The 55937-nt window shown below is 51.8% G+C and carries 51 protein-coding genes and 22 pseudogenes (1 of these 73 only partly in view); 16 read left to right on the top strand and 57 right to left on the bottom strand.

Going from position 1 to position 55937, the window contains the following annotated elements:
* From QUF14_RS27480 to QUF14_RS27490, 3 genes and pseudogenes are all read left to right on the top strand, one after another.
* The gene (locus QUF14_RS27480; RefSeq protein WP_371829233.1) for an IS3 family transposase occupies positions 1–307 on the top strand; it begins 907 nt to the left of the window's first position. Within the gene, positions 1–307 belong to an annotated coding region that runs on past the window's edge; the region does not span the whole gene.
* Positions 308–428: 121 nt separating this feature from the next.
* Positions 429–1369 (top strand): annotated as a pseudogene (locus QUF14_RS27485) (IS3 family transposase); the annotation flags it as partial.
* Between the two features lie 152 nt (positions 1370–1521).
* Positions 1522–2182: pseudogene (locus tag QUF14_RS27490) on the top strand (helix-turn-helix domain-containing protein); the annotation flags it as partial.
* On the opposite strand, the pseudogene QUF14_RS27495 reads toward QUF14_RS27490, so the two are convergent.
* From QUF14_RS27495 to lldP, 9 genes and pseudogenes are all read right to left on the bottom strand, one after another.
* Positions 2177–2260: pseudogene (locus QUF14_RS27495) on the bottom strand (hypothetical protein); the annotation flags it as partial. The pseudogenes QUF14_RS27490 and QUF14_RS27495 overlap by 6 nt on opposite strands.
* Positions 2261–2425: 165 nt before the next feature.
* Complete coding sequence (locus tag QUF14_RS27500; RefSeq protein WP_001081196.1) at positions 2426–2707, bottom strand: HigA family addiction module antitoxin; 282 nt, start codon at positions 2705–2707, stop codon at positions 2426–2428.
* An 8-nt stretch (positions 2708–2715) separates the two neighbouring features.
* Complete coding sequence (locus QUF14_RS27505) at positions 2716–2997, bottom strand: type II toxin-antitoxin system RelE/ParE family toxin (RefSeq protein WP_024166187.1); 282 nt, start codon at positions 2995–2997, stop codon at positions 2716–2718.
* A 139-nt stretch (positions 2998–3136) separates the two neighbouring features.
* Positions 3137–3691 (bottom strand): annotated as a pseudogene (gene istB / locus QUF14_RS27510) (IS21-like element ISEc10 family helper ATPase IstB); the annotation flags it as partial.
* A pseudogene (locus QUF14_RS27515) lies at positions 3687–4469 on the bottom strand (hypothetical protein); the annotation flags it as partial. The pseudogenes istB (QUF14_RS27510) and QUF14_RS27515, both read right to left, overlap by 5 nt.
* A gap of 48 nt (positions 4470–4517) precedes the next feature.
* Complete coding sequence (locus QUF14_RS27520; RefSeq protein WP_000074142.1) at positions 4518–4673, bottom strand: hypothetical protein; 156 nt, start codon at positions 4671–4673, stop codon at positions 4518–4520.
* Between the two features lie 664 nt (positions 4674–5337).
* A complete protein-coding gene (gene lldD / locus QUF14_RS27525) occupies positions 5338–6486 on the bottom strand; it encodes a quinone-dependent L-lactate dehydrogenase (protein ID WP_000586939.1) in 1149 nt (382 codons plus the stop codon).
* Positions 6483–7259: a transcriptional regulator LldR gene (lldR, locus tag QUF14_RS27530; protein ID WP_000217412.1), complete on the bottom strand. Its 777-nt coding sequence runs from the start codon at positions 7257–7259 to the stop codon at positions 6483–6485. Before lldR ends, lldD begins: the two co-directional genes overlap by 4 nt.
* Positions 7259–8914, bottom strand: a complete 1656-nt coding sequence (gene lldP, locus QUF14_RS27535) for an L-lactate permease (RefSeq protein WP_040091166.1) — start codon at positions 8912–8914, stop codon at positions 7259–7261. Before lldP ends, lldR begins: the two co-directional genes overlap by 1 nt.
* 425 nt (positions 8915–9339) lie before the next feature.
* Here lldP and QUF14_RS27540 point away from each other — a divergent pair, with 425 nt between their 5' ends.
* Complete coding sequence (locus QUF14_RS27540; protein ID WP_024166186.1) at positions 9340–9684, top strand: hypothetical protein; 345 nt, start codon at positions 9340–9342, stop codon at positions 9682–9684.
* 491 nt (positions 9685–10175) lie between these two features.
* On the opposite strand, the gene QUF14_RS27545 is transcribed toward QUF14_RS27540, so the two are convergent.
* Positions 10176–10870, bottom strand: a protein-coding gene (locus tag QUF14_RS27545) for an IS1 family transposase (protein ID WP_085948397.1) whose coding sequence is annotated in 2 segments (ribosomal slippage) — positions 10176–10624 and positions 10624–10870 — 696 coding nt in all. Because the reading frame shifts where the segments join, the coding sequence is not laid out codon by codon here.
* A 57-nt stretch (positions 10871–10927) separates the two neighbouring features.
* A pseudogene (locus QUF14_RS28960) lies at positions 10928–11242 on the bottom strand (hypothetical protein); the annotation flags it as partial.
* A 1412-nt stretch (positions 11243–12654) separates the two neighbouring features.
* On the opposite strand from QUF14_RS28960, the gene QUF14_RS27555 reads away from it, so the two are divergent.
* From QUF14_RS27555 to QUF14_RS27565, 3 genes and pseudogenes are all read left to right on the top strand, one after another.
* Entirely contained in the window at positions 12655–13173 is a 519-nt protein-coding gene (locus QUF14_RS27555) for a hypothetical protein (RefSeq protein ID WP_040091199.1), read from the top strand.
* A 69-nt stretch (positions 13174–13242) separates the two neighbouring features.
* On the top strand, positions 13243–13608 hold the full coding sequence (locus tag QUF14_RS27560) for a hypothetical protein (RefSeq protein WP_040091197.1): 366 nt from the start codon (positions 13243–13245) through the stop codon (positions 13606–13608).
* Positions 13608–13739: pseudogene (locus QUF14_RS27565) on the top strand (IS91 family transposase); the annotation flags it as partial. The gene QUF14_RS27560 and the pseudogene QUF14_RS27565, both read left to right, overlap by 1 nt.
* Here QUF14_RS27565 and QUF14_RS27570 read toward each other — a convergent pair.
* The 3 genes and pseudogenes from QUF14_RS27570 to istA all read right to left on the bottom strand — a co-directional run.
* Positions 13707–14284 (bottom strand): annotated as a pseudogene (locus QUF14_RS27570) (transposase); the annotation flags it as partial. The pseudogenes QUF14_RS27565 and QUF14_RS27570 overlap by 33 nt on opposite strands.
* Positions 14273–14878, bottom strand: a pseudogene (gene istB / locus QUF14_RS27575) (IS21-like element IS21 family helper ATPase IstB); the annotation flags it as partial. The pseudogenes istB (QUF14_RS27575) and QUF14_RS27570, both read right to left, overlap by 12 nt.
* A complete protein-coding gene (istA, locus tag QUF14_RS27580; RefSeq protein WP_040091195.1) occupies positions 14878–16050 on the bottom strand; it encodes an IS21-like element IS21 family transposase in 1173 nt (390 codons plus the stop codon). The pseudogene istB (QUF14_RS27575) and the gene istA, both read right to left, overlap by 1 nt.
* Before the next feature lie 102 nt (positions 16051–16152).
* Between istA and QUF14_RS27585 the strand changes: the two are divergent.
* A pseudogene (locus tag QUF14_RS27585) lies at positions 16153–16632 on the top strand (IS91 family transposase); the annotation flags it as partial.
* 257 nt (positions 16633–16889) lie between these two features.
* Here the strand turns inward: QUF14_RS27585 and QUF14_RS27590 are convergent.
* Together QUF14_RS27590 and QUF14_RS27595 are read right to left on the bottom strand one after the other, a co-directional pair.
* A complete protein-coding gene (locus tag QUF14_RS27590) occupies positions 16890–17177 on the bottom strand; it encodes a helix-turn-helix domain-containing protein (protein ID WP_174498321.1) in 288 nt (95 codons plus the stop codon).
* Positions 17177–17380 (bottom strand): annotated as a pseudogene (locus tag QUF14_RS27595) (type II toxin-antitoxin system RelE/ParE family toxin); the annotation flags it as partial. The pseudogene QUF14_RS27595 and the gene QUF14_RS27590, both read right to left, overlap by 1 nt.
* 27 nt (positions 17381–17407) lie before the next feature.
* Between QUF14_RS27595 and QUF14_RS27600 the strand changes: the two are divergent.
* Positions 17408–18778, top strand: a pseudogene (locus QUF14_RS27600) (IS3-like element IS150 family transposase).
* On the opposite strand, the gene QUF14_RS29135 reads toward QUF14_RS27600, so the two are convergent.
* From QUF14_RS29135 to traI, 13 genes and pseudogenes are all read right to left on the bottom strand, one after another.
* Positions 18711–18935 (bottom strand): type II toxin-antitoxin system RelE/ParE family toxin, encoded by a 225-nt coding sequence (locus tag QUF14_RS29135; protein ID WP_040091189.1) that lies wholly within the window; start codon positions 18933–18935, stop codon positions 18711–18713. The pseudogene QUF14_RS27600 and the gene QUF14_RS29135 overlap by 68 nt on opposite strands.
* Before the next feature lie 266 nt (positions 18936–19201).
* Positions 19202–19545: pseudogene (locus QUF14_RS29140) on the bottom strand (replication-associated protein RepA4).
* A 362-nt stretch (positions 19546–19907) separates the two neighbouring features.
* Positions 19908–20765: an incFII family plasmid replication initiator RepA gene (repA, locus tag QUF14_RS27610; RefSeq protein ID WP_000829162.1), complete on the bottom strand. Its 858-nt coding sequence runs from the start codon at positions 20763–20765 to the stop codon at positions 19908–19910.
* Positions 20758–20832 (bottom strand): RepA leader peptide Tap, encoded by a 75-nt coding sequence (gene tap, locus QUF14_RS27615; RefSeq protein ID WP_001364037.1) that lies wholly within the window; start codon positions 20830–20832, stop codon positions 20758–20760. The genes repA and tap overlap by 8 nt, the downstream gene beginning before the upstream one ends.
* 243 nt (positions 20833–21075) lie before the next feature.
* A complete protein-coding gene (locus tag QUF14_RS27620) occupies positions 21076–21324 on the bottom strand; it encodes a replication regulatory protein RepA (protein ID WP_000083838.1) in 249 nt (82 codons plus the stop codon).
* Between the two features lie 283 nt (positions 21325–21607).
* Positions 21608–21757 carry a Hok/Gef family protein gene (locus QUF14_RS27625; protein ID WP_001312851.1) on the bottom strand — a complete coding sequence of 50 codons (150 nt, stop codon included), beginning with the start codon at positions 21755–21757 and terminating at the stop codon, positions 21608–21610.
* Between the two features lie 373 nt (positions 21758–22130).
* A pseudogene (locus QUF14_RS27630) lies at positions 22131–22289 on the bottom strand (DUF2726 domain-containing protein); the annotation flags it as partial.
* 37 nt (positions 22290–22326) lie between these two features.
* Entirely contained in the window at positions 22327–22536 is a 210-nt protein-coding gene (hha, locus tag QUF14_RS27635; RefSeq protein WP_001355319.1) for a hemolysin expression modulator Hha, read from the bottom strand.
* 326 nt (positions 22537–22862) lie between these two features.
* On the bottom strand, positions 22863–23075 hold the full coding sequence (locus QUF14_RS27640; RefSeq protein ID WP_001364091.1) for a hypothetical protein: 213 nt from the start codon (positions 23073–23075) through the stop codon (positions 22863–22865).
* A 134-nt stretch (positions 23076–23209) separates the two neighbouring features.
* A complete protein-coding gene (locus QUF14_RS27645; protein WP_040091654.1) occupies positions 23210–23770 on the bottom strand; it encodes a fertility inhibition protein FinO in 561 nt (186 codons plus the stop codon).
* Positions 23771–23824: 54 nt separating this feature from the next.
* The gene (traX, locus tag QUF14_RS27650; RefSeq protein WP_047088734.1) at positions 23825–24562 is read right to left on the bottom strand and encodes a conjugal transfer pilus acetylase TraX; all 738 of its coding nucleotides are present in this window, start codon (positions 24560–24562) and stop codon (positions 23825–23827) included.
* 21 nt (positions 24563–24583) lie between these two features.
* Positions 24584–25015: a hypothetical protein gene (locus tag QUF14_RS27655; protein WP_040091353.1), complete on the bottom strand. Its 432-nt coding sequence runs from the start codon at positions 25013–25015 to the stop codon at positions 24584–24586.
* Positions 25016–25063: 48 nt separating this feature from the next.
* On the bottom strand, positions 25064–30334 hold the full coding sequence (gene traI / locus QUF14_RS27660) for a conjugative transfer relaxase/helicase TraI (RefSeq protein ID WP_100733938.1): 5271 nt from the start codon (positions 30332–30334) through the stop codon (positions 25064–25066).
* An 81-nt stretch (positions 30335–30415) separates the two neighbouring features.
* Here traI and vapB point away from each other — a divergent pair, with 81 nt between their 5' ends.
* Both vapB and vapC read left to right on the top strand, forming a co-directional pair.
* Positions 30416–30643 carry a toxin-antitoxin system antitoxin VapB gene (gene vapB, locus QUF14_RS27665; protein WP_000450526.1) on the top strand — a complete coding sequence of 76 codons (228 nt, stop codon included), beginning with the start codon at positions 30416–30418 and terminating at the stop codon, positions 30641–30643.
* A complete protein-coding gene (gene vapC / locus QUF14_RS27670) occupies positions 30643–31041 on the top strand; it encodes a type II toxin-antitoxin system tRNA(fMet)-specific endonuclease VapC (RefSeq protein WP_040090742.1) in 399 nt (132 codons plus the stop codon). Before vapB ends, vapC begins: the two co-directional genes overlap by 1 nt.
* An 8-nt stretch (positions 31042–31049) precedes the next feature.
* On the opposite strand, the gene traD is transcribed toward vapC, so the two are convergent.
* The 15 genes and pseudogenes from traD to traN all read right to left on the bottom strand — a co-directional run bounded on the left by traD (position 31050) and on the right by traN (position 45040).
* Positions 31050–33203 carry a type IV conjugative transfer system coupling protein TraD gene (gene traD / locus QUF14_RS27675; protein ID WP_047088736.1) on the bottom strand — a complete coding sequence of 718 codons (2154 nt, stop codon included), beginning with the start codon at positions 33201–33203 and terminating at the stop codon, positions 31050–31052.
* A 55-nt stretch (positions 33204–33258) separates the two neighbouring features.
* Positions 33259–33976: pseudogene (locus QUF14_RS27680) on the bottom strand (hypothetical protein).
* A gap of 167 nt (positions 33977–34143) precedes the next feature.
* A complete protein-coding gene (locus QUF14_RS27685; protein ID WP_040090733.1) occupies positions 34144–34404 on the bottom strand; it encodes a hypothetical protein in 261 nt (86 codons plus the stop codon).
* A 59-nt stretch (positions 34405–34463) separates the two neighbouring features.
* A complete protein-coding gene (traT, locus tag QUF14_RS27690) occupies positions 34464–35195 on the bottom strand; it encodes a conjugal transfer complement resistance protein TraT (protein ID WP_040090739.1) in 732 nt (243 codons plus the stop codon).
* Positions 35196–35226: 31 nt separating this feature from the next.
* Complete coding sequence (gene traS, locus QUF14_RS27695; protein ID WP_072097126.1) at positions 35227–35718, bottom strand: conjugative transfer entry exclusion protein TraS; 492 nt, start codon at positions 35716–35718, stop codon at positions 35227–35229.
* Positions 35719–35739: 21 nt separating this feature from the next.
* Entirely contained in the window at positions 35740–38562 is a 2823-nt protein-coding gene (gene traG / locus QUF14_RS27700; RefSeq protein ID WP_047088737.1) for a conjugal transfer mating-pair stabilization protein TraG, read from the bottom strand.
* On the bottom strand, positions 38559–39932 hold the full coding sequence (traH, locus tag QUF14_RS27705) for a conjugal transfer pilus assembly protein TraH (protein WP_024212142.1): 1374 nt from the start codon (positions 39930–39932) through the stop codon (positions 38559–38561). The genes traG and traH overlap by 4 nt, the downstream gene beginning before the upstream one ends.
* A complete protein-coding gene (trbF, locus tag QUF14_RS27710) occupies positions 39919–40311 on the bottom strand; it encodes an F-type conjugal transfer protein TrbF (RefSeq protein WP_040091326.1) in 393 nt (130 codons plus the stop codon). Before trbF ends, traH begins: the two co-directional genes overlap by 14 nt.
* Positions 40265–40579, bottom strand: a complete 315-nt coding sequence (gene trbJ / locus QUF14_RS27715) for a P-type conjugative transfer protein TrbJ (protein WP_064236902.1) — start codon at positions 40577–40579, stop codon at positions 40265–40267. The genes trbF and trbJ overlap by 47 nt, the downstream gene beginning before the upstream one ends.
* The gene (gene trbB / locus QUF14_RS27720) at positions 40569–41105 is read right to left on the bottom strand and encodes a type-F conjugative transfer system pilin assembly thiol-disulfide isomerase TrbB (RefSeq protein ID WP_040091329.1); all 537 of its coding nucleotides are present in this window, start codon (positions 41103–41105) and stop codon (positions 40569–40571) included. Before trbB ends, trbJ begins: the two co-directional genes overlap by 11 nt.
* On the bottom strand, positions 41092–41373 hold the full coding sequence (gene traQ / locus QUF14_RS27725; RefSeq protein WP_000049684.1) for a type-F conjugative transfer system pilin chaperone TraQ: 282 nt from the start codon (positions 41371–41373) through the stop codon (positions 41092–41094). Before traQ ends, trbB begins: the two co-directional genes overlap by 14 nt.
* A gap of 378 nt (positions 41374–41751) precedes the next feature.
* A pseudogene (locus QUF14_RS28965) lies at positions 41752–42115 on the bottom strand (hypothetical protein).
* 13 nt (positions 42116–42128) lie between these two features.
* Positions 42129–42872, bottom strand: a complete 744-nt coding sequence (gene traF, locus QUF14_RS27735) for a type-F conjugative transfer system pilin assembly protein TraF (RefSeq protein WP_040091331.1) — start codon at positions 42870–42872, stop codon at positions 42129–42131.
* Positions 42865–43122, bottom strand: coding sequence for a conjugal transfer protein TrbE (locus QUF14_RS27740; RefSeq protein ID WP_040091333.1), 258 nt, complete (start codon positions 43120–43122; stop codon positions 42865–42867). Before QUF14_RS27740 ends, traF begins: the two co-directional genes overlap by 8 nt.
* A gap of 13 nt (positions 43123–43135) precedes the next feature.
* Positions 43136–45040: a type-F conjugative transfer system mating-pair stabilization protein TraN gene (traN, locus tag QUF14_RS27745; RefSeq protein ID WP_236927347.1), complete on the bottom strand. Its 1905-nt coding sequence runs from the start codon at positions 45038–45040 to the stop codon at positions 43136–43138.
* Positions 45041–45097: 57 nt separating this feature from the next.
* Here traN and tnpA point away from each other — a divergent pair, with 57 nt between their 5' ends.
* Genes tnpA through QUF14_RS27760 form a run of 3 tightly spaced genes read left to right on the top strand, consistent with a single transcriptional unit; the run spans position 45098 to position 47713 of the window.
* The gene (tnpA, locus tag QUF14_RS27750; protein ID WP_100733974.1) at positions 45098–45775 is read left to right on the top strand and encodes an IS66-like element accessory protein TnpA; all 678 of its coding nucleotides are present in this window, start codon (positions 45098–45100) and stop codon (positions 45773–45775) included.
* Positions 45775–46122, top strand: a complete 348-nt coding sequence (gene tnpB / locus QUF14_RS27755) for an IS66 family insertion sequence element accessory protein TnpB (RefSeq protein ID WP_000624622.1) — start codon at positions 45775–45777, stop codon at positions 46120–46122. The genes tnpA and tnpB overlap by 1 nt, the downstream gene beginning before the upstream one ends.
* Positions 46123–46141: 19 nt before the next feature.
* Positions 46142–47713: an IS66-like element ISCro1 family transposase gene (locus QUF14_RS27760; protein WP_000381395.1), complete on the top strand. Its 1572-nt coding sequence runs from the start codon at positions 46142–46144 to the stop codon at positions 47711–47713.
* Between the two features lie 412 nt (positions 47714–48125).
* Here QUF14_RS27760 and QUF14_RS27765 read toward each other — a convergent pair whose 3' ends face one another.
* On the bottom strand, positions 48126–48251 hold the full coding sequence (locus tag QUF14_RS27765) for a type I toxin-antitoxin system Hok/Gef family toxin (protein WP_001372321.1): 126 nt from the start codon (positions 48249–48251) through the stop codon (positions 48126–48128).
* A pseudogene (mok, locus tag QUF14_RS27770) lies at positions 48193–48342 on the bottom strand (plasmid maintenance protein Mok); the annotation flags it as partial. The gene QUF14_RS27765 and the pseudogene mok, both read right to left, overlap by 59 nt.
* Positions 48343–48363: 21 nt before the next feature.
* On the opposite strand from mok, the gene QUF14_RS27775 reads away from it, so the two are divergent.
* A complete protein-coding gene (locus tag QUF14_RS27775; protein ID WP_001355331.1) occupies positions 48364–48552 on the top strand; it encodes a hypothetical protein in 189 nt (62 codons plus the stop codon).
* Here the strand turns inward: QUF14_RS27775 and QUF14_RS27780 are convergent.
* The 6 genes and pseudogenes from QUF14_RS27780 to QUF14_RS27805 form a co-directional block, all read right to left on the bottom strand.
* Positions 48497–49283, bottom strand: a pseudogene (locus QUF14_RS27780) (plasmid SOS inhibition protein A). The gene QUF14_RS27775 and the pseudogene QUF14_RS27780 sit on opposite strands and share 56 nt — an antisense overlap.
* Positions 49280–49714, bottom strand: coding sequence for a conjugation system SOS inhibitor PsiB (psiB, locus tag QUF14_RS27785; RefSeq protein ID WP_000845944.1), 435 nt, complete (start codon positions 49712–49714; stop codon positions 49280–49282). Before psiB ends, QUF14_RS27780 begins: the two are co-directional and overlap by 4 nt.
* Positions 49715–49782: 68 nt before the next feature.
* Positions 49783–51747, bottom strand: a pseudogene (locus QUF14_RS27790) (ParB/RepB/Spo0J family partition protein).
* A 63-nt stretch (positions 51748–51810) separates the two neighbouring features.
* A complete protein-coding gene (locus tag QUF14_RS27795) occupies positions 51811–52044 on the bottom strand; it encodes a DUF905 family protein (protein ID WP_000005990.1) in 234 nt (77 codons plus the stop codon).
* Between the two features lie 57 nt (positions 52045–52101).
* A complete protein-coding gene (locus QUF14_RS27800) occupies positions 52102–52641 on the bottom strand; it encodes a single-stranded DNA-binding protein (protein WP_047088942.1) in 540 nt (179 codons plus the stop codon).
* Positions 52642–52726: 85 nt separating this feature from the next.
* A pseudogene (locus tag QUF14_RS27805) lies at positions 52727–52828 on the bottom strand (single-stranded DNA-binding protein); the annotation flags it as partial.
* A 114-nt stretch (positions 52829–52942) separates the two neighbouring features.
* Here QUF14_RS27805 and QUF14_RS29145 point away from each other — a divergent pair.
* A pseudogene (locus QUF14_RS29145) lies at positions 52943–53113 on the top strand (hypothetical protein); the annotation flags it as partial.
* Here the strand turns inward: QUF14_RS29145 and QUF14_RS27810 are convergent.
* The 5 genes and pseudogenes from QUF14_RS27810 to QUF14_RS27830 form a co-directional block, all read right to left on the bottom strand.
* Entirely contained in the window at positions 53113–53370 is a 258-nt protein-coding gene (locus tag QUF14_RS27810) for a hypothetical protein (protein ID WP_023147917.1), read from the bottom strand. The pseudogene QUF14_RS29145 and the gene QUF14_RS27810 sit on opposite strands and share 1 nt — an antisense overlap.
* Positions 53283–53496: pseudogene (locus QUF14_RS27815) on the bottom strand (hypothetical protein). The gene QUF14_RS27810 and the pseudogene QUF14_RS27815 overlap by 88 nt, the downstream one beginning before the upstream one ends.
* A 25-nt stretch (positions 53497–53521) precedes the next feature.
* Entirely contained in the window at positions 53522–54085 is a 564-nt protein-coding gene (locus QUF14_RS27820; RefSeq protein WP_047088974.1) for a class I SAM-dependent methyltransferase, read from the bottom strand.
* Positions 54086–54118: 33 nt separating this feature from the next.
* Positions 54119–55480: a DUF3560 domain-containing protein gene (locus QUF14_RS27825; protein WP_000170678.1), complete on the bottom strand. Its 1362-nt coding sequence runs from the start codon at positions 55478–55480 to the stop codon at positions 54119–54121.
* Between the two features lie 51 nt (positions 55481–55531).
* Positions 55532–55762, bottom strand: coding sequence for a hypothetical protein (locus QUF14_RS27830; protein WP_000218655.1), 231 nt, complete (start codon positions 55760–55762; stop codon positions 55532–55534).
* Positions 55763–55937: the final 175 nt, after the last annotated feature.

The raw sequence follows: 55937 nt of genomic DNA on the forward strand, positions 1-55937 counted from the left end.
TAAAGGCTCTCAGTATGTGTCACTGGCCTATACGGAGCGACTAAAAGAAGCCGGATTACTGGCATCAACAGGGAGTACAGGCGACTCGTATGACAACGCGATGGCTGAGAGCATCAATGGTCTTTACAAAGCGGAGGTAATACACCGTAAGAGCTGGAAAAACCGTGCAGAAGTGGAACTGGCCACACTAACGTGGGTGGACTGGTATAACAATCGACGATTGCTGGGAAGGCTGGGCCATACTCCTCCGGCAGAAGCAGAAAAAGCTTATTATGCTTCCATCGGAAACAATGATCTGGCAGCCTGAGTTCACAGATAAAACACTCTCCAGGAAACCCGGGGCGGTTCATAATGTTTTGCATGATGGTCTTCTCCATGAAAGAAAAACACTCTACCAGGGTACAGCTCACAGGGTGGTGGGGACCATCTCATTAACCATGGAAGTTGAGATCCTCAAAGAAGCGGTGGAGTATGGTCAGTCGCGAAAATGGATAGCGCATGCGCCCTTGTTGCCAACGGACAAGGAATAACCCTGGTAAGCCGTATTCTGGGCGTGTCGCGTGCGCAACTGGCACAACGGATGAAAACATCTGGTAATAAGCCGAATAAACGTTGTCGCAGATGTGATGAGGCTGCGGATGCGGAAGTGGTAGCACGCATCCTTGATATCATCAGCGATATGCCGACATATGGCTATCGTCGTGTCTGGGCCATTCTCAGACGACAGTCCCGTAACGAAGGACTGCCGTTCGTGAATGCAAATCGCGTTTATCGGATAATGAGGGAAAATAGCCTGTTGTTGTTACATGACAAACCATCACGACCGCAGCGGGAACATAAAGGCCGAATATCGGTGAAGGAAAGCGACCAGCGCTGGTGTTCCGATGGCTTTGAGTTCGGTTGTGATGATGGCGCAAAACTGCGTGTCACGTTCGCACTGGACTGTTGCGCTCGTGAAGCCATAGACTGGGCAGCAGGCACGGGAGGTTATGACAAAGCAACGGTGCAGGATGTCATGTCAGGAGCAATAGAAAAACGCTTTGGCGATAAAGGAGCGGAACGGCCAATCCAGTGGCTGACTGATAACGGTTCGGCTTATACAGCTCATGAAACACGGCAGTTCGCCAGGGAGTTGAATCTGGAGCCCTGCACGACGGCAGTCAGTAACCCTCAGAGCAATGGAATGGCAGAAAGGTTCGTGAAAATGATGAAAGAAGACTACATCGCGTTCATGCCGAAACCGAATGTAAGAACGGCATTGCATAACCTTGCAGTGGCGATCGAGCATTACAATGAAAACCATCCGCATAGTGCGTTAGGTTATCTCTCACCAAGGGAATATCGACGTCAGCGGGTAACGTCAACTTAAGATACAACGACTGTCTGAATATCGTGGGTCAAGGACATATATACATCAATTGTATTAGTCGCGACTTGATCTGACACTGAGCCTTGAAAGGTTGAGAGTTACCGGTTTTGATATGGGTGTCGAATCCTTATACAAAACACGAGGTAACTCTCATGCTTCATACTACCAATCCCGTTATCAAACACAAAGCCGGTTTGCTCAATCTGACTGAAGAACTCAGCAACGTATCAAAAGCCTGTAAAATCATGGGCGTTTCGCGTGATACGTTTTATCGTTACCGCGAACTGGCCGATGAAGGCGGTGTGGATGCGCTGATTCATCGTAATCGCCGCGCTCCTAACTTTAAGAACCGTACCGATGAGGCAACTGAACAGGCTGTTGTTGATTACGCCGTCGCTTTCCCGGCACACGGTCAGCACCGGACGCAGCAACGAGCTGCGTAAACAGGGCGTTTTTATCTCCGGCAGTGGTGTCCGTTCTGTCTGGTTACGCTATAACCTTGAGAATTTCAAAAAACGTCTGAAAGCACTGGAAGAAAAAGTAGCCCGTGATGGTATTGAGCTAACTGACAGCCAGATCGCAGCACTGGAGCGTAAAGCCAGTGATGACGAGGCCTGTGGCGAAATCGAAACAACTCATCCGGGATATCTGGGTTCGCAGGACACGTTCTATGTAGGCAACCTGAAAGGTGTCGGGCGTATTAATCAGCAGACGTTCGTTGATACGTACTCGAAAGTGGCTCACTGTAAACTTTACGTCACCAAAACACCGATTACCGCGGCTGACTTACTGAATGATCGTGTACTCAGCTTCAGAGTCTGTATTAACTGCTTCGGTCATGTAGTCGCTAATACGTTCAGCGGTGATTTTCGTTATTTCATCGTAGTTCATTTTATCCCCCTACAAGGCGCCGCTTTACCCGTTCAATTTCAGCCAGCGTTGCGGTGTCAGCTCCAGTGTAGTCCGGCGGCATGACGATTTGGGCTGCATACTCGCCTCAATCCTTAAGTACCAACAACATTATAGGGGGGCCAGACGGCCCCCCTATAATGGATGTCAGGCATGGTGAAATAATGGGCGAATGTTTGGGCGAGCGGTTTGCGAAGCAACCCAAAGCTCATACTGAGATTGCATACCAGTCCACATTTCGGCGCTAGTTCCGAGTGCGGATTCCAGGCGGAGCGCCATATCCGCAGAGATACCAGCTTTTTCATTCAGAATCCGGGAAAGCGCCGTGCGAGTAATGCCTAATGCGGTGGCAGCGTCTGTGACTGACATTTCTCCCAGATATTCACGAAGAACCGCGCCTGGGTGCGCGGGATTATGCATACGATTCATAGTTTCCCTCAATGATAATCCTGATAGTCAACCAGAATTGCGTCTTCACCTTCAAATCGGAAGGTAAGTCGCCAGTTACCGTTTACAGATATAGCCCAATGGCCTTTAAGATCAGCTCCCTTCAGAGGGTGTAATTTCCAGCCTGGTGCAGACATATCGTCTGGGCGTTTAGCCATATTAAGGGCGGTTAATTGAATGCGTAGCTTAACCGCATGTTTGGCCTGAATGCCTGCGGTTGAACCTGTCTTGAAAAAGTGTTCAAGCCCTTTATGGCGAAATGACTTAATCAAAATAATTTCATCCATACGCGCAAACTGTGTGTATACACTACACAGGCGTAACGTAAAATGCAACCATCAAGGGGTATTAGACGTCAACTAGTTTTGCCGACTCGCGCCAACTATACTGGCCGCACCCTTCAGTGCGACATCAAGTCGCGCTTGTTACTGCCTTCGCTGTCTTTTTCCTGTAGCTTTCACCTTTCAGTTCGAACATATATCCGTGATGGATCAGCCGGTCTGCCGCCACCACCGCCATAGTCTCATCCACGAAGATGCTGCCCCACATGCTGAACGGATGGTTACTGGTTATCACCAGGCTCCCACGTTCATAGCGATGCGCTATTAACTCGAACAGTACACCCGTTTCGGCGCTATCGCGTTTGACATAGCCAAGATCATCCACCACTATCACCCGGTAGCGATCCAGTTTCAGTAGCAGCTCATTCAGTTTCAACTGAGCTCTGGCTTTACGTAGTTCCTGTAACAACTCTCCTGCGCTGTAGAACCGGGCCCGGTAGCCCTGACCTACTACGCCATCCACGATCGCTGCCGCCAGATGGCTTTTCCCCAACCCGCTGGCTCCGAACAGCAGAACGTTTTCTCCTGCATCAACCCAGTCTGTCGTTTCACAGAGTTGCCGGAACTGAGCTCCATTCAGTTCCGGCACCTGACTGAAGTCGTATTCGCTTAGCGTTTTGGCTACTTTGTTGCCCTTCAAGAAGTGGCCCCTGCCAACTATGCCAGAAGGTCTGATGGCGCAGACAACTTTCGTCATTCGCGAGCCGCCATAAATCCATAAAGATTCCTCGAGCAACTTTGAACGGCTGTTCATCAAACTGTTCGATGAGAAAGAAATAACACGGAATCTTGAGCGCGTTAATTCGCGCAATTTCAATTTCAGCATCACGGCGCAAGGCAATCAGATTGCTAAAGCGCGATCGCATACAGGCTACAGGGTTCAACACCCTTACCTTTTCATTCATTTCAGGCATACCGGGGCCGGTTGCTTCTACATAAAACGGGGCAGTATGCAGGTAAAGCTTTTCCCCCAGAAAATCAGAACGGTCGAAGCCTCCGGGCCGATCGATAATATCCACCACATTTGGCTCGTCAGGCGCATCCGGTACGGCAAATAAACGTCCATCATCCCGTTTGATATCGTGTGTGTCCTGATCGATAAGCATAAACTGCGCAAGGGATGGGGGCTGACCGTCTTTGTTTTCCCACGTTTTCACGTTGAGCGTTTTTGCTATAACCGCAATATCATCTTTCCGAGCACTGTAGTCGCAGTCAACAGAAGTGGTGAGACGCTCATCAGGCAATCTGTCGCCGTATTGTGCATGATAATAGGATATCCAGTATTGCACAGCCTGGCCGCCAACTGTGATAACGGCATGTTTGAGCTGGTCAGCGTTGCAGATCAACTGCTGATTTAGCAGGTACATCTGCTCATAGGGGGGAATAACGTCTTGAACTGGCATAAAAAAAACATCAGCGAATGATGGTTTATTGTGCCTCAAAGTTCATGATCAGGCAAAAGCGATAGTATGGGAGAATTTGCTATTGGCTGACTTACTGAAACGGCTTTTCACGGCAGGCTTGTAACCGGCACGACCACGCAAAACCTGCACCGCTACGGCTTCGTAGCGTTCATGCTGCTTTTGTTTAGCTTGTGCGGGAGACATAATTTTGTACCTGATGGTGGTTATATACAAATAAGATGCAGTAACTATACGTCACGAATCTATGTCACGCAATAGCGTACTATTGTTGCAATTTTGATGTACTTCCAGACTACTGTCTCATCCTGCAGTGCTTCCCGTTCTGCCTGCATTCCTTATTTACCGTATGTCCGGCTCAGTTAACCGGATTCAAATTCCCGGTGTCCCTCCCGTCCGGACCGGTAGCAGACAAGCCCAGGCCTCCTGTAACAATAAAAGGGGTTCCAAGCCGCAACCGCCGAAATTTCCGGAATGCACAAATTTTGCGTTCGGCAACCTGTACGTAAGACCGCCGTTAACCGGACAGCAAAGAAATAGCTGTCTGGCGCGAAAAATCACTGCCCGTAACGTATCCATAGCTGGTACGAATAAATTCTCACTTACTGCACCATAAACGTACGATTTCGGACACCAAAACCGCTGTTGTCCCGCCATTCTGGCGATTCCTGAAAGTCATTTGGCTAAAAAATAGTCTTAACGTGGTTTGTTTTCCGAATTCCTGGCGGACCCCTTTATTGAAGTTTCTGTACTGATACTCCTGCAGCTCTGCCCCGGAGCTCTTTCATTATCCTGAGTCAGAGCGTGACGAATAGATTTTATATAACACAGGGGACATCCTGCTCTGTTTTTACGTCCATTGCTTACAACAGGCCAGCGAATCTTGCGTAATTTCGCTAATCGTTTTCGCGCCAGTCAGCGTCATCGCCACTTTCATCTCTTTTTCGATCAGATTCAGCAGATTTGCTACACCCGTCTGGCCCGCTGTTGCCAGTGCATACAGAAAAGCGCGCCCCAGCAGTACGGTGTCGGCACCGAGCGCAATCATACGCACGACATCAAGCCCGTTACGAATCCCACTGTCCGCCAGAATGCTGATATCACCTTTCACCGCATCTGCAATAGCGGGCAGTGCACGGGCAGAAGAAAGCACGCCATCCAGCTGGCGGCCACCGTGGTTAGAAACCACAATGCCATCAGCACCAAAACGCACCGCATCACGCGCATCTTCCGGATCGAGGATCCCTTTGATTATCATCGGGCCATCCCAGAAATCGCGGATCCACTCAAGGTCTTTCCATGAGATGGACGGATCGAAGTTATTCCCCAGCCAGCCGATATAATCTTCCAGTCCGGTCGGTTTGCCGAGGTAAGCCGAGATATTACCTAAATCATGTGGACGGCCGTTCAGACCCACATCCCACGCCCATTGCGGATGCGTCACCGCCTGCAGGTAGCGGCGCATTGCTGCATTCGGGCCGCTCATACCCGAGTGCGCATCACGGTAACGTGCGCCCGGTGTTGGCATATCCACGGTGAAAACCAGCGTCGAACAACCCGCTGCTTTTGCTCTCTCCAGCGCGTTACGCATAAAGCCGCGATCGCGCAGTACATAAAGCTGGAACCACATTGGGCGCTTGATAGCCGGAGCGACTTCTTCAATCGGGCAAACGGAAACCGTCGAGAGAGTAAACGGAATGCCATGCGCATCCGCCGCTTTTGCAGCCTGAACTTCGCCACGACGCGCATACATGCCACACAAACCCACCGGAGCCAGTGCCACCGGCATCGACAATTTCTCATTAAACAGCGTCGTTTCCAGGCTTAAGTCGGACATGTTTTTCAGAATACGCTGACGCAGCGCCACTTCTGACAAATCTTCCACATTGCGGCGCAGCGTGTATTCAGAATATGCCCCCCCATCAATATAGTGGAACAGGAACGGCGGCAGAATGCGTTGCGCTGCGGCGCGATAATCGCTGGCTGCGGAAATAATCATGCGTTTTTCTCCCTCGAATGCTCATTATGCTCACCGGGCAGGCGGGTAATTCGCGCCTGGCGAGCCTGATCTTCATCGAATCGTTTCATGGTGGTGTGAACAAAACTAAGATGCGCCATCATTGCTTTACGCGCCCCGTCGGCATCACCGGCAAAAATGGCGTCAATGACTGCCTGATGTTGTTCGGTCAGTTGTGAAAAAACCGGCGGCACCAGATACATCCGCTGACGGCTATGCTTCACTGAGGATTGCAGGACATCGAAGAAACCGCGCATGGTCTGCAGCAGCACGATGTTATGTGAGGCTTCGGCAATCGCCAGATGAAATCGAACGTCCGCTTGTGAGGCGATATCCGGGTCTTTGCTGAGCGTTGCTTCAAAGCAAAGCTGAATCTTTTCTTTGTCGCCAGGTGTGGCGCGTATTGCCGCATGCCACGCGGTGCTGGCTTCAATGGCGTAGCGGGCTTCCAGAATATCGAAACTGTAATCCGGGTCATCGGCCATCAGTATTTTCAGCGGCTGGACGATGTTTTGCTCCGACCATGTGTCATGACGCCAGCGAATAAACGTTCCGCCGCCGCGCCGACTGAGCAGCACGCCTTCGCTCACCAGTTTTGCCAGCGCCTCGCGCAGTGAATTACGCGACACGCCGAGTTGCATTGCCAGTTGACGTTCAGCGGGCAACTTCATGCCCGCCTCCAGGTTTTTTTCATCAATCAGCGCCCGTACACGATCGGCAACCTCGTCTGACAGGCGTCTGGATAAAACAGTCATTAAGGGATCATCCACGTTAAGACATAGGCCTGAAGCGTGGTGATCACGCCCACCATACAGGTGAAGATCAGGCTGTGTTTGACGGTAAAGCGGAACAGTTCTGACTCTTTGCCCACCAGGCCTACCGCCGCACAAGCTATGGCGATAGACTGCGGGGAGATCATCTTGCCGGTGACGCCACCTGTGGTGTTGGCAGCAACCAGCAACAGGTCAGAAACGCCAATTTGTTGTGCGGCGGTAGCCTGCAAAGCGGCAAACAAAGCATTAGATGATGTATCCGACCCGGTCAGGAATACCCCCAGCCAGCCAAGGAACGGCGAGAAGAAGGTGAATGCATGGCCGGTGTGCGCCAGTGCCAGCGCCAGGGTTGATGACAGCCCGGAATAGTTCGAAATAAAGGCGAATGCCAGCACCATACCGATGGAGTAGATAGGCAGAGCCAGTTCTTTCAGCGTGCTGCCGAAGGTGCTGATAGCGTCAGATGGTTTCATCCTCAGCCAGACAATTGAGAGCAGGGCAGCAAACAGAATGGCGGTGCCGGTGGAAGAGAACCAGTCAAACTTAAACACGGCGGCGTACGCTGTCGCTTCGCTGACCACTGGCGGCATACGGGCAACCAGTTTATCGAGGTACGGCACCGGAATGTTGATCACCCACTCATACAGCGCGCCGCCCGAAGCAAACAGCGCTTTAAACGGCGGGATACTCCACAGTGTGACGGTGGCGGTCAGGAACAGGAACGGTGTCCAGGCAAGCAACACCTGACCTGTGGTGTAACCGGTGTGGGTCGGCGTCATGTCAACCTGTGAGGCTCCCAAGTCACCGAAGCGGAATACGCGCACCGGCTGCCAGCGTTTGAGAAACAGCGTCAGGCAGAGCAGCGATACCAGTGAAGAGATAATGTCCGGCAGCTCCGGTCCAATGAAGTTGGAGCTGAGAAACTGTGCGATGGCAAATGAACCGCCCGCAACCACAACCGCAGGCCAGGTTTCTTTGATACCGCGCCAGCCATCCATAATCGCCATGATCCAGAACAGCACGATAATGGTCATAAACGGCAGCTGCCGCCCCACCATCTGGCTAATCTCAAAGCTGTCGATGCCTGTGACCTGCCCGGCCACCAGAATTGGGATCCCCATCGCGCCAAATGCTACTGGTGCTGTGTTAACAATCAGGCACAGCCCGGCGGCGTACAGCGGTTTAAAACCCAGGCCGACCAGCAATGCGGCGGTAATTGCTACCGGTGCACCAAAGCCAGCAGCCCCTTCAAGAAACGCGCCGAAACAGAAACCGACAATCAGCATTTGCAGGCGCTGGTCAGGGGTTATCGAAAGAATGGACGAACGGATGATGTCAAACTGCCCGGTTTTTACCGAGATCTTATAGACAAACACCGCCGCAATAATGATCCACGCGATGGGCCACAACCCGTAGAAGAAGCCGTATACCACCGAGGACAGCGCATTAGCGACCGGCATTTTATAGAACAGCAAAGCCACGGCAAGGGCGATTGCCACCGTCCATGAGGCGGCGATATATCCTTTCAGTTTGAGCTTAATCAGCGCAAAGAAGAAAAACAGGATGGGAAGCGATGCTATCAGGCTGGAAAGCCAGATATTCCCGGCGGGATCGTAGTTTTGTTGCCAGAGATTCATTGCAGGTCTCCTTGAACTCACACATCGTGCAGGAGTCTGTAGCTCGTTTTTGTCACACGCTGCGTAAACGTTATACAAAAAGTGTTTTCATGAGTAAGGCAACAAATGGTTAATTGATTGTTACATGTTGGCAATATTAATTTATGTTGTTGTGTTTTATTTGTGATTGAACATGTAAGAGGTTTATTGATTGGTAGGACCGCTTCCAGCGTCAGAATCCCCGATTCATTCTTTGAGAGCCCGGCCAAGTGCTCAGGTTACCGGGCTTCCTCTTGTTAGGGATTACGGTCTTAATAACCAGACAAAAGTTTTGCTGCTGACCAACGTCTCCACCGGCCGGGTAGGCAGCCTGACGGCTGCAACTTGTCATGGTCTGCCATTACCGCTATAAAAACAGACAATGTTATTGTCTTTCAGTTAGTTATATGGCCCGTTCAGCTAAACCCCGTAAACGAAAACCTGCACCTCAAAGAAGCAAACTTCCCCGCTATGTCGTGAAGCTTCACGACGATGACTTCTTTGACGAAGAAGACGCAGAAGTTCTGCGCTTTGATAGTTTTGACGATGCCGTTAAGTGCTGCGCAGACCTTAATATTCCGTTCTTTGTGGATGCGGGAAACAAAAAGCTGGTCTTCTGGTTTGTACGTGTCGATGACGAAGGGCATCCGGAAATCGCCCGCTGTACGGAGCGGGAATTTGCGACCATTCTTGCCGGTATCAGCGCCGGTGGCACCGTTCACTGGCCGGATGGTGTAACCCTGCCCTTCTGATGCAGTGTAAAGTGTTCCCGGCAGACGACTCGGTATCGGTAAAAAAGCGGGGGGCTGGCAATCCAGTCTGCATCCCAGAAATGGAAGATGTCGTTGAAGGACTGGTGTATGGCAATGAGCCGCTTGATTATCGAGTTCATTATCGAGTTCGGTGACCGCCTGGATGCTCACGTCTGAGAAAAGGTATTTACACAGAATCTTGAACAGACTCTTAGCGTGGGAAAATTTCCGAATTCCAGGCGGCCCCCTTTATAATCTCGCCAGAGGGAGAATGAGATACGAACCGAATTGCCCTCTTCTGGCAGGACTGGTATATCTGTTGCCTGTAACTGTGGCATATATATGGGCTGGATAATAATGAATCAGCAGAAACAGGTAGTGGTAATGCAGGTGAGAGCTTATCAAAGTCTTTCTCTGGAATAAGGTAATCGTCGAAATTTTTGTAACGTCGTGAGCCTTTAACCCAGATATCCCCGGGGTAGTGCATCCAATTAGTAGAACATGTGTTTTTCGATAAACGCTCCGATCACTTTTTCGTGGATCTCAACTGAGCGTGAGAAGCAGATTGTTTTACGAGCCAACCGCTTAATACGGGTGCGTAGCGTCAGATTATTACGCTCAATGCGTTGGGTGAATATTTTGCCGATCAGATGCTTATTCTTCGGTACCACCCGGCCATAGCTGCCCCAGTCATCGCTGGTGAGTATGCCGATGTTGAAGGGTGTAAGCAGTGCCAGTAGCTCCCGGCACGTTTGATCGGTTCGGGGACCAAAAGTGTAGGCCAGTACACCGCCTGTTTTGGTGTTGTACGCGTACCAGAGCCAATGTTGCCGGGCTTTACTGCCAACGTAGCTCCATTGCTCATCAAGCTCGCAGATAAGCGCCACATCAGCATGGGCAACAGGCGAAGAAGTTATTCGCTTTGGCGCGAGTTTTTTAAAGTCCGGATGACGGTGTTAATACCAATTTTCAGTGTCCTGGCGGTATCGCGAACCCCGGCACCATTAAAGGCCATTTCAGTGATCAGCTCTTTCATACCCGGCTTACGTGCTTGATAAGTATAAGTGAGCTGAAATACACGGTGGCAGTCACGGCAGCGAAATCTGTCACGGCCTTTAGGGTTCTGACCATGGCGGTAAACCCGAGCTGACTGACAACGGGGACAATGAATATTAACACTGGCCATGAGATAACCTCAAAAGCCCGAATTATACATCAGATTCAACTAATTAGAGGCATCACCGATTTTTGCATCGCTTCCTGCTACATTTTTAATCATATTGTTCTGCATACTTACCTGTCGTCGTAATGCAAAACCGGCGCTCATCTTCTCTTTTCGGTATAAAAACTCACCATACCTGAAGGCATTGGCATGGTATACACGGGTTACAACCTCCTCTGTGCGTACTCCAACTGAACATCCATCCAGCATATCTGTAAAGAAATAATTAAAATCTGAATTTAATTCCAGTGACAGGGATGTAACATCATTCTTTTTGTAAGGCAGGTAATATGCTTTAAAAATAATGTCTTCAGGCATATTATCTGTGGCCTGCATTAACTTATATGAAGGAATACTTCCCCGGACAGGACAGTTATAATTACCGGGTTGTTTTTTTAAATAAAATCGACCTGTTTTCTTCTCAGATGAATCAGAAAAGAAATGAATATCTTCTGTATTCAGTACAGTAATCCCCGTAACGGATATGATTTTCATAACCTTACATACATCTCCAGGATGTTCGTCTTTTGATGAGCCTGTTTTTAAAATCAGCCTGCTTAAGCAATAAATCGTTCTTTTCATTATCTCTTATTTTAATTGCTTCCTGAGATAATTTATGGGAGAATAAGAATGTAATGCGACATGGTAATACCGGGCCTAACAACTGAACCTCCTCATTATAAACTGCAACTTTATCTATATAATTATTAAATCTTGATAACAAAGCGAATGATGGCATTGCATGTTCTTTATCCATAAGCTTAGTTTCAACACCTGGAAACCTTGTCGAAAACTGTTTTACAAAACCAGCATTATTTTTATACTGATAAATTTTAACAGCAGGCAAGCCTAGTGAATATATCTTATACAGGTAATAAGTATCCCCCCCCGTATGATGACATCCCGTTTTCCAGTTCCTGAAAATAATATTCAGACCCTTTCAAAGAGGCTGAGCAAAAAACAGTCCTCATCCCAAATGACATATTAAAATATACATTTACAGCCCCCTGAAAACCACTTTTATTTATAACTTCAGGCGGGCGACTATCCCATCGGTAAAGAAATCTGATATCCTCAGTATAAGGCATTGGCTCCGATATATATCTCTTCTTCATCTGATACATCCATTCTTTTGTCATTCATAAAAGAATGCTCATAATTTACTTTAACTGTTCTGCACTGGCGAAAGATTCTACTACATCATGCGCAAGTAAACCTCCACTCACTAGCCTCCTACATTAATTTTACCACAAATATAAATATTTTGCCATCTTTCAGGGAGGAGAACAGTCACGAGAACGAACCTTCAGTGTTTTTGTACAGAATCGTTTAATAAAGGAAACAGGCATTTTATTTACTATTGCTAATATCTGTATTAATACTAATCCATTCATTTCCGATATTAATAATATACAGTAATAAAATTAATATAAACCTGAGCAAAAATAACACAAGGATACTGTATTATATCCAACGGAAAAACGTTTCTTCATTCAGTGGAACAAGGATAAAGACGGTCAGCCCCCAACGTCAGGGGCATGTTGGTTACAGGCTTATCATCAAAATCTGTACGAAACCACAGATTTCATTTTCCGGGCGAACTCCGGATACAGCGAAAGCGTTCGCATACCTGCTGAAACAGTGGGCGGAGTGAATTTGCACTACAGCAATGGTTGATTATGATATATTGCAAAGCTGTACGACCATTAATGTTTAAAATATTTTATAAATAAAGAGATGTTAATGTCATGAAAAAACCAATGTCTGATATAAAGTTCATTTTTCACACAAAATCACCTCTGACAATATATAAGCAGATGCATAAAGGTAATGTCAGATTAAATATTGATGTTCATGGTAGTCCCTATAAAAGTGGTCAGGGTGGGCTTTACGTTGGTAATGCTATTTATAGCCCCGGAATGCTGCATGACTGGCTTAAGACGGTCGTGGATTTACAGACAATACATTGCATAAGACTTGTTTCATGTTTTTCCGCTTATGGTGGAGGCAGCAGCTTTGTTTGCCGTTTATCCCGACTGCTTCCTGAGGTGTATATCAAAGGTTATGTTAATGAAGTGTTCAGCGAAATGTCTCCTCAGGCAATAGGATATTGTCTGGGCGAATTTGGGCCTGTTCAGACAACTGTTCTACTACAGAGACTGTTTCCTGATGGTCCTCCACCGCTGGATAAATTTGATAAGGATTTTTGTTCTGTCACCTATAAAAATGGTATTTTAATTAAAAGAACAGACAGTAAAAGCAAATAATTTCGTTGCTGTTCATTTGAATCAGATGTTACTGAAGTCGAGCAGGCAGCCTGACGGCTGCAGCTTGTCATGGCCCGTTCAGCTAAACCCCGTAAACGAAAACCTGCACCTCAAATAAGCAAACTTCCCCGCTATGTCGTGAAGCTTCACGACGATAACTTTTTTGATGAAGAAGAAGCTGAGGTTCTGCACTTTGATAATTTTGACGATGCCGTTAAGTGCTGCGCAGACCTGAATATTTCGTTCTTTGTGGATGTGGGAAACAAAAAGCTGGTCTTCTGGTTTGTACGTGTTGATGACGAAGGGTATCCGGAAATCGCCCGTTGCACGGAGCGGGAGTTTGCGACCATTCTTGCCGGTATCAGCGCCGGCGGCATGTTCTGCCCGGAATGTGGCACCGTTCACTGGCCGGATAGTGTAAACCCGCCCTTCTGATGCTTCCCCGTTTTGCGGATATTTTTCAGCAGGGAAACCGCTGGCTTAACTGGCTGGAGAAGCAGCCGGAAGGTTCAGTGCGTCCGGTAGTCATTGAATCGGTGACAAAAATAACTGCTACGGGCAAGACCCAGAACACGCAGTAATTCTGTCAGGGGATATGTTTGTCTCAGGGCATCAGTAATCTTTGTTTTTTCTCTGTTGTTCAGGTGACTGATACTGATGCCCGGGTCTTTTTTTATGATTTCCTCCGCTTTTTTCAGAATATCCAGCTCCATCTGCCGGCGGCGTATTTCCTGATTCAGTCGGGCGACTTCCTCCCGCAACGCATCGCGTTCTGCCTCCAGGGAAGGGTCGTTATGTTTACGCATAGTCTGGTAAGCACTGTTGCCGATAATTTCATCTTTCCATTTATACAATACCGCACGACTGACACCAATACGCCTGGCGATTTCACTGGCTGATCCTTGTCGTGTACAGAGTGCCATGACAGCCTGACGTTTGACTTCTGGTTCAAAGGGGGCAACCGGATTGGTCTTACTGGTAAATATACGTCGTCTGTCGGGGTAACGTTCATTAACCCAGCGAGCACATCGGTGCAGGGATAACCCAGAGTTCTGCTGGTAAACGCCAGGCAGCAGCCGTGGTTAAGATAATGTTCAACGGCAACCCCTTTGTTTGACGTCAGTATGATGCTCGCTTTTTCATATCGACGGTTCAGTAGCCGGAAGAACAGGCTGGCTTCCTCCCTGTTCATCGGCAGATAGCCTATTTCATCCAGGATCAACACCCGGGCATAACTCAGTTGCTGTAGCTGACGCTCCAGCCGGTTTTCCTGTTTCGCTTTCATCAGTGTCGCGATCAGTCTGTCCAGTGGCATAAACAGTACCCGATGTCCCGCATCCACCGCTTTCACGCCAGGAGCTATGGCCAGATGAGTTTTTCCTACACCAGGAGGTCCCAGCAGGATCACGTTTTCGCTGCGCTCCACGAACGCCAGACCAGCCAGTTCCCGAACAACCTTACGGTCGATGCCCGGCTGGAAGGTAAAGTCGAACTGCTCCAGCGTTTTGACCCACGGCAGACGAGCCTGCTTCAGCCTGGACTCCATACCGCGCTGATGCCTGCCGTTCCATTCCTGCTGTAGCGCCATGCACAGGAACTCCCGGTAGTTCAGCTCTTTTTTAGCTGCCTGTTCCAGCAGGCTTTCAACGTGATAACTCAGATGCTCCATTTTCAGGCGACTCAGCAGGACTTCCAGCTCATGCATCACAACAGCTCCTCACAGGCACTCAGTGGTCGATGTTCCACCTGACTGACCTGCTGCCAGAGCGGGGCGTGATGCTCCGGCACTGTCTGCCAGCCAGACGATGCCGAACAGAGGCGATGTGAGGCCACCAGTTTCTCATTACTGTAGATCCGCAACTCGTCATCCAGCGATATTCGTATCGATACCGGCTGACCACACAGCGCTTCGGGAACGCTGTAACGATTACCACCAACCTCGATATAGCTGTCCCAGGACACATGGCGGATGTCGAAGTAACTGGTATCGAAGTCCGTATCCGGTAACGGCTGCAGATGTTCCTGCTCCAGCGCGAAGCGCTGTTCCGGCGTTTCTTTGAACTGGCGAAGTTCCCGTTTGTCAGCCACATCGGCTATCCATTGCTCCAGTTGTTGATTGACATGAGTGAAGCTGTCGAACCTGCGGTACCGGACGAAGAAGTTCTCCTTGAGGTATTTCACCATCCGCTCAACCTTACCTTTTGTTCTGGCCCTGCGTGGACGGCATGCCCGTGGCAGGAAGTGATAGTGGTCAGCCAGCAACAGGAATCCGGAGTTGAACACGACTTTCCCGTTGTTATTCTTCAGCACCGCAGCCTTCTGGTTATCAACCAGCACCGTTTTCACACAACCACCGAAGTAGCGGAAGGCGCGAACCAGTGATTCGTAGGTATGCTCAGCATCCTGTTTTGGTGCGGCGAAGACATGGAAGCGGCGGGAGAACCCCAGCGTATTAACCGCAAAGTTAACTTTGCACCGTTGCCCGGCAACCTCCACCTCAACTTCGCCCCAGTCGTGCTGGAGCTGGTATCCTGGCTGAGTTTCGAAGCGAACTGTTCTTTTTGACGGACGCATTTTACGTTTGGGCTGGATGTAGTAACGCAGCATGGAACGTCCGCCCGTATAACCCATTGCCTTAATCTCCGCGAAGATAACCTCGCTATTCCAGACATTCTCTGCCAGGCGCATGTCGATGTAATCCATAAACGGTTTCAGCTTAACCATTTTGTGGCGGGTTTTTCTGGCTGGCGGTTCAGGGTATTTGAGGTAGCGTCTGACCGTCCGTTCAGAGCAACCAATCTGAGTCGCAATATCGACAATGTACGCGCCCTGCTGGCGCATTTGCTTTATCATGTAAAAGTCCTCTCTGCTCAGCATGTTGATGTCCTTTCTGGTGTGAGAACCTTAAGGAAACAACATGTTGGGTGGAGCGGACAATCCAAATGGTGAATTACCGTCTTATATCACTGGCGCTGACAGCACTGCGGAGTGAAGGCTGGCGCACAGAGGATACAGTATCTGCTGAGTCTGGTCCCCGACTGCCCGTGGCAGCATATAGTGTTCACACTTCCCTGCCAGAACTGGTCCCTGGTGTTCCACAACCGATGGTTACTGGCAGAGATGAGCCGCATTGCAGCGGAGGTGATACAGGAAATCTGCCGTCAGGCAGATGTGGAGCCGGGGATATTCACGGTAATCCACACATGGGGGCGTGACCAGCAGTGGCATCCGCACATTCACCTGTCGACCACAGCCGGAGGAGTGACGCCGGGTCACACCTGGAAAAACCTTCATTTTTACGCCCGTAAGGTGATGAGCATGTGGCGTTACCGGATAACACGGTTACTGTCACGGAAATATCCGGAACTGTTGATACCGGATGAGCTGGCCGTTGAGGGAAGCAGCAGACAGGAATGGAATCGCTTACTGGACACGCATTACCGCCGCGGCTGGAATGTGAAGCGGGGCTACCGTCTGACAGAGCTGGTCCCGATGCATTAGCCACTGACGCAACAGCGGGTGTGCGGCTGAGAGCCGCATCGGGGAAGTTGCTCCCATTTTCAGGGGAATGAAGTAAAAAACCATCAATGATATGCAATATCAATCGATAAGATCCATTTAATTGACGGCGGTGCACTCATGGCACGCAGGCAGTGTTGAATAAACATCCGTTTTGGATATTTTTCAACCTTTTTAGGGTTTAAATTCCTGTCGATTCAATAGACTGCGTGAATATCGATGGTTGCGCCACAGGCCTGAGCATATTTTGTCAAAGTTTTCATACTGGCTCCTAAAGGATTACTTTCCAGCCGGCTGATTGCTGACGGACGTAACCCCATTCGTTCGGCCAGAGCAGACTTTGTTAACCCCGCTTTTTCTCTCATTTCGTACAACATTTCTACCATCTCCAGTTCTTTATCGGCATCTTCATACCCTTTGACAGCTTCTGGAGTATTAAGCAGTTTTTGCTTTACCTGGCTGAACGGAACACCTTTTACTTTCATCATTTCATCTCCTTCAGGCGCATCCTGGCGATTTCAATAGCTTTCGTTGGTGTCTTTTGCGTCTTTTTCACAAATGCATGCAGCAGATAGATTTCGTTACCCGTTGCATAAGCGTACAGTGTCCTTGCGATATTTTTATCCCCGACTCTCAGTTCAAAAAGCCCTCCGCCAATTACACGGCTGTGTACTGCACCCATTTTGTTGGACGATGAAATGGAATAGCCCCTGATATGTCAAAGCCAAAATACCCTTTTGAAAAGCGCCTTGAAGTCGTGAATCACTACTTCACTACTGATGATGGTTACAGGATCATCTCGGCACGTTTTGGTGTCCCCCGAACCCAGGTCAGGACATGGGTTGCCCTCTATGAAAAACATGGAGAAAAAGGTTTAATTCCCAAACCTAAAGGTGTTAGTGCTGATCCAGAGTTGCGTATTAAGGTCGTGAAAGCTGTGATCGAGCAGCACATGTCCCTTAATCAGGCTGCTGCTCACTTTATGCTTGCTGGTAGTGGTTCTGTAGCCAGGTGGCTGAAGGTCTATGAAGAGCGCGGAGAAGCTGGTTTACGCGCGCTCAATATTGGCATCAAAAGAAACATTGCAATATCAGTTGATCCAGAAAAAGCGGCATCAGCATTGGAGCTGTCAAAAGACCGACGCATTGAGGATCTTGAAAGGCAAGTTCGATTTCTTGAAACGCGGCTTATGTATCTAAAAAAGCTGAAAGCCTTAGCTCATCCCACGAAAAAGTAAAAGTACTCAACGAGCTAAGGCAGTTTTATCCTCTTGATGAGCTTCTCAGGGCTGCGGAGATACCGCGCAGTACGTTTTATTACCATCTAAAGGCTCTCAGCAAGCCTGACAAGTATGCGGACGTTAAAAAGCGTATTGGTGAGATTTATCACGAGAATAGAGGCCGATACAGATACCGTAGGGTAACGCTGTCTCTTCATCGAGAAGGGAAACAAATTAACCATAAAGCTGTTCAGCGCCTGATGGGAACCCTCTCACTTAAAGCAGCGATTAAGGTCAAGCGATACCGCTCTTACAGAGGAGAGGTAGGGCAAACCGCCCCTAATGTTCTCCAAAGAGATTTCAAGGCTACGCGGCCAAACGAGAAGTGGGTTACCGATGTTACTGAATTTGCAGTCAATGGGCGCAAGCTGTATTTGTCTCCAGTAATAGATCTCTTCAACAACGAAGTTATTTCTTACAGCCTTTCGGAAAGACCAGTGATGAACATGGTTGAGAATATGCTCGATCAGGCATTCAAAAATGCTTAATCCTCACGAGCATCCTGTTCTGCACTCTGACCAGGGATGGCAGTATCGTATGAGAAGATATCAAAATATCCTTAAAGAACATGGTATTAAACAAAGCATGTCCAGAAAAGGCAATTGTCTGGATAATGCTGTGGTGGAGTGTTTCTTTGGAACCTTAAAGTCGGAGTGTTTTTATCTTGATGAGTTCAGTAATATAAGCGAACTGAAGGATGCTGTTACGGAATATATTGAATACTACAACAGCAGAAGAATTAGCCTGAAATTAAAAGGTCTGACTCCAATTGAATATCGGAATCAGACCTATATGCCTCGTGTTTAACTGTCCAACTTTTTGGGGTCAGTACACTGTGAGGCATTTTCATTTTGTTACCTTCCTGTTCCAGCCGTTCAATCCGTCTGGCCATGCGACCACGCAGATTGTCTGGTAATTCCAGCAGCTCATCCAGTGCGGTCGGGTGAGTAATCACATTAAACATATTATAGCCTCCGAAAGAATAAAATACACCAGAACGGGAAAATTGAGCAAATATCAAATTTCACCAATAAATGAAAATACACATTAAGTACAGAGATCACTGGGGAAGAAAGGGGTTTTGATGCCGCGCTAGCGGCATGTAAGGCGGCACTCTGTTGTTTTCATATGATACTGGAGTAAAACCGCCGAAGCCCGGCGTAAGCCGGTACTGATTGACAGATTTCACCTTACCTATCCCCAGCCCTGCTAAGCCATACCCGCTTTCAGCTATGACAGAGTTTTTGTGCGCGGTCGGAGTGGTCCCGACGAGGGTTTACCCGAAGTCGGGGCGTATCTCCGCGTTAGCGGGCCGTCAGGGCCGCTTACGAGCGTGTACTCAATACTTCCAGCGAGAAGACTGACAGCGATGAAAACTTTTAGTTACAACATTCATAATTAAAAGCGACTCTGTTCCGGCCCTTTGGGCCGGGGCGGGGCCGCTTTTCAGTTATGAGGGAGGGGCGTTGTGGTTTCAGTTCTGCGCTGGACCGGGTTTTTTCCGGTGGTTGTATCTGAGTGTTGTAACTAAAGTGTCTCCGGTCGGGGCCCGCCGTTTGCGGTGGGAGGTGCATACCTGTCTGTCCACAGGACAGGCAGTGAACAGGTTTTCTTTTTAAATGAATGTAATTAAGTAGTTTAAAAGAGATATAGATAGGGGTTTAAAAGATACATTGCACCCTGTAACGCTGACGGCTGGCGCTTTATGGCATGAACGGCTGTAACCTTATGGGGAAGTCCCTTGCAGTTTAATGTGGATAAACAAAATTTCCCGTCTGTGAGGCGTGTTTTGTATCAAAAACAGGGGGGACCGGATGCACCAGAAGGTGGATGATGAGGTTGTTTTTTGGATGTGGTGCTGATTTTTTGTTCGCTGACAGGCTTCAGGCGTACGGATGCCTCCGGCGCGGGCCGGATTATTCAGTCGTGGTTACTTTCAGGGGGAAGCTGTGGCCAGCCGGCTGTAATTACGGTTACGTGACAGAATCATGCGCTCTTTCACACGACGCTCCACTTCACGTTTTACCGCCTCATGATTGCCAGTGAAACGTCCTTCCGCGATTTCACGCGTCAGCTGCCGTTTCACCAGGGTGACGATATCCTGACGCTGCCTGTCCGCATCGCGACGCGCACGGGCACGCTTTATTCCACGGGACTTAAGCTCTGTCTGGTAACTGCGGAAACGCTCACGGACAAAACGCCAGGCTTTCGCTATCAGCTCATCCATAGCCAGGGTATCCAGCCCCTGCTTTTTGCGCTGTCTGTTTTCCCATTCCACGCGGCTGCGGCGTGCAGAAGCCACTGCCTCCTCTGATACATCGAGGGCAGCAAACAGCGCCGGTGTGAACGTGATATCGGTCGGAATGTAGCACCCGATAAGCGGATCATATTCCGTCTGGTAGGTAATCAGTCCCAGCTCTGCAAGGAACGTCAGGGCCCGTGTGGCCCGGGTGATGGAGAGTTTTCCGGCAGCAGACTCCGTCGCCAGTCCGCACTCAATGGCCAGCGTGGTGATGGAGCACTGGACGCGGTTGGCCAGCGGGTCATAGTGGAAACACAGCCCCTGCAGCAACGCATCAATAGCCCGGCGACGCAGTACCGGTGGCATGCGTCGACGCAGGCCCCGGGAGCGGGCATGTGCCACATGAATGGCGAAATCAAAACGGGAGGTGAAGCCCACCGCCTTTTCCATCAGTTTTTCGCAGAACGGCAGCGTTCCTGCTCCTTCACGGGGTGTGAACACCGGATTCGGGTTCTTTACCTGGCGGTAATACGTTTGTTGAAGCTCAGCCACACCATCCAGCACTTACAATGCGCAGAAGGAGTGAGCACAGAAAGAGGTCTTGAATTTTTCCGGGCATATAACTATACTCCCCACATAGCTTGATTGTTGGCTATGCGGTTTTATGGGGCCCCGGTAATCTTTCATGTCGCCAAACTTGAAGGAGATTATCGGGGTTTTCACTTTTCTGGCTCCTGTACATCCACATCAGAACCAGTTCCCTGCCACCTTATGGCGTGGCCAGCCACAAAATTCCTTAAACGATCAGCAATCTATCACGCACACCAGAAACAGGCAAGAATGTGATGTCGCTACATTTTAGTTAGCTGAAAGCACTCTTCTGCTTTATCAGTTCAGCAATCATCTCAGCCTGAGTAACACCTTCAGCTTCACACATCTCCTGTAATTGCGCTTTTAACGCAGCAGGAATGAACACTCTGAGTTCTTTATGTGTGGCACGTTTTCTTGCCAGAGATGCCTGCTGACGTTCTGCAAGCGTCAGAGGATTACCTTTTCGGTATGCTCGCTTTGTACCTGATGAGGAGGTCACTGCATTTTCTGTCTGCGACATCTCGCCTCCTCAATTCTCAAACAGGGATCGTTTCGTAGAGGATACTACAGTTTTTTGAAATCAGCGACTTGAAAGTTGTGACGATGATCTGTGTTGGCGCACAAATCATGTCTGATTACGACCGTTTAATGTGATTTTGATAATGAAATGACTGAAAAGCTGGAAATGCCTTAACCTGGATGCCGGCCCCGGGCGGGACCGGCTGTTTCTGGCATGTCGGGTGTCTGCCCCTGAAGTACCTCACACTTCCGGAAAGCGGGGACTTCCGTCCCCGCCCGGCAGCTTACTTCCGTGCTTCGTAGGCCAAAGTTACCTGCACCACTGTATTTCCTCTGTGAATATTCAGTTCACATAACCGTTCCCTGAATATCAGTGAAAAACACAACACCGTAGCGCACACAGCGAGCAACCCGATAAGGGCATATTTCGTCATAAACTTTGACCTCTCTGCAAAGAAGAGGCTACAATCAGTAGTGCTACGTACTTCATGCAGACCTCACGAGTTAATGGATTAACGAGTGGGGTCTTCGCATCTCTGGTACCTGCGTCTTGCCTGAACCAGAAAGGCTCAGACACCCGCCGCGATAATACCACATTCCCCGTTGCTGACTATTACCTGCATTTCCCGCTTTTTACTACAGAAGCACGAAGGCGTCACTCCAGCCAATAAGTATGCTTTTTATTTACATCAATTTTTAATCCGGTACCGACGTTTCCCTCCAATTAACTCGCTTTTCGTATGACTCATGGCAATAAAATTTTCTTTACCATATGACAACATCCCAATAATATCAAAGTTGTCTTTTATCACCGCTGGCCAGTATTCGCTCTGCATCACCGGTCCGTATACCTGCCGCATGCAATTCCATCAGCAAAGGAGAATGCTGATTTACACTTTTGAGGATAATCCGGATAAGTAACGCTGCAATAATCAGAACAATGAGAATAAAAATAATCAGTTTCATTGTTTATCTGCTCCTGGTGATTAACTATGCTGAATTATTACCTTACATATTTCCATATCTCTTTTGGTATCCCGTCATATAACTTTCCGGTGATTAATTCCGCTAACCGGTGGTCTGCTGCTGAATTAAATGATTCACGTTCACTGCCCGATAAGCTGTCTCTGTTTTTATGAATAATTTTTTCCAGCGTATTGACTGATGAACATCGCCGTAACTGATACAGCCATTCCTGTTTTGTTTTCGCCATTTTGATTCCCGCTGAGAACAGATGAATGATAAGATTTCCATCGCTTTATTTACGGTGTCTCCATATCCAGGGTGGAACCGGATCAGCATTTTTCCATATCAAATAAATGGCTCCTTTATTTCAGACATCCTGAATATTGCAGCACACATTGAATAACGCCTTATTTTGTGAAATAAATCACAAAATATAAACTCACGACTTAATACGGAAAAAACTCTGTGCTACTCAGAATTGTCCGGTCATACTACCCGACCGGAGATTAAAAAAGTAAATCTCATGCATTATTCAGCCTTCTGACTCCTGGAGTAATGAAGGCTGCTTTTTCGTTACACCCTTCCCCGGCAGCGCCGGTGGCAGTGTTCAGCCCTTTTCCGGGCAAACTGCTGCCAGTCTGTCCGGGGCGCAACACCGGCAGCCCGTCGCCATGCTTCAGCGGCTTCCATCCAGAGCCCCCTGACTTCCAGAATAACAGCCCGGCCTCCGGCACGCTGCCAGCGCCAGACCTGAGCGTTCCGTGAACTGTTTCTGAATCCATTCATTTTTCTGTCCCTCCCTTTCAGTCGTCAGTATTATTGTGGTAAATAATTCAGTGGACTGGGTTCCTTTCGGGTACGGAAGTTATTTCCTTTTAAGCCTTATTTCCCTGCTTCCTCTCTCTGATGGAGGCTTTTTTTTATTTCTCATCAAGCACGGCCTGAAGTTCTGCCTTTATCCGGTTCTGGCGGCGGATTTTATCCAGACGCGCTGCCGCATACGCTTCCTCCTCCTGAGAAATATGCTCCGTCACATACCCTTCCGTGTCATACCGGCAGGCACCGGCTTTCATGGCACACAGATAGCTTTCTGAACGGGTAATGGCCTTCAGCGCCCTGCGCAGTTTTTTATGCGAGAGCGGGATATTCCGCTGCACCACGTCTTCCAGTAACACGTCACGGATACCGCAGGCCAGAAGCCGGGGGGTGTCACCGTCAAATAATCCCGGCCACCAGGGCTTCAGGGTGTTCACGGCCTCATCCAGTGTGGGCAGGTTCAGATAAATGGACAGCGCCTGTCTGGCCTGCGCTTTTTTTGCCGCCTGCTCTGCTTCCCGGGCTGCTTTCTCGGTCAGCTTCTGCTTTTTCACCTTCCATTTTGGTGGCGTGGTGACATTGATGATGGTTTTCCGGCTGCGGACAGGCGTCTCTCCTTCCGTTTTCCGCTTCAGTGTCAGTACCGGTCGCTTCTGCTCTGTCATGCTGTGTTCTGCCTCTAACGAATAATCCTGTTACAGTCAAAGATACCACACCCGTCACAGTGCCAGAACGCCCAGCACAGCCAGATGACAGGCATAGAAAATCGGGAAAAAATCCCCGGGCCAGAAACGGGGTAGTGATTTCCCTGCACACGACACCAGACCAACGGTCAGCACCGTCATCACAAGGCCAGCTACAGCCGCCGCATCACTGGTGGCGAGGTTAAGCGCAGGAATCACGGCCAGCAGGCAGGCAACCAGCGCCAGACGTTCCGTTCTGTCTTTCTCCCTGTACAGCCTGTGGCTGACCGCCAGCATTAGTAGCCCGGCAATGCCGTAACTGGTGCCGGACAAAGGCAGCCACGCTGCCAGCAGCAATATGGTCCCCACCAAACGCCACCAACTGCGCGTTTCACACCACGTCAGCATCTGTGCCGCAACCGCAAAGGCAAACAGGATATTCCCTTCATACCAGGGAAAGCCGGCAACGTAATACGCGAACTGGGCAATCACAGCCCATCCCCACAGCCGGTTAATGGCCGACTGCCGGATATGCGCATGACGGGACAGATTCAGCCCCCACACCAGGGCAAACAGCGGAAACGCGCCCCGCCCGGCCAGAAACATCCACGTCTGATCCAGATGCAGAATGCGGTTTGCATGGTCCAGCACCATCAGTACCAGAGCCACAGTTTTGATGATATCCCGCTGTCCGGGGGACCAGACAAGAAGGCGCTCCAGCCACTCCCGGGGTTTCATGGTCACAACACCGACCGTGTTATTCATATTCTCCATATCATCACGCCTTACGAAGCTTTAAAACCATACATGTGCCAGCACAGTTCCCCCGATAATCAGTATCATCACTGCGGTAAGGCCGAGAAGAGACACATTCATCACACCAACCCGTCGGGAAACCGCATCCATCCCGATTAAAAGGCGGACGTAAGCTTCATTTTCCTTAAGCTGTGTTCTGAGCTCTTCCACCGACGAAGATATCACGGGCAGCAACGGATGCGCGGGGTCGGTTTTTTTAAGTCTCAGCCGGGTTCTCAGTAAAGCTTTCAGGAAGGCGCACCCCGTCTCGTAAAACTCCATGTTGCAATATTCATCCTCGCTTATGCAGTTTTTCAGCGATGCCAGCTCTGCCGTAAAGCCATAACGCTCAGGAATATTGTCCACGGATAACGCGCTCAGTATGTCTGCTGTTTTTCCCCGGATGTCATCAGGGGCAGGGAAGGTTTCCATATCAGCAATCTCCTCAGGGGGTTAACACAAACGCCCGGACCGACAGTATCAGTCTCCGCCCAGGGTTTTCTCTTTCTGCAGGTCACGGACCATATCCCGCTCCATCTGCTGCAGTCGCTCCTGCAACAGATTTTCCCGGGCAACCTCCCGGACAGCGTCCTGCACCCGTTGAGGCTCACGCAGCACACTCTCCGGCAGTACGGCTTCCCGTTCAGAAGTGACAGCCCGGTCACGCTCCTGCCCGGCAATATCCCTGACAGCCTGCTCTGTTTTGTCATCCGGCTGGTCAGGTTTTTCCTCTGCCATTTTTCTGACAATCTCATCCGCACGGCGTTCCGTTTCACGACGGATGGCCTCTTCAGCCTGCCGCTGTGCCAGTACCTCTGCCGTGACCGGTTCACCGTTTCCGCCCCCCGGCTGGACGCTGTTGCCCGGGATATCCCCCCACACGCGACCGCCGGTAATGGCACCCGGATTCCACGGGCGACCTTCACCGGCAATTCTTACCACCACACCACTGTCAGGATTATCACGGGCAATCCGGACACCATCCTGCATATTATCAGCCAGCAGGCTTTCTCCGTTACGGCTGCCCTGCAGGGCCACGAACTGCGCATCCCCGCTGCCTTTCACCCGTCCTTCACCACTGAATCCCCGCAGTCCGTTTCCGTCATCCGTGGTCAGTGGGTTCAGCCAGATACCAGCTGACCTGCCGTTACGGTCAAAGGCCGGCAGGGCCACATACGGCTGCGGATATTTGCGCCCCGGAGCAATAAACCGTGCCGGACTGTCTCCCCCGGTCAGCCCTGCCTGACGGAGAACGGCACGGCCAGCTGCCACGTCCCGCAACTCCCGCGCCGTACTGAACAGCCGCTCTGCATTCATGACCTCCCGGTCCGGTTTCGGCTCCAGCACATCGTGGGCAGTTCCTTTCTGTACGGCATTGTTAATGGCATCCGTCCAGCCCTGACAGTTATCGGTGTACACCTGCACATGCTGCTTCATACGCGACAGGGCCACGTAGGCTGACTCAAAGCCGGCCATCTGTTTCCGGCCACCTTCCGTACCTTCAAGCGCAATGGCAAAGGTTTCACTCGCCCCCTGCGCACCGTGGGCGGTGATGGCATAGGCCAGGTCAATATGTTGCTCTGCCCGCTCCTGACCGGGGCGAATCACCCGCGTCTGCTGTCCGTCCGACAGCGTGACACTGTCACCGGAAACCGCCATCACCGTCCAGACGCTGTTGGCCACATAACCGCGCTCCCGGTCACTCTTCGTGAAGCGCATCCGGTCACCGGTCCCCACCCGGATTTTGTCCGGGGTGTACAGTGTGACACCTTCAGCCACCGCCTCCCGGGGCGAAATCAGCCGCGTGTTACCTTCCGCATCCTGCAGGATTATCAGCCCGTCATCCCTGCTGATACCGGCAATCCGGTGATACACATTATCCACCAGGACAAGGGCATCCGGGTTATTCTCCCAGGTGGAGAGACGACGCAGTTCCCCGTCGCGTATATTCGCTGTATTCAGGACAGGCACCATGACCTGCTCTTTTCCCAGCTCACCGGCCTTTTCCCGTGCATCATGAATCATGCTGTTCAGCACGCGCCGGTCTTCATTCAGGTGCGTGACAATCAGCGTCTGCTCCCGTGCTTCCGGTGTCCTGCCGGTATAGTCACGGACAATGGCTTCATACAGTGTCATGGGGACATCCGGAAAAGCCTCGCCTTTCAGCATCGCCTTCTGCTGCGCTTCTGCCAGTTTCGCTTCCTGGCTGTGACTGAACTCCGTCACGGAGTGTTCCGGTGCCCAGGCGCCCTCCTGACGTGGCACCTGAGACGGTTTCACACTCTCAAGCCCGGACAATGCTCTTTCCACATCCCGGTTAATCAGGCTGTATACCGCCTCCCGCAGTTCCGGCGTCTGACGCACAATCTCCTTCATGATGGCCACATCGGCAGCACTGCGCGTCTGCTGGAGACGGAAAGGCTGACCGGGCGCGATGGCCTGCAGCTGGTCCGTGTCACCGCTGGCCACAGCACGACCACCACCGGCCGCAATCAGGGCGTATGCCCGTGCCATGTCGGTATTGCCCACCATAGAGCTCTCATCGAGCAGGAACAGCGTGTTGCTGAAATCCGGCGTTTCTCCGCTGCGCTGCTGCAGCTGCGTGTCATGCAGAAAGGACGCCAGTGTCTGCGCATCCACGCCGGCGCTGCGCATCTCCCCGACCGCACGGTGAGTGGGCCCCAGCCCCACAACACGGGGACGCTCACTCTCCGGCAGCATGTTCACGGCTGACATCACCGCCCGGAACTGTGTGGTCTTACCCACACCGGCATAGCCCTGCACCACCGTGAAACGGTCGATGGTTTCCAGTATCATGCGGGTGGCGGCGCGCTGTCCTGATGTCAGTTTCTCCATGAGTTCGCCAGGTACTCTCTCCATCAGCGGCGTGACCGCCTCCTTACCTTCGAGAATATGGCGAAGAATGCTCTTTTCTGCCTCATACGACGCACGGGAAACCAGCAGTCCTGTGCCATAGCCTTTTGCCACATCCACATACAGTAAATCACCGCGTTTTATCTGCGCATTGATTTCCCGTCCCAGGTCAGTAAAACGGGTTCCTTCTGCAGCAAACGACTTCGCCTCTGTCAGCAGGTCCACCTGGCTGAAGGCCAGGTTTTTACTTTCCACCACCGGAAGGGCCAGATGAATGGCCTGCTGTGCCGGCGTGTGAAGCCCGGCTTTCTGCAGACTGATAGCGGTTTCCAGCAATGTCTCACCGGCACGCGCCTTTATCTGCTCAGAAACCACCGTAAAGGACGGATGGCGGGCAAGTTTTTCCGCAGTACGGGTTTCATCCAGTGAGGAATACAGCCGGACATCACGACCGCTGCGGGCCAGACCGTTCAGGGTGGCGTTGTCCATTGCCATCTGTGTGACGGAGGCAAACACCGTCGCACTGTCACTGACGGAATGCCCGGGCGTTTCCACCCAGCCGCTCTCCAGCTTCAGTGCCGTGAACGGTGAGTAGCCAACAGGCAGGGAGGCCGGTTCAGCCCGCCCCGGCACAACAACCGTCATCGCGTCCTCGCTGACGGATGCCACCTGCAGGCGGTCACCGCCGGAGATGCGGAGTCCGGGGATTTTTCCCGTCACCCTCAGACGCTCGCCCTCTGCCACCGGTATTTTTTCCGGCCGGAACAGCGACCAGCTGCTGTCCAGGGAGGAAATACGCACCACCTGCGTTTCGCCCTGCGCATCCCGCAGGGTCAGACTGTGACTCTGCGCCGTCACCCGGTCTATCACATAACGGTCATGACTGCGTGTCTCCGGGTTCCACTGCTCCATCACCATCCCCGGGCGATACATATCCCGCAGATAACGGCTCCGGCTGTCCAGCCAGACCGGTGACAGTGCAGTCATGGTCACCTCCGGGTGTCCGAGCACGCCCTGTGTTTTCAGCTCACTGCGAATGGCCTGTGTCAGTATGGCCTGTTCCCGTACTCCGCTGACCTGTGCCACGCTCTCTTCTCCGGCTTTCACGCTGGCCGCAAAGTCCCCGGCCAGCCGGGCATAGCGGACATTCCGGTCCGGTTCACTGATGATGGTTGCCGGTCGCTGCTCTCCCCCCTGCCAGCGATATGTGTTCACCCCGGCATCTTTCATGGCCATCAGCGCACTGCCTGTACCGGTTCGCTGTCCGCTGTCGCTTATCAGGACCTGTACGTTATGACGTGCGGCACCGTCCAGCAGGGTTAACGTCTCTTTCAGGGAGAGTTTTTCGCCCTGGTCAACGATAACAGTACTTCCCGGTGTGAAGGCCATGCCCTCCAGCAGCTGACGCCGCCCGGTTATCAGCTCACCGGACAGCCGCTCATCCTGCTTCAGGTTCATCTGCGAGCGACGGTCAGCGGCGATAATCTGCACTTCCCGCCCCTGCTCCCGGGCCATCATTGCCAGCTCGGCCACCCGCTCACGCTGCCCGGCTGCACCGCCCTGCCCGGACACAATGGCCAGCGACGGACGGTCCTGTGCCAGAACGCTGACAGCATCGCTGTAACCGGTCGTCCGGGGGACACTTTTCTCCGGATGTACAGTCACCCGGTTCTGTTTCATGATGTCACGACTGAGTGCCCGGACGGACAGCTCATCGAGCACATGAATCCCGGACGTGAACAGCCCCTTCTCACGGTCGAGGGGAATCAGCTGCTCACGGCTGATGGCCTCATCGATACCGGCACGGGCCCGCTCAATCACACCATTTTCCGGCGGCAATATACCGACCGTTCTGGCCAGCACGTCCGTGTACGTAAACTGCACTTTTCGCTCACTTAATCCGGCAATGGCCTGTGTCACCGCCTGCTGCACATCCGGCCCGTCCTGTGAAGCTGGCCCGGGCGTCTGCATGCGGCTCTCCGCACGCTGATCCGCCGCGTCACGATATGCCCGGATGTCGAACCCGGTTTCCTTCAGCGTCTGCATCCATTCAGCCATTCTGACTTCAGGATCGACGTGCTGTTTGGATTTTCGCGTATCCAGTGCCGCCACATCCCGGGATTTCAGCGAGGCGTCTTCCCCGACGGCCTCCCGGATAGCCTGCGAGCGTCCGGAAAAGGCCTCCACCGGTACGCCCGGCATTTCCCACATACCGTGCTTACCAACCACTTCAGTTTCATAGCCCAGCGCCTCAACCTGCTCTTTCAGTTTTTCCCGGTAGAGCCTGCCAAAGGCAATCTGATTAGCGTACACATTCTCAATGAACCCCGTTTTCCCCACTTTGTCACTGCTCAGTGTCTTCCACTCGCCGTTATGCTGCGTGACATTAGCCACCACCGCATGCGTGTGTAACTGTGGTTCCTGATCGCGACTGGTGTCGTGGTTAAACAGTGCCATCACCAGATTACCGGTCAGCACCGTTTCTGACTGTCCGTCCGTCATCACCCGTGTGGAGGCCAGCGCCTCCACCTGACAGACAGCAAAATCCACGGCCTGATTATGTGCATCAATCAGGCGCTTATCGCCACCTGGCATGGCCATCATGGAGACACTTTTGGGGGCGGAGAACGTCAGGTCGTAACCGGGACGATGCCTGTTACTGCCATCCTGCATGCGGCTTAAATCCGCTCCGTCCGGCAGTTTCCCCTCCAGAAGACGGGTAAAGACATCCTTATCGACACTGCCCTGCAGCCCCAGTTGCTCTGCCCCCCTGCCGGCCCAGCGTTCCCCCATGCTGCCCAGCACATAGTAATTATCCTTGTCGGTATAATAGTTACCGGCACTTCCGGCCGATCTGACCTGCGCGATACTCATCATAAACGTATATCCCTTTGACATATCCCGACAACAATCCCACAATGGATATGCGCAAGACATATCCATGTAAGGAGGTAAATGATGGAAACCACCGTATTTCTCAGCAACCGCAGCCAGGCGGTCAGGCTGCCAAAAGCGGTTGCATTGCCGGAAAACGTAAAACGCGTTGAAGTGATTGCTGTCGGACGAACCCGTATCATTACGCCAGCCGGAGAGTCATGGGATGAATGGTTCGACGGAAACAGCGTCAGCGCTGATTTTATGGATAACAGGGAACAGCCCGGCATGCAGGAAAGGGAGTCATTCTGATGCTGAAGTTTATGCTCGATACCAACATCTGCATTTTCACAATAAAGAACAAGCCCGCCAGTGTCAGAGAACGTTTTAACCTGAACCAGGGGAGAATGTGTATCAGCTCTGTCACCCTGATGGAGCTGATATATGGTGCAGAAAAAAGCCAGATGCCTGAACGCAATCTCGCTGTGATCGAGGGATTTGTTTCCCGCATTGATGTTCTGGATTACGACGCTGCCGCAGCCACACACACCGGCCAGATAAGAGCAGAACTTGCCCGTCAGGGATGCCCTGTCGGGCCATTTGATCAAATGATCGCAGGTCATGCCCGCAGTCGGGGACTGATTATTGTGACTAATAACACCCGGGAATTTGAACGTGTGGACGGTCTGCGAATTGAAGACTGGAGCTGACCTGTTCATCAGAAATCATCTCCCGGCTCAACATCCTCCCCGCGCTCCCGGTGCACGTTGATATTTACCTCTTCACAGCGCTGCATCTGCTGCTGGATATCCGGATTCTGCTCCCGTTGCCATGCCTCATAAACGGCCATATCCACCACTTCACCGGATTCACTGATCCCGGGTGGCAGTTGCTGTTCCATCTCTTCTTCCGGTTTCATTTTCAGCTCCTGCTCGATCCCCCCTGCCGGAACACTCACACCTGCATCTGACTTCTTATCATTGATGACAGAAGACGCTGGCTGTTGTGGCTGTTCACCCTGAGTCACGTTCTCTCCGGAAACGACCTCCGGCACATCCGGTTCGAAGAGGCTGGCCATCTGGCGACCTTCTGCTTCCCTTGCGGCAAGCACGGCACTCAGGCGGTTCTCCATTTCCGGATTGAGATCACGCGGAATAAACTCCGGAGCAACCTTCGGTCGTGCCTGATATTTCAGTGAGAGTTTTACTGCCGGATACGGTCCGGGCAGGGTGACATAGCAGGTCAGATCCGGCAGAGACTGAATGTCGGAATAACTGACCAGCGTCTGGCGCTCCATATCCTTACCGGTCGATACCCCGTCACGTACAGGGTCAGCACCGTAGGAATACTGCTCGCTGGCTTTCAGGTGCTCTTTCTCACCAATTTCACCGGCAGCGAACTCTGCAATCTTATGGCTGGGAGAACGGAAAAAGGCACGGGTGTTCATGACGTCAAACAGCGTGGCTGCCGCTTTCTCACCGTAGATATCTTCCAGCTGGGCATAGGACTGGATACCAAACACATAACAGCCACCGAACTTACGGGCTTCCGGCAGGATCTCCACCAGGTCCGGCAGTTTGTGTAACGTGGGTAACTCATCACAGAAAAACCACACACGACGGTTACGGTTTTCTCCCATTGCCAGCAGCCCACGAATGGCAATGGACAGCCACATGGAGATCACCGGTTTCAGGGAAGCATGGGTGTCGGCGTTCGACGAGATAAACAGCCAGCCGTTTTTCTGATCTTCCCGGACACCACGCATCCAGTCACGGATGGTGAAGGGCTCACCGTTATGCTCAATCCCCTGCAGGTAACGGATGGCTTTCACGTAGTTGGTCAGCACTGCACGGATGGAAATCGCCGTTTTCTCGATTTTCTCTTCCACCAGGTTGGCCGCAGGTGAATTACGCAGGAAGGTACGCAGTTTTTCAATTTTGATGGAAAGCAGTGTGTCCACCAGTTTGCTGTAGCTGCGGTTGGGGTCATTGCGCATCAGGTACGCCGCTTCCGCAAAAATGGTACGTCCTGAACCCTGCCAGAACGGGTCCTCTTTTGTACCCATCGGGATCAGGGTATTTGCCGTATTATCAAAATCCGGCTGTGTCAGGCACTCCTTCCACAAATCCCAGGCGGCACAGCGGGCATCCAGCGGATTCAGGATCTTATCAATGGACGGGTCATAGTAACTTTTAACAAATTCCCCTGATCGGTCATAAATCACCACCATATCACCACGCTGACGGGCGTAGTTGGCCAGACGACGGATAACTTCCGACTTACCGGCCCCGACCGTGCCGTGCAGACAGAAGTTCTGGATTTCGGAATCCCGGATAATCGGCAGGTCGCCAATCCGGATATCGGAGTCCTTGCCGTCTTTTTTCAGCATCCGGGCAACGTCCTTCGGGTTGTCTGTCAGCTGACGACCACCTGTGACTTCATTTTCGCTCTGTTGTTTACCCTGACGCCCCAGAATCCAGGAGACAACAAAGAAGGTGATCAGGCAGATAACCAGGGCCACAATAGTGGCCAGAACGAATGCGGACCATAGCTGCTCACCGCACCAGATCATATATTTATCATGCAGTACCTGAGCCGCGTTCATCCGGAAGGTTTTGCCGTAATACTGGATCTCATAGACCGGCTGGGACCTGATTAAATCCCGCATGCCTTCCAGCGTGGTACACCACCAGTAAATACAGCCGTTCACAAACGTCTGCCAGCTTAGTTTTACCCATAAAACCAGACCAACGAGGATCCAGAAAAAAATAAACAGGCAGTAAAGCATGATATTGGCGATCTGGCTGAACATGCGGATACGCATGGACGCAATCTGACCGCCCTGGGTCATATCCTTTGCGTTAAAACTCATGATGAAACTCCGGGAAAGTCAGGAACAGAGCAGAAAAGAGCGGTGTGGAATGCATTCACAGAACAAACCATGTATACCCTGTATACCGGTGGTGATAGCCGCCTGCTGGCCTGCCGGAAGAAACTTTTTCCAGCACGATATCAGTCAGGCGCAATATTTCAGACCAGTCACTCTCGTGTGAATACTGGATCTGAACAAAAAGGCGTACCCGTTCACGATAATCCAGAGCCGTGCCCGGTTCATAAAAGTGGCCACTGTCAGGAGATACACGGGACGTTTTATTGATGAGCTCGTATTTATCGGCATGAGTCTGTGACGACAGAGACCAGGTAATATTTTCTTCCAGCTCACCATCAATACGGCTACTCCCGGGCGTCCAGGCTATTTCCTGTGCGCCGGATACGATGATCTCCCTGGAGACTTCAGCCAGCTTTTTGGGAGTACAGAATACCGGGGCCAGCATACACAGGGACAACAAATTGCAACTGACCGCTTCCGGTTTAACCGGATTGCTCCCGGATTTCTCAGGAAAAGATATTTTTGTCAGTATTTCAGTTAATTCCTTATACCTGAGAGAATTAATAAAGTACATGACAAGCATCATGAGAAACAATATAACAATAAGCCCTCCGATAACCACTAAAATTATTGCTGTACAGATAGTCTTTAGTGGTCGCTGTATTATCCTGTATCACCGGGGGGGATTCAGTTACAGGCTTCTCAGTAAATTGATTATTCTCACCAACATATTCAGCGATATTGTCTGATGTCATTATGAATTTCTCCGGAAGATCCCGGCTTCGCCGGCAACACTTCACGGTCGCACAAAGAATTTGCACAACCGTTCAGTGTTCTCATATTTATTTCGGAAACGCCGGGAAGTGACAAAATTTATTTTGTTACTTTCCGGGGTTGGACAACGAGCAACGCAAGGCATCAGCTATTTTCTTCTGCGACGTCCGGTCGGATATTCACTCACAGGATGATATTCTGTTGCGCTTACGCCGATCTCATATGCAGAGAACGGTTCCAGTACTGTCAGGTATCTCTGGCAGGCTATGGCCAGTTCAGAATCTCCGGTTGCATCAGCAAACCGGTAAAGTTCTTTTAATAACTCCCGACATACATGCTCAGGATACTTTTCACTGTCATAGCCCAGCAGAAAGAGTACCTGCGAGAGACGAGATTCTGCACGGTTCATGTATTCATCCGGGGCAGGAATATCGGCCCGGTACAATCTGTCCGGGCCGGATGGGTAATTTACAGGATGTTCGCGATGGATTTAGCCAGCTGGTCTTCCAGTACAGGCTTCGCTTCTTCAAATTTCAGGTTAACCTTGTTGGCATTGGATACCACACGGGTCTGGTATTTATGCTGATTTCCGGTTGATGTGCTGGTCTGCACTTTTGCACCGGAGGTTCCCTGACGGAGAGCTGCAACATTATCAGTTCTGACTTCAGATGTTGTCCGCTCTGCAATTTGCACATCCGTGATCATGGTGTAGTTGATATCCTCCACCATTGCATCGGCAGCCATACCAATCAACCCTGTGGCAATCCCTACACCCAGCGCCGCACCGGCAGAGCTGGAGTTATATCCTGTGATGCCGGTGCCCAATGCTGCACCGGCAATGGCACCTTCATAACCGCTGTTCAGCCAGCTCTGAGACTCCCGCAAATCCATTTTGTCTGCCTTCAGGACATTGGCCTGGATCCAGTAGTATGCCTTGTCAGGTGAGGTCACAACCTGGTAGCCTTTGGCTTTAACGGCATCACTGATTTTTGCCTGCAATCCGCTCATATCCTTGTCAGATGTGTTTTTGATTTGCAGGAAAACGGTGCGTTCACTGGAAGGCTCCAGCCAGATGGTTTCACTCATCTGAGTTTTGACTTCAAGATTACGCTTCTTGATTGCTGTGCTCATCGCACCACACCCTGAAAGGACCAGAGTGGAACTAACCAGTGCAACCATCATCAATTTTTTTGTTTTCATCAAATTACCTTTATTACAAGCTACAGTTTTCTTATCGCCTATCATCATAGTCCTGCCAACGAGTCCCAAAAGTATTTCCTGCTGAATCAAATCCTCCATGCATAGGATATCCGGTTGAAGGGTTATAGTAGGTAGTTGGGGTGTATTCAACGAACCCGAAGTCTAACTTTTCACCCCCATCATATTGGTTTTTAAGTTGATTCCCCCCCCATTCTTTTATGCTTATACAATCACTAACTTGCCTTAATTCGTATAGTGTACCAATGATAAAAACCATCAGGCTTAATAACGGAGAAAATAAGGAAGATACTGGCATCAGTATATACCAAACGCCTTTGCTGAATTTAAACTCATCCGACACATGCCGTTTTTTTCGTATTTGAGAAAACAACCATATAAACAATCCCTGCCATAGTACAATAAAGCACAGGATAAAAACTGTTTCAGCGCTCCCCCAATCAGCCAGATAACAGGCAATGAGCTGTATCACCGTTATCAGAGCAATATGAGCTGAATTTTTCATCATCATCTCCCCCATACAATATTATTGCTTATGCTTATCCTGATACACCTTTGCTCTTTTCATCAGTTCCTGTGGGCTGTCAGCACCAGGCATTCTTTCCTGAGCCGACTTTTCTTCATTATATTTATTATCCTGAGACAATACCTCTGTTTTATGGTGATTTTGCAGTTCAGAATACTGCCCTCTTACAATATTTTCCTCGCCGAGGATGCTGTTCTGAGTATCCCCGATATTGCCTCGATATTCTGTGACCATATTATCAACCTGCTGCTTCACATCGTTACGGATATTACTGTCCTGCGTTCTTTGCTCAATAATACCCTGATGCCCCTGATGGTCTGCAATAATATCCTGGCTGCCACCGCCCGAAGGTACGCTCTCCATTCCTTTACCGATATCGCCACGGGATTCACGCCAGGCGTTATCAACACCAGGCTGTACCTGTTCCTGAACAAAAGACCAGGCCATTGCCCGACGACGTTCTGCAATCTCCGGTGAACTGGTGTTTGTCAGAATAGCTTCTGCATCCTGCGGCGCGTGTTTCATCACATACTGTGCAAACTGTTGTGACAGGTCTTCACTCATCTGCCCACTCATGCTTTCAGTACGGGAGGCCATTTCAGCATATTCATGGCTGCGGGTCATATTCGTCGTGTACTGGTCGTAACTCTGTTTCGCTGAGTTCAGGGCTGCAGACAGCTGGTCCACCCTGGAATCGGCATTATTGTCAGTATGGCTGCCGGATTCACTGACCTTGCGACTGGTAAAGTAATCGCTTGCCTCTTTAAAGTCTTGTGTAGCCCTGGCATCGATATCATGACGAGCATCATGACTGGCCCGTGAACCACTGCTGGCCTGATGCGCATCATCATCGCTCCAGTCAATACCTGCCCGACCACCACCTCTGACACCTGCGCCACCACCAACACCAAGAATTTTAGGTTTAATCCCCCATTCAGCATGAGCATCTCCATACATCCCGGCAGAAGCTCTCGTACTTCTGGATGCCAGCTCCTGAGTCGCCTGCTCATTACTGATATTATGCGCCTTCGCATAGCTTTCCACTGCGCTGCGCATACGGCTGGCCATCATGGAGTCCTGCGCACTCATCGTACTGTCAGCGCCACCGGTGACAGAATCACTGCTTCCCCGGTTAGAGCCAAACTGGCTGAGTGTGTTCCAGGCACTGGCAATACTGCTGCTGAAACCATGCAGGGCACTTTCCGCCTTATTCATCGACTCCCGGGCCATTTCCTGTTGCGCTGCTGCAATCTGACGCGTTGCATTAATACCAACCGGCAAACGGGACATTGCCCCACTGGCATCCATCACCATGCTGCCGTCACGGGTCTGCGTGGCGGTTGCTCCACTACCGGTCTGGTGCGTCATCTGACCAAATGACGTGGTACTGTTGGTGCTCCAGCTGAAGCCGTTCACGTTCTCCGTCTGCATGTTGCCGTAGGAGTAATTACCGTCAACCACACTGCCTGCCGCACTGGCGGTTGGCGTGATGGAAGAAGACGCAAAGTGGCTGTATACGCTGGAAAATCCGGCACCAAGGCCTCGTACCATCATCCATGACAGAGGGGGGATCATCGCTGAGAGATAACCTGCGGTTGATGCCAGGTCGGAGTATTTCAGCTGTATCTGAGAGACTTCCGACAACACCACCGGGGCACCGTTCTGCTTCGCATAGAATGTCATGGCACTGTTCAGAATGGCGTACAGCAGAGGCCAGGTCTGCAGCCACATAAGGGCAAACACATACCCCTTCAGCACCGGCAGTGTCATTTTGTTAAATGCTGCAGCCAGTACCAGAAGCGGGAAAATACCAATGGTTATTCCGGTCAGAATGGTCTGGACCATCGGCAGGTTTCGCATTATTACATGTCCGACAGAGACGTGCGCCAGTCGCTGTTTCTCCATTGATGAGGTGGTGGCCAGACTCACCAGGCTGGCCGTATCACCGTTACGGGCCGCATTACTGGTGATACCCTCTTTCAGTGCATTTATTGTCACATTCTTACGCATAATCTGGCTGGCCGACTGGCTGGCACCGTAGAAATAGCTGTAACTGTCACTGAGCAGTTCCCTGAATAACAGGTCAGGGTCCGGTCTGCCGCCAAATAACTGCTGCACATAATAATGCCAGGTCTTGCCTCCGGTCTTTGTATCAAGATTCAGCTTGTCTTTTAGCGTGACCGACGCATCCTTGCAGCTGACAAAATTATTATTACTGTCATATACCCCCCGCAGCGGGCTGGGCTGGGAAAAAATCACCATATAGGGGTCATCAGCCACCATCAGGTCTTCCAGCGTGTATTTGTGGTTCAGGTAAATATCACCCAGCACGCAGTTCTGAACGTAGTCCTGAAACAGGTTGATAATTTCGGGATTCCGGGAGAGAAAATCGGTGCTTTTCACTATCAGATTCGCCCCGAACAGCATCCCTGTCTTGCTGTAGGTGGCGCTGTCTGGCTGAGCGAAAACCATCTCATAGCCGGCCACCATTGCATGCCCGATACGGGTCGTCAGTGAAAGTGGCATCGCCAGCCCGACCGGTACATTGTCCACACGATGAACCTGAACCAGGTCACTGTTATCAATAATCTGCACCGATGTGCGGACATTAATCAGCAGACTGATAAGCACAAACACGGCAACCCATCCCAGCAAATCCATCACGTTATGTCGCTGTACCCACATAAACGCCACAGCAACAACAGACAGGGTGAGCGCAATTTTTTCGATGGAATCCCACGTCCGGGTACTCATAAAGGCAGCGATGGCATTCAGGTTGTTCCGTAACCATTCCCCACCGGCGATGACATAGACCTCGTTCACTGTACGCCTCCCCCGAAGTGATAATTATTCTGGTAACGGCTGAGCATACGGGCAGACAACTGCTGACGCATGTAGCTCATCTGACGGTCAACAACCAGCAGTGCATCCTGCTGGACCTGCACCTGGCTCTGGAAAATGGCAATCTGTTGCTGCGCCTGATTAAGGTTATCGAGCACACTGTCCAGGACCGCCTGCGGGTAGTTCCCGGTGGAAATCATCGCCCGGGCCTGCTGAAGCAGTTCCTGAATGTACTGGAGCATGATGTCGTAACCGATATAGTCCGTCAGCTGGTAGAGCACACTGTTGGATACGCCCAGCATCAGTGGGTCAACCAGATATCTGAAAACAGGAATGGTGGTGCTCTGAATGAAGGTTTTTTCGTTCTCAGCCAGCGGAGAATCACTGAGCGCCTTGTTCTGAATACTGGTGAGCAGTTTTGCTATCTGTGACTTGAGCGCCCTGTCCTTACTGATGGTCACATTCGCATCGGCCACCACGTTGAGGCACTTATCCGAATCATTGCAGTGATAAATTTTCGCGGTGCCCCCTTCCATAATCGCCCGGACAATATCGCGGTCAGTGGTTCGTGCAGGAAGAGGGGTAATCTCACTGTCTTCACCAAAAATCAGCGTACCGGTGAGCGTCATAATGAACTCTTTCAGCTCCTTGTTACCATCAAGCATCCTGTTTTTGGACAGAGAATCCCAGATGATATTGATGTTTTTCAGTACCCGCTCCTTGTCCTTATCGCTGGCCTTGTCACGAACCGCTGAGGACTGCCCTCCGACCGTGCACCCCTGACGGGAAGCGGCCCAGTCAGCAAAGATATTGCTTTCACTGCCAATGTCCTGGCAGACTTTCCGCTGAGATTCCTGCGTCTGAGGGAACAGGCCACCCACAAGCCCCTGGGCCACCTGACAGCTACTGAGGTTCATACTGTTAATGTCATTCGCCATCTTCTGCAGGAAATCTTTCGCGGTTTTGATTTCGGGCACCGTTGTCTGCAGGGCAAGGTCAAAAAAGTAACCCATCGCGTTACTCATAATCTGCTTAACAAAACGCTGCAGCTGCTCACCATTAATAAAACTGAATGAGCCGAGATAAGCATCGATGCCGCCACACCCTGCATTGATATCCGGCAGTGTCATGGAGATAAGCTGGATATTTCTGACCTGATTACGGGCATACAGAGAACCGCCATAGGCATACCCGGCAGCCTGCCCCTGCCAGACTCCGGCCTGGGTGGTATTGGTGGCAAACCCCAGCTTGTTAAAGAACTGGTTCATGTCGCTGTTGACGTCTGCAGACACAGCAGGCGTCACCGTCAGTAAGACGGCACAAAGAACAAAAAGAGATTTAATGCGCGGCATCATTATTGCCCTCCCATAATTTGTTCTCCCGGCACATACGACGTTTCAGCAGGAATATCATGATATTCCCGAATATTAATTCATACATTGGGGAAAGAAAAAATGTAACAAGAAACCCTGCTGCAAGCGCATATAACGTATACGGAATTGCATACATCAGAATGTTCCACATATAAATCAAATTATTTAATTCCGACTCTGTTTTCCACGAATCAATACCGGCGCTGAAAGTAGCATGCATACAGTGCCATAAAAGCAATCCGGCAACAAAGAAAACCACGAAAAGCCAGAAGTGTTTTTCGGTATTATCACAACTGCGCTCAATATCCCGTTTAATTTTTCTGATTTTGAATTCCTGATTCTTTTTGTTTTCTGTCATCATAAGTTTCCTCTGATATTTCTGATGATTCATTCAGATCGGTCATGCGGCTGTAATATATTTCAGACACCGAAATCCATCCCATAATTGCCCCCACAAAAAACACAACAGAAACAGAAAAGGTAAGACACAGCGAAACGACAATTTCAGCAGGGCTGGAGGGATAAAAAAGCCCCTGACGGATAAAGGGGATATTCAGGCTAACGATGATTCCGGTCGCGATGCCGGATATTCCGGCAATGAGTAACACCACCTGCTTATTTCGCACCTTTTTTTCCTCCGTACATCTGCAGAACGGTATCCATCCGCGCCATAAAACCGGCAGCATCTGATGCGCCCTGTAAAAGCGGCAGCGCTTCAAGCGTATTGACGTTAACCAGGAAGGTGGTCGGTGTGGCCACAGGGATATTCGGGAAGAATGTTTTCAGCACATCCGGTGGTGCAGGTAACGCCTGCGGGAAGGCCGTATCACCCTGACCATCCAGGGTATAGGGAAATACGGAAAATCCGTACTGCAGCGCCAGCTGTTTCAGTACCGGGTCAAACTGGTGACAGTACGGACATCGCCCCTGCATGAACAGCACCACTTTCCAGTCAGCAAGATTGACCTGAGTTCCGTTGCTGAGGCGGAACCAGCGGGGAGCCGACTTTTCTGTCCTGGCTGACGTGTCTGCTGCAGGCTGTGCGGCCATACCCTGCGGATTCCAGAGTCGCTCAATCTCATTCAGGGTGGAGGCCTGCACGGCAGCGGCGCTCAGTAACAGGGTGAACACCAGTGATTTAGTGAGAGACATGTCTGCTCTCCTTTTCTGCAGCAAGAATGGCGGCCTGACGGGCTTCCAGAGCTTCCCTTTCCTCCCGGCTGACGCGGGCTATCCATGTATCCAGTATCTGGTATGCGCCAAACAGTACGAGAATGGCCGCAATCAGCTCTGCCAGAAAGAAAGCCATCCAGGGCTTTCTGTAGACCAGACGGGCAACAATATGAAACCAGAGCCCCAGGGAGAACACCCATACACCTGTAATATCAAGACGGGGTAAAGAGAATTTATATTTACTCATATTAATAACACCATTATTATCCAGCATATTTCTGATTTCATCAGCAATATACAGTTATGTTAATCAGCACGGATTTAATACGATGAATTTATTTTTTGACAAAAAAGCACTCGAAATCATCAGAGACATTATCAGGGAAACAATGCTGGGTAATGTAGCCATAGCATTACTTATAAACATCTCATCAAGTTATATGACAACCAGAGATATATCATCACTGGTCTCGCTCTCTGTTTTTATTTTAACAATTATTTGTATTGAATTATGGGTGATTGTTTCTATAATAAATTATCTTAGCTTATTACAAAAAATCATAAAAAAGTTATCCATTTTTATACTCACTCTCTGGGTGTGTTTGTTCTTCACATTAACATCCCGTTATTTTGTTATGCTTTCTGATGCATGGACCAACCAGTAGAATATAATCATTCCTGCACCAGAAAACACTGCGGCAACAGTGAGCCACAAACGCTTATGCACGCCTTCTGATATGCCTGAAAAATATCCTGTATGGAGTAGCAGCAGCAACCATGACAACACTCCTGCCAGACCCAGCAGGCAGGAGGAATATGCCACAGTTCATATTTCATAATAACAATACCTTCCGCCATCATCATGGACAGGGTGCAAACCACAAAACAGACCCATGAAAAAAACGCCTGTCAGCAGCAAGGAAAATCACTGTCAGTGACATCACTGTCACCTGGGCCAGCAATAAAGGCCATAATGAAATAAAATTCATTTAAACGACCTCTTTAAAAATTCGGTTTAAAATCTTCAGAAACGTTCAGGAACTGTTTTGCCAGGTCGTCCTGCGAAATAAAACCGTATGATAACGGACGAACACTGCCCTGTTTCGGGTCAACCAGCATCAGGGCCGGGAAATATTTCACACCGAGGCGCTGCACCTGCCCCTGGTCAGTCCGGGAATCCGGCAACAGTGGATTAATCACGCCATCCACGGAAACGGGAATAACACTCAGACCATACGTATCCCTGAAGCCATTAATGACCTGCGCCAGCTGCCCGTCGATAGGGTCCTGCCCCCGGTAAAAGAACATGATGCCGTAGTGTTCAGCCAGTTTCGTAATGGCCTGCCGCTGCTGCGCCTGGTCTGCCGCCAGCTGGTTCCGTACCGTGCCGTTGTAATGGCTGTACTGCAGGTTATAGTCCAGTTCGGGATGCGCCAGCATGGCCTTTCTGGCACTCATGGTGAAAAGCCCGGCCTGCTGAGTCCAGTAATTCTGCAGCCGGAAATATTTCACAAAATTATCCACGCCGGGATACAGAATGGCTTCATACAGCGCCCGCTTTGTTGCTGTCTGCAGCGCAGTCAGTTTCTGCATAATATCCGGCTCCTGACGGGGAGCCGCAGGGACTGGTTTATTTTCTTTTTCCTTCGGATTTATTTTCTCGTTATACCACTGCCAGCCTGCATCTTTTCCTGACACCGGAAAAATAAAGCAGCAGAGTAACAGTGGCAGTAATGCTTTATTCATCTTCATTCCTTTCATCACTTTTTCTTTCATCAGGTTTCTGCAGGTCAGCCAGTGCAGAAAAACAACCATACAGAATAAACAGGAGCACACCGGAGTAAAGGATAATGAAAGCAGCAGCAAGTATCCCGCCCACCGTGGTTTCTTTTACCGTATCCCATGACCAGATAATTACCGTGGAAATGACAATTGCTGTAATAACAAGCCGGATAAGAAAATCAACAAGACGATTCGACGTGAATATGACTTTCATTATTTTCCCGACCTTACTGCCCCACCTGTTTCAGCTGACCGGCAATCTGCTCTTTCACTTTTTCGGTCAGCGCACCATTATCCGGGATTTTCTGGTTATTCATCAGGTCTTCGTAGAAGTTAGTGAAGTCCAGCTGGTCGAACTTAATACGCTGCAGTTCATCCACGGTGATCCCCCGGCAGTCAGGACTTTTTGCGCTGCCAAAACCAATACGCAACTGTCCGTTCCGCCCCTGCTGCTGGACTATCTGCGCCAGCTTCGAATCAAACTGGCAGTAACTGCGCTTTTTCTGCAGACAGACACCCAGCACTTTCCGGGAGCAGAACTCACCCACACTCACCGTCAGTTTATTGTCCTTCGCCTTTCCCAGCGCCTTTTCTTCACTGTTACATTCAGCCAGCCCCACATCCTGCCCCCAGCCGCCATCCTTACAGCAGTTACTGAAGCCGGCTGCGGCCTTACGGCAGAATTTCGCCTCGCCCGTGAAAGCCCTGACATCCACACCATTCAGGGCGGCAACATCCTTACCTGCGGCGGCCAGTGCCGCCAGCTGTGAAACGGCCTCACCAAAATCACTGTTTTTTCCGCTCTGCGCCTTATCACATTCACCATCGAGACAGAAGACATCACCACCACAGACCATCACCTTCCCGGATGTTCTGGACTCGCATGAGTATGTGGCATACTCATGCAGACAGCTTCCCTCATCGGAATAAAACGCGCACTGACGTGAGGCCAGCGTACAGGCCGGATTATCGACATATTTCTGACAGGTGCCATTATCTGCCGACTGCGTGACATATTTATCCCGGTATGCCCAGCACGCCTGTGTGATGCTCCAGGGTTTACCTTCCATCACACCTGTTTTCGTACCACCCGGCTCTGAACACTCAGTGCCTTTCAGCACGCCATCCGCTTTATTAAACGGACAACTCTCCACCCACTCCACTCGTGGAACCCATTCTTTATCACGGACCTTCATCCTGAGTTTCAGCGTAAAGGTGGACGCGCCGCTGGCCAGTTTCTCATAAACCTGTTGGTCACCGTTCCCACCAGAAAGACAGTTACCGTTAGCAGTACAGCCACTGCCGGTCAGTACCTGCCCCTGTGTCACCTGTAAACCAGCCGCCCCGGACAGAGGGAAAGTCCCCGACTGCCCGTTTGCCAGACCAACATTGAACGTTGAATTCATGAAGGTATAACGTGAGTTCAGGAAGAAAAAAGCGGCGTATACAGACAGTGAAGCACTTTCCACCGTGCCTGTTACCGGAGCCGTAACACTGAATACCAGTTTCAGCCCGTTCATACTGAACCGGAACTGTGAGTGCGGTATCGTCACTTCACGATATTCATCCGTGTATTTCCAGTCCCCTGTGATACTGGCGGTTCTGGAACAATATTCCTCAACCATCGTATCCCGCTCACAGGTATAGTTGGTGAATTCACTGCGGTTTATCTGTTGCGCACTGCACTGCTGTCCGGTGTTTCCCACGATGCTGTCAGCCCGGTTCACCACATCCCTGCCGGTCTGAATAAACGGCGCATCCGGTGACAGAATGTCTTTCGGCTTGTTCATGAAGGATTCTGTGATGGTTTTGCCGGTTTCACCGGTCGCCCATTCCGTGGTGCCGTCATTTTTCAGGCCACCATCCCCACCGGCAGTCACACCATCGTAATATTTTGTCTCGTCCGGATTTGCGTTATACCCCGGGATACTCTCCTGCGGATTAAAATTCTGGAGACTGCCAATACCCTGCCCCTGGATCTGACGTGCAAAATCAGAACCCGCCCGGTAATCACTGTTGCTGTCGGCAAACACAGAAAAGCTCAGGAAAAAAACAATTGCACAAATATTGCACAGTTTTCCGGAGCCATTAAAATTCAGAGACCTGAAAAAGGTATTTATCTTTTCTTTCATAATCGTAACCGGCTCATTTAAACCGTCTGGTCTGTTTCCTCCGGCTCTACAAAAATAATGTCCATCATTTTTAATGGACACTATCGTATGAAACACCGGACCTGGATCACTGAAGCTTTACGTCTTCACTTTGAAGAACATTTACCCCGGGTTGTGGCCGGGCGTCGCCTGGGTGTACCAAAATCAACAGTTTGTAGTATGTTCGTGCGCTTTCGGAGAGCTGGCCTTTCGTGGCCTTTGCCCGCAGGCATGTCGGAGCAGGAACTTGATGCCTGCCTTTACGGACAATTTTCCACGGTACCAGTCGTACGTCCTGAAAGCACCGTTATATCCGAAGCCCCCGTGGTAAAAAAACGTCCCCGGCGGCCCAACTTCCCTTATGAGTTTAAAATCGCCTTAGTGGAGAAGTCACTGCAGCCCGGAGCCTGTGTGGCGCAGATCGCCCGGGAAAACGGAATCAACGATAACCTGCTCTTCAACTGGCGCCATCAATACCGGAAAGGTGGCCTGCTGCCTTCCGGAAAAAATATGCCGGCACTGCTTCCCGTGACGTTAACGCCGGAGCCGGATAATAAAATCCCGGCCCCCGCACAGGAACCAGAGCAGATAAATACACCGTCCGACAGTCTGTGTTGTGAGCTGGTTCTGCCGGCCGGAACTCTCAGGCTTAAAGGTAAACTGACGCCGGCGTTATTACAGACACTTATCCGCGAAATAAAAGGGAGCAGCCACTGATGATATCTCTCCCTGCAGGTTCGCGTATCTGGCTGGTTGCAGGTATCACCGATATGCGAAATGGCTTTAACGGCCTGGCATCAAAAGTTCAGAACGTCCTGAAGGATGACCCGTTCTCCGGACACCTGTTCATCTTCCGCGGACGCCGGGGTGACCAGATAAAAGTGTTGTGGGCTGACAGTGACGGACTGTGCCTCTTCACCAAACGCCTGGAGCGGGGCCGCTTCGTCTGGCCAGTCACCCGTGACGGCAAGGTGCACCTTACTCCGGCTCAGTTATCCATGCTTCTTGAAGGTATCAACTGGAAGCACCCGAAACGAACGGAACGCGCTGGAATCCGCATATAACCCGTTGTAAAGTGAGGATATGGACACCTCACTTGCTCATGAGAACGCCCGCCTGCGGGCACTGTTGCAGACGCAACAGGACACCATCCGCCAGATGGCTGAATACAACCGCCTGCTCTCACAGCGGGTGGCGGCTTATGCTTCCGAAATCAACCGGCTGAAGGCGCTGGTTGCGAAACTGCAACGTATGCAGTTCGGTAAAAGCTCAGAAAAACTTCGTGCAAAAACCGAACGGCAGATACAGGAAGCACAGGAGCGAATCAGCGCACTTCAGGAAGAAATGGCGGAAACGCTGGGTGAGCAATATGACCCGGTACTGCCATCCGCCCTGCGCCAGTCTTCAGCCCGTAAACCGTTACCGGCCTCACTTCCCCGTGAAACCCGGGTTATCCGGCCGGAAGAGGAATGCTGTCCTGCCTGTGGTGGTGAACTCAGTTCTCTGGGATGTGATGTGTCAGAGCAACTGGAGCTTATCAGCAGCGCCTTTAAGGTTATCGAAACACAACGTCCGAAACAGGCCTGTTGCCGGTGCGACCATATCGTGCAGGCACCAGTACCTTCAAAACCCATTGCACGCAGTTATGCCGGAGCGGGGCTTCTGGCCCATGTTGTCACCGGGAAATATGCAGACCATCTGCCGTTATACCGCCAGTCAGAAATATACCGTCGTCAGGGAGTGGAGCTGAGCCGTGCCACACTGGGGCGCTGGACAGGTGCTGTTGCTGAACTGCTGGAGCCGCTGTATGACGTCCTGCGCCAGTATGTGCTGATGCCCGGTAAAGTCCATGCTGATGATATCCCCGTCCCGGTCCAGGAGCCGGGCAGCGGTAAAACCCGGACAGCCCGGCTGTGGGTCTACGTCCGTGATGACCGTAACGCCGGTTCACAGATGCCCCCGGCGGTCTGGTTCGCGTACAGTCCGGACCGGAAAGGTATCCATCCACAAAATCACCTGGCCGGTTACAGCGGTGTGCTTCAGGCCGATGCTTACGGTGGTTACCGGGCGTTATACGAATCCGGCAGAATAACGGAAGCCGCGTGTATGGCTCATGCCCGGAGAAAAATCCACGATGTGCATGCAAGAGCGCCCACCTACATCACCACGGAAGCCCTGCAGCGTATCGGTGAACTGTATGCCATCGAGGCAGAGGTCCGGGGCTGTTCAGCAGAACAGCGTCTGGCGGCAAGAAAAGCCAGAGCCGCGCCACTGATGCAGTCACTGTATGACTGGATACAGCAACAGATGAAAACACTGTCGCGTCACTCAGATACGGCAAAAGCGTTCGCATACCTGCTGAAACAGTGGGATGCACTGAACGTGTACTGCAGTAATGGCTGGGTGGAAATCGACAACAACATCGCAGAGAACGCCTTACGGGGAGTGGCCGTAGGCCGGAAAAACTGGATGTTCGCGGGTTCCGACAGCGGTGGTGAACATGCGGCGGTGTTGTACTCGCTGATCGGCACATGCCGTCTGAACAATGTGGAGCCAGAAAAGTGGCTGCGTTACGTCATTGAACATATCCAGGACTGGCCGGCAAACCGGGTACGCGATCTGTTGCCCTGGAAAGTTGATCTGAGCTCTCAGTAAATATCAATACGGTTCTGACGAGTCGCTTACGCTGCCTGTCGGAGTCGGGCCTGACGACCGGATGCCGCCAGGCAGCCGGGAGCCGAAGGGGCGCCCGGCAGACAGGACAACACTGCAGTAGTCAGAATCAGAGTAGGAAGAAAAAGAGAATAATCACGGGAAAGGTAATGTCATTTCTGACAACTGGCCATAAACAGAGAAGGCGGGGGAGAAGAACGGGCGCCGCAGGCGCGCGTTCATCCCCGTTCCCGAAGGGAAACGGCCTTCCTGAAATCAGGTTGTTCATGCCCGTACAACATCAGCAAGGAGAAAGGGGCTACCGGCGAACCAGCAGCCCCTTTATAAAGGCGCTTCAGCGCAGTCAGACCAGCATCAGCCCTGAAAAGGCGGGCCTGCGCCCGCCTCCAGGTTGCTACTTACCGGATTCGTAAGCCATGAAAGCCGCCACCTCCCTGTGTCCGTCTCTGTAACGAATCTCGCACAGCGATTTTCGTGTCAGATAAGTGAATATCAACAGTGTGAGACACACGATCAACACACACCAGACAAGGGAACTTCGTGGTAGTTTCATGGCCTTCTTCTCCTTGCGCAAAGCGCGGTAAGAGGCTATCCTGATGTGGACTAGACATAGGGATGCCTCGTGGTGGTTAATGAAAATTAACTTACTACGGGGCTATCTTCTTTCTGCCACACAACACGGCAACAAACCACCTTCACGTCATGAGGCAGAAAGCCTCAAGCGCCGGGCACATCATAGCCCATATACCTACACGCTGACCACACTCACTTTCCCTGAAAATAATCTTGTCGTTCAGCCAGTTCACGGGCAATCCGTGTGATTGTTGCCTCATCACGCTGCCTCCCGGAGTTTGTTCGGCACCATCCACCGTTCCATCTCACGGACAGCGTGACCGGCCTCCCTTGCCGCCATACCAGCCTCTGCAATGACCTGCCAGAATGGCATATCCTGCCACTGCCAGCGTTCCATTCCGGCCAGTGACGGAAAACGCTCGCCCCACTGCCAGAACAGGGTTTCCAGGTCATGCTCTGCCACCCGGTCACTCCAGCGTGCATGCCAACTTCCGGCTGTTTCCGGCGAATGGAATGCCAGTTCGATTTCTGCCTGAGCAACCAGCGCCTGGTACGCACGGGTTTTCTGCTCTGCCTCCCTCGCCTGCTGACGGCTGTACTTCTGCATGACCAGTGCAGATTTATGGCGACTGCGTTCCCTGACACGGAACCGCACTGACGGGAACAACCGCTCTGCTGCATCACCGGGAAGAGGAAGGAGGCAGACCTCGCCCTGTGTTTCAATCAGCACATCGATGGCATACAGCCACTGAAGACGGTTGCCGCGCAGTTCTTCTGCGGTCAGGGACGGCATGAAAAATCGCAGGTCAGACAGCGAAATCCTGCGGCTTCCGTTCAGACAGCGGAAAAACGCCCCCGCATACGGATATTCCGCCAGCGTGTTTCCCTGATGGCGGCGTTTTTCCGTCTCCGCCACCGCCCGCCATGCGGCCTGTTGCTCTGTGCTGAGGGGAACCAGTGCCCGTGAACGTACGCTCATGCCTGACCTCCTTCCGCCATCAGGATATGGATGATGTCATTAACGCTGTACCTCTGCGCATCCAGTGACGCCGCCAGTGCCAGTGAATGGCTGACGGCTTCCGGTGCAAACCGCCGCTGCACCTGAACCACCGCAAACGGCTCACCACCGGCATTCACCAGAACCAGCACCCAGACCTGAGAGACATCGCCCGGTGAACATAACGCCAGGTGAAAACGTTCGTGGGCAGGCGTGAAACGGACCTGGACGGGGAAAAAGCCGCCAAACTCGCTGCCGTACTCGCCGTTCAGCGTCCAGTTGTCCGGCGCATCCAGCTCCCGCATCACGGCGTGTGTCAGCTCACGACGTTCATCACTTCCGGCTGCCCGGATATCTTCATATTCCTGTGCGCTCATGGTCTGTAATACATTCAGGGTCAGTTCAGTTTTCATCACGGTATCTCCCTTGCTGCCGCCCCGTCTCCGGCGGGGCGGCGTGATAAATGGTTTATGACTGGCGGTCAGGCGGCTTCTGCCTGGTCGTCACGGTACTCCGTGGTTTCCGTCTCTGCCTGTGGACGTGGTGCACACATCCAGCCAGGCACCCAGCGGTTGTCTTTCATGTGGAACTCTGCATGTTCAGCGGCATCGCCTTTCTTCATCTTCTCTGCGTCCCGTGCGGCACCGGACAGTCCTGCCTCATTCAGGGCTGCGATAATCTGCGGCTTTTTCAGGTGTCCGAAGAAGTTTGCTTTTGTCGGCTGCCACCAGTCGCGCATATGAAAGCCGATGGCGCTTTCCAGCGAATCCAGCGGACTGCGTGACGTGTGACCATACTCACGGATCTGAACACCGTGGATGCTGCACGCAGTGCAGAAACTGAGCAGGGATAACAGCACCTCCTGACTGAGTGACAGGAACGTCGTCATGTCACGTGACCATCCCTCCGGTAACAGGGCAGCAAGACGGGCTTTTTCTGCCATCATCGCCATGAATGCGGCACCGTCCTTCCCCGATGGCGCATCGCTGGTCAGCGCATAATGCTCACATTCCAGACGAATTTTTGCGGGATTGCTGTAAGCTCCGCTGCCAAACACATTCAGGCAGAGCGTCCATGCCAGCAGTGCCAGGGATTTGTCCGGTTGCTGCATCAGTGCTGCCTGGACTGCCAGCGTGCGTTCGGAAGACATTTTCGTCAGCAGTGGCAGACTGATTTCCTCCACTGACGCTTTCTCCTGCACCTGTTCCGTGCGGTCAGCGTCGTCAGCCGCGTCATCTTCACTGCGCAACTGCACACCACGCTGGACACACACATTACCGTAACGCCAGGACACCACCACACCGCTTCCGGCACGCATCTCCGGCGTCCACGCTCTGACCTTCGCCATGCAGCGCATCAGCTTCATTTCTGCTTCCAGCAGGTCGGATTCCTCACACTGGTTTTCCAGTGTGTCGTAACGTGCCATCAGTTCGTTCAGGCGTTCTTCTTCTGCCTCCGTCAGCACCGCTTCCGGCTCCGGCAGACTGCGATATGTTCCGGCATCCTCACGGCAGAAACCGACAGGCTCCATGCGTCCGGCGCACCATTCTCAGCCTTCAGCTTCCCGAAGGTGTTCAGCGACAGCCTGGAGTTTTTCCAGCAGGGCGGCATCGAGCGCAACACAGTCCACATAGCCACCCTCGTCGTCGCTGAACAAGTCAGTGCGCAGTTCATCTGGCGAGAAGGCATCAGCCCCCACGAAGCGGAATTTAGTGTTCCCCACCACCGCCACTTCACTTTCGGTCACCAGACGACGAATGGTCTGTACTTCCGGTTTACCTCCCCATCCCGACTGACAGGCGGCTTCAAACACCTGCACCTGACGCGCGGTGTCGTTCTCCAGCGCCAGCGCCTGACAGTGCTCGGTGGTGATGCAGTCTTCTGCCAGCGCATCGAGGATAACCGGGGCAAGGTCAGCCAGTTTCAGCATTCGCTGAACGTGGCGGGGTGAATAGCCCAGCAAATCACCGATTTGTGCAGGTGTTTTGCCTTCCTGCGCCATTGCGCGGAATCCGGCAATCTGTTCGGCAGGGTGCATATCCCGACGCTGACCGTTCTCGGTCATCGATGCGGCAGTCGCCAGCTCCTGCGGAATGACCTTCACGCGTACAGGCCAGTCAGCCGGAAGGATGTTGCGCTCTGCCAGCATGTTGAGTACTGCCAGTCGGCGACCGCCTGCGGCGACACCGTAACGGTCACCTGGCAGGGCATGAACAACCAGATTCTGTAACAGGCCGACACCTTTAATGGAGTCCGCCAGTTCGCTGACGGACTCCGCAGAATACGGCACCGTGCGCACATTCAGTGGTGATTTAATCAGTGAGGCCAGCGGCACGCTCACTTCCGCCGTCTGCGCCAGCAGGGCAGACAGGACTGTTTCCTGCGTTTTTGCAGGTTTACGGCTGGATTTACGCTCCGTTTTTGTCTTAGACTCTGTAACTGACATATATTTCTCCTTTGACCGGGATGGTTGTATGTCTGCCGGACGCGTTCCCGTCCGGCACCTCTCTTACTTAAGAATGCCGAAATCCCGGATGACATGGTTCATCCAGTACCCGGCACCGTCCTCAAAATTCCAGGTGCGCCAGACCATTGCACCGTTATTACGGACAACCAGGCGAAACTGTTCGCCGTGGTCATCCTCGATAAAGACGTTCCGGTACTGTGCGGCAACGGCTTCGGCATGTTTGCGGGTAAAAGGACCGTCAGGCAGTCCCTGAAGTATTCTGAAATATTCGCTCATCCTCATCTCTCCGGTGATGCCCCGCGCAGGGCGGGGCGGTTATCACAGTCAGGCCAGTCAGAACGGGATATCGTCTGAAAACCCGTAATCCTCCCCCTCCGGCGGTTGCGGCTGAGGCTCGGGCTGCGCGGCCTTACGTCCACGGCCTTTCGTTTTTGCGCCACCTTTTTTCGTACCGGCCTCCGCCTGTGGTTCCGGCTGAGGATGACCGCTGAACTGTTGCCCCTCTTCCGGCTGAGTCTGAGCACCTGCGGCACGTCCCAGCATCTGCATGGTGCCCGTGGTCTTAACAAGAATTTCGGTGACGTAACGGGTGATACCGTTATCCTCCCAGTTACGGGTGCGAAGCTGACCTTCGATGTAGACCTGCGCGCCCTTGCGCAGATATTCGCCAGCCACTTCCGCGAGCTTGCCGAACAGCACCACGCGGTGCCATTCCGTCAGTTCCTTAATTTCTCCCGTCTGTTTGTCGCGCCAGCTTTCTGACGTGGCCACCTGCAGGTTTGCCACTGCGCCCCCGTTGGGGATGTAACGGACTTCCGGGTCTTTACCCAGACGACCAACGAGTACAACCTTGTTAATTCCACGAACTGCCATGATGTGCCTCCTTCTGTTGATGTTTTCAGCCCCCATCACCCGTTGAGTTTCGGGAGCCGCGGTTTTGACGTTTTGCGGGGACCTATCTTTTGTTCCCTCCGGTATTAACCATCACCCGTTTGAGAACCTTCGCCGCAAGGGGCATCACTGCCACGGCCGGAAACGACTGTCCGGGGGCAGACCGCAAAAGTTTTTGCCTGCTTTTGGGCAAAAACTTTTGTGGGATGTGCATTTCACCCCTGGACTGGCGGAGACGGTTGTGGCTGTCTTTGCCCCCGGCGACAGGGGCTTACACGGGTGTATGGCACCGGATACAACAACGGGCAGGCACCCGCCGCAACGACGAAGAGCGCGTGCGCGAAACGGCGTTGCCCCTCACATCCCGGCGGCCTTTTGCCGGGATGCCAGGAGCGCAGGCCACGGCGCGACAGAGGCGGCGCGACCGTTCCGGTCGCTGCAAGCCGGGGGTTTTCACGCATCGGACCGTAGCGACAGCCCGAAACCGCGCCAGCGGGTTCGGCGGAGACTGGCAGGTGCGCCAGCAGCTGCCTGTCGGAGTCGGGCCTGACGACCGGATGCCGCCAGGCAGCCGGGAGCCGAAGGGGCGCCCGGCAGACAGGACAACACTGCAGTAGTCAGAATCAGAGCAGCAGGAAAAAGAAGAACAGTAGCAGTAGCAGTAGCAGTAGCAGTAGCAGTAGCAGGAACAACAACATCAGTAACAGACAAATGACAGGCATGAAGAAACAGAAGCCCCCATCAGAACGTCCGCGTAATGAAAGGGGCGGCGCGTCAGCGCGGCCCCTTTCAGCGCTGCCGGCGCGCGTTTTTTTCCCGGCGCGGGCAGACAGGCATTTATCCTCCCGCCTGCCCGGCGTCATCAGGCACGCAGACGAATAATCATCGTCGGAACACGGGTATAAGCAAACGTACCGCGTGGCAGCTCCTCGCGGACGTCAGAAAACGGTAACAGCTTCTCCTGCTGGCGCGGCCCGTTCAGACAGACGGCAACCAGCACGCCCCCCGGACGCAACAGGGAAAAAGCCCGCAGGATATGCCGGATATCCTGCCCGTGACTGAACGGCGGATTCATAATAATCCGGCTGTAATACTGCGCCGGCTGCCATTCCATGAAGTCACCATGCTGCACCCTGACACCGTTAAAATTTTCCCGCAGATACCGGACCAGTCCGCTGTTAATCTCCACCGCATCACACATGGCCCCCGGCGCGGTATCCCGAATCGCCCGCAGTATGGCTCCGGTGCCGGCAGAGGGTTCCAGAATGTGATCACGGTTGCTGATCTCCGCCAGTGTCACCAGGCGCTTACAGACCGGGGCAGGTGTCACAAAAAGCTGAGATTCAGCCCGGATTTCAGCAACCGGCGCGGCGTTATCCAGCCTTGCGCGCATCAGCCGGATACGTTCTCTTAACTGACTGTGCATGTCATTATCTCCGTCATACCCCGGGGATAAGCCTTATTTCTGCGGGATTTCCGTGATTTTCATGTCGGTGATATACACATTCACCAGGCGGAAATTATTGTCCATTGTGCGGCGGTAACGATATGCCCCGTGGTCTTCTGCCTCTGCCACACTGCGCACGGCCTTACAGTCCCGGGGCAGGGCAGCCCACTGTGCCTTTGTCATTTCCCGGAAACCTTCTCCCGGATAGTTGACAACAGGCGGGCGCTTCGCGGCCTGTCTGGCGACGGCGGCCTCTTCTGCCGATGGTGCTTTGTAGTCCGTGATGCGATCGGGCGTCACTTTCATCGTGCCGCTGTACCCGAGAAAACTGTAATTTGGCGTTGTGACTGAACTCACCGCCCCGTTGCTTTTGTTCACACGGATGATGGTCAGCCACTCGCCCCGGCTGAAAACCTGCCCGCCCGGCTCAAAATCCTGTGTCCGGGTAACCACGCCGCCGCTTTCGTCCAGCATGGCACGCTCATAGATCAGGCGGTTCTGATAGTGGTTAACCCAGCGTTGCTGACGCTGAATCTGCCGTTCATGACAGCGGATCGCAATTTCGCGGGCCTGCTCCGTGGTGATGATGTCATCATCCAGGGCCGACCATAACGATCGACTTCCTTCATACTGGCTTTTTTCTGCCGGGCGCGGATACGTATCCAGCGGGAAACAGGCGCTGATATGGTCATGACTGCTGATGAGTTTTGCCATATTCAGATCCAGCGATTCAGCCCGCCACATCGTCAGATATTTCTGCGACTGCGCGATGGTCTTTTCAGACTTGCGCAAATCAGCTTCGATTTTTTTGATACGACGCCAGCGAACGTCCGGACGTTCTTTATACTTCGCGTGAAGCAGTGCCGACCGCGCCCGCTCTTCCCAGTATTCCGCACGTTCAAAGAGCATCACGGCACGTTTCATGCCGTTTTCAATACGCTGCGCATCACGACGGGCGCGGCGTTCACTGTGATGCCCCACAAGAATGGGCTGACCGGGCGGGATCATCGCGGCCAGTCTTTCCACTTCATCAAGTGCCTGTGCGGATTCACTGGCCCGCTTTCCGCTGTATCCGGTAAACCGCTCCGCCCGTGCTTCCTGACGTTCAGCGAGCGTGCTGTCTTCATCCTCAATCTCTCCGGCAAGTGAGAGGAGCACGTCTTCCCGGCCCGGTGTCCAGGCTGGCGCCACAAACAGCGCCTGTTTGGGTGCCCAGCGGAAACCGGCATCATGAACTTTTTTATACGTCTCCGGGTCAAGACGTGACGCGGCATACAGGCGCAGTTTGTTGTCATCCGGTGAGTAGGTCGCGCGGTACATCTGCACAGGGCTGGCGGCTTCCGGGGCGGTCATGGTGATTGCTGCTAATGTCATAAAATGTTCTCCTTCCGTCTGTTGCCGCCCCTCGCGGGGCGGCTCACCTCATCAGTTAAAAGCGCGTTTCAGTTCGAGTGTGCGGAGCACCTGCCCGAAGGCCGTGTTTTTCATGGCGGGGATGTGTACACCACGCCCCCGGTGAAAACTCCGGGCTATGTGTCGCCCGAAGGCTTTCAGCACGGGGTCAATTTCCGGCGCGGGGATGTCTTCGCGTCTGAAACGGGGATGACGGCGGGGCTTTACAGCCGCTGAGGAAGGTGAAACAATGCTTACAGTCATAAATGGATGCCTTATGACAAGTGGATTAACAATGCCGTCAAAATTGGTCGCACAATTCTTACGGCGTGGATTAAGCAGGTCCCTGACCTGCTTTTTTCATATCTGCATCTGACGCTTTCCGGTGTTTTCCTCCTTCTGTTCCTGCGTTCTCATTACCTGCCAGCCGGATGACTGA

Source organism: Escherichia sp. HH091_1A (assembly GCF_030295175.1).
Taxonomy (GTDB): domain Bacteria; phylum Pseudomonadota; class Gammaproteobacteria; order Enterobacterales; family Enterobacteriaceae; genus Escherichia; species Escherichia coli_F.

What these genes read in the sequence shown, in the direction of transcription:
- trbF (WP_040091326.1), bottom strand. Translation starts at nt 40,311, where the DNA reads ATGACAGAAAACAAAAAGAATCAGGAATTCAAAATCAGAAAAATTAAA.
- traQ (WP_000049684.1), bottom strand. Translation starts at nt 41,373, where the DNA reads ATGAGTAAATATAAATTCTCTTTACCCCGTCTTGATATTACAGGTGTA.
- vapC (WP_040090742.1), top strand. Translation starts at nt 30,643, where the DNA reads ATGCTGAAGTTTATGCTCGATACCAACATCTGCATTTTCACAATAAAG.
- QUF14_RS27685 (WP_040090733.1), bottom strand. Translation starts at nt 34,404, where the DNA reads ATGAACCGTGCAGAATCTCGTCTCTCGCAGGTACTCTTTCTGCTGGGC.
- QUF14_RS27555 (WP_040091199.1), top strand. Translation starts at nt 12,655, where the DNA reads ATGAAAAAACCAATGTCTGATATAAAGTTCATTTTTCACACAAAATCA.
- QUF14_RS27590 (WP_174498321.1), bottom strand. Translation starts at nt 17,177, where the DNA reads ATGAAAGTAAAAGGTGTTCCGTTCAGCCAGGTAAAGCAAAAACTGCTT.
- QUF14_RS27830 (WP_000218655.1), bottom strand. Translation starts at nt 55,762, where the DNA reads ATGACTGTAAGCATTGTTTCACCTTCCTCAGCGGCTGTAAAGCCCCGC.
- lldR (WP_000217412.1), bottom strand. Translation starts at nt 7,259, where the DNA reads ATGACTGTTTTATCCAGACGCCTGTCAGACGAGGTTGCCGATCGTGTA.
- QUF14_RS27760 (WP_000381395.1), top strand. Translation starts at nt 46,142, where the DNA reads ATGGACACCTCACTTGCTCATGAGAACGCCCGCCTGCGGGCACTGTTG.
- QUF14_RS29135 (WP_040091189.1), bottom strand. Translation starts at nt 18,935, where the DNA reads ATGTTTAATGTGATTACTCACCCGACCGCACTGGATGAGCTGCTGGAA.
- QUF14_RS27540 (WP_024166186.1), top strand. Translation starts at nt 9,340, where the DNA reads ATGGCCCGTTCAGCTAAACCCCGTAAACGAAAACCTGCACCTCAAAGA.
- QUF14_RS27795 (WP_000005990.1), bottom strand. Translation starts at nt 52,044, where the DNA reads ATGAGCGAATATTTCAGAATACTTCAGGGACTGCCTGACGGTCCTTTT.
- vapB (WP_000450526.1), top strand. Translation starts at nt 30,416, where the DNA reads ATGGAAACCACCGTATTTCTCAGCAACCGCAGCCAGGCGGTCAGGCTG.
- QUF14_RS27645 (WP_040091654.1), bottom strand. Translation starts at nt 23,770, where the DNA reads ATGACAGAGCAGAAGCGACCGGTACTGACACTGAAGCGGAAAACGGAA.
- trbB (WP_040091329.1), bottom strand. Translation starts at nt 41,105, where the DNA reads ATGTCTCTCACTAAATCACTGGTGTTCACCCTGTTACTGAGCGCCGCT.
- traX (WP_047088734.1), bottom strand. Translation starts at nt 24,562, where the DNA reads ATGGAGAATATGAATAACACGGTCGGTGTTGTGACCATGAAACCCCGG.
- traS (WP_072097126.1), bottom strand. Translation starts at nt 35,718, where the DNA reads ATGAAAAATTCAGCTCATATTGCTCTGATAACGGTGATACAGCTCATT.
- QUF14_RS27820 (WP_047088974.1), bottom strand. Translation starts at nt 54,085, where the DNA reads ATGCACAGTCAGTTAAGAGAACGTATCCGGCTGATGCGCGCAAGGCTG.
- traD (WP_047088736.1), bottom strand. Translation starts at nt 33,203, where the DNA reads ATGAGTTTTAACGCAAAGGATATGACCCAGGGCGGTCAGATTGCGTCC.
- QUF14_RS27800 (WP_047088942.1), bottom strand. Translation starts at nt 52,641, where the DNA reads ATGGCAGTTCGTGGAATTAACAAGGTTGTACTCGTTGGTCGTCTGGGT.
- istA (WP_040091195.1), bottom strand. Translation starts at nt 16,050, where the DNA reads ATGCTGAGCAGAGAGGACTTTTACATGATAAAGCAAATGCGCCAGCAG.
- hha (WP_001355319.1), bottom strand. Translation starts at nt 22,536, where the DNA reads ATGGCGAAAACAAAACAGGAATGGCTGTATCAGTTACGGCGATGTTCA.
- traF (WP_040091331.1), bottom strand. Translation starts at nt 42,872, where the DNA reads ATGAATAAAGCATTACTGCCACTGTTACTCTGCTGCTTTATTTTTCCG.
- QUF14_RS27740 (WP_040091333.1), bottom strand. Translation starts at nt 43,122, where the DNA reads ATGAAAGTCATATTCACGTCGAATCGTCTTGTTGATTTTCTTATCCGG.
- lldD (WP_000586939.1), bottom strand. Translation starts at nt 6,486, where the DNA reads ATGATTATTTCCGCAGCCAGCGATTATCGCGCCGCAGCGCAACGCATT.
- traN (WP_236927347.1), bottom strand. Translation starts at nt 45,040, where the DNA reads ATGAAAGAAAAGATAAATACCTTTTTCAGGTCTCTGAATTTTAATGGC.
- lldP (WP_040091166.1), bottom strand. Translation starts at nt 8,914, where the DNA reads ATGAATCTCTGGCAACAAAACTACGATCCCGCCGGGAATATCTGGCTT.
- traT (WP_040090739.1), bottom strand. Translation starts at nt 35,195, where the DNA reads ATGAAAACAAAAAAATTGATGATGGTTGCACTGGTTAGTTCCACTCTG.
- QUF14_RS27825 (WP_000170678.1), bottom strand. Translation starts at nt 55,480, where the DNA reads ATGACATTAGCAGCAATCACCATGACCGCCCCGGAAGCCGCCAGCCCT.
- QUF14_RS27655 (WP_040091353.1), bottom strand. Translation starts at nt 25,015, where the DNA reads ATGGAAACCTTCCCTGCCCCTGATGACATCCGGGGAAAAACAGCAGAC.
- tnpA (WP_100733974.1), top strand. Translation starts at nt 45,098, where the DNA reads ATGTCCATCATTTTTAATGGACACTATCGTATGAAACACCGGACCTGG.
- QUF14_RS27625 (WP_001312851.1), bottom strand. Translation starts at nt 21,757, where the DNA reads ATGACGAAATATGCCCTTATCGGGTTGCTCGCTGTGTGCGCTACGGTG.
- QUF14_RS27640 (WP_001364091.1), bottom strand. Translation starts at nt 23,075, where the DNA reads ATGAATGGATTCAGAAACAGTTCACGGAACGCTCAGGTCTGGCGCTGG.
- QUF14_RS27520 (WP_000074142.1), bottom strand. Translation starts at nt 4,673, where the DNA reads ATGTCTCCCGCACAAGCTAAACAAAAGCAGCATGAACGCTACGAAGCC.
- QUF14_RS27775 (WP_001355331.1), top strand. Translation starts at nt 48,364, where the DNA reads ATGAAAATTAACTTACTACGGGGCTATCTTCTTTCTGCCACACAACAC.
- QUF14_RS27560 (WP_040091197.1), top strand. Translation starts at nt 13,243, where the DNA reads ATGGCCCGTTCAGCTAAACCCCGTAAACGAAAACCTGCACCTCAAATA.
- traH (WP_024212142.1), bottom strand. Translation starts at nt 39,932, where the DNA reads ATGCCGCGCATTAAATCTCTTTTTGTTCTTTGTGCCGTCTTACTGACG.
- QUF14_RS27620 (WP_000083838.1), bottom strand. Translation starts at nt 21,324, where the DNA reads ATGTCGCAGACAGAAAATGCAGTGACCTCCTCATCAGGTACAAAGCGA.
- traI (WP_100733938.1), bottom strand. Translation starts at nt 30,334, where the DNA reads ATGATGAGTATCGCGCAGGTCAGATCGGCCGGAAGTGCCGGTAACTAT.
- tnpB (WP_000624622.1), top strand. Translation starts at nt 45,775, where the DNA reads ATGATATCTCTCCCTGCAGGTTCGCGTATCTGGCTGGTTGCAGGTATC.
- psiB (WP_000845944.1), bottom strand. Translation starts at nt 49,714, where the DNA reads ATGAAAACTGAACTGACCCTGAATGTATTACAGACCATGAGCGCACAG.
- QUF14_RS27500 (WP_001081196.1), bottom strand. Translation starts at nt 2,707, where the DNA reads ATGAATCGTATGCATAATCCCGCGCACCCAGGCGCGGTTCTTCGTGAA.